At 67.8% G+C, this 54,664-nt stretch carries 57 protein-coding genes (1 of these 57 running past the window's edge); 38 read left to right on the forward strand and 19 right to left on the reverse strand.

Annotated elements, in window-relative coordinates:
- Nucleotides 1–41: 41 nt before the first annotated feature.
- The 10 genes from PcP3B5_RS03275 to PcP3B5_RS03320 form a co-directional block, all read right to left on the reverse strand.
- Nucleotides 42–1,595 carry a SpoVR family protein gene (locus PcP3B5_RS03275; protein ID WP_009615572.1) on the reverse strand — a complete coding sequence of 518 codons (1,554 nt, stop codon included), beginning with the start codon at nucleotides 1,593–1,595 and terminating at the stop codon, nucleotides 42–44.
- Nucleotides 1,592–2,863, reverse strand: coding sequence for a YeaH/YhbH family protein (locus tag PcP3B5_RS03280; protein ID WP_043269296.1), 1,272 nt, complete (start codon nucleotides 2,861–2,863; stop codon nucleotides 1,592–1,594). The genes PcP3B5_RS03275 and PcP3B5_RS03280 overlap by 4 nt, the downstream gene beginning before the upstream one ends.
- Nucleotides 2,864–2,979: 116 nt before the next feature.
- Complete coding sequence (locus PcP3B5_RS03285; protein WP_009615576.1) at nucleotides 2,980–4,902, reverse strand: PrkA family serine protein kinase; 1,923 nt, start codon at nucleotides 4,900–4,902, stop codon at nucleotides 2,980–2,982.
- A 275-nt stretch (nucleotides 4,903–5,177) separates the two neighbouring features.
- A complete protein-coding gene (gene glpE / locus PcP3B5_RS03290) occupies nucleotides 5,178–5,507 on the reverse strand; it encodes a thiosulfate sulfurtransferase GlpE (protein ID WP_043269294.1) in 330 nt (109 codons plus the stop codon).
- Between the two features lie 22 nt (nucleotides 5,508–5,529).
- Entirely contained in the window at nucleotides 5,530–6,354 is an 825-nt protein-coding gene (locus PcP3B5_RS03295; RefSeq protein ID WP_043269293.1) for a symmetrical bis(5'-nucleosyl)-tetraphosphatase, read from the reverse strand.
- Nucleotides 6,354–6,734, reverse strand: coding sequence for a Co2+/Mg2+ efflux protein ApaG (gene apaG, locus PcP3B5_RS03300; RefSeq protein WP_009615581.1), 381 nt, complete (start codon nucleotides 6,732–6,734; stop codon nucleotides 6,354–6,356). The genes PcP3B5_RS03295 and apaG overlap by 1 nt, the downstream gene beginning before the upstream one ends.
- A gap of 28 nt (nucleotides 6,735–6,762) precedes the next feature.
- Nucleotides 6,763–7,572, reverse strand: a complete 810-nt coding sequence (gene rsmA, locus PcP3B5_RS03305) for a 16S rRNA (adenine(1518)-N(6)/adenine(1519)-N(6))-dimethyltransferase RsmA (RefSeq protein ID WP_058073272.1) — start codon at nucleotides 7,570–7,572, stop codon at nucleotides 6,763–6,765.
- 170 nt (nucleotides 7,573–7,742) lie between these two features.
- Entirely contained in the window at nucleotides 7,743–8,741 is a 999-nt protein-coding gene (pdxA, locus tag PcP3B5_RS03310) for a 4-hydroxythreonine-4-phosphate dehydrogenase PdxA (RefSeq protein ID WP_061560568.1), read from the reverse strand.
- A gap of 132 nt (nucleotides 8,742–8,873) precedes the next feature.
- Nucleotides 8,874–10,166, reverse strand: a complete 1,293-nt coding sequence (surA, locus tag PcP3B5_RS03315; RefSeq protein WP_145923845.1) for a peptidylprolyl isomerase SurA — start codon at nucleotides 10,164–10,166, stop codon at nucleotides 8,874–8,876.
- Nucleotides 10,147–12,951 (reverse strand): LPS-assembly protein LptD, encoded by a 2,805-nt coding sequence (locus tag PcP3B5_RS03320; RefSeq protein WP_061560570.1) that lies wholly within the window; start codon nucleotides 12,949–12,951, stop codon nucleotides 10,147–10,149. Before PcP3B5_RS03320 ends, surA begins: the two co-directional genes overlap by 20 nt.
- Before the next feature lie 127 nt (nucleotides 12,952–13,078).
- Here PcP3B5_RS03320 and PcP3B5_RS03325 point away from each other — a divergent pair, with 127 nt between their 5' ends.
- The 3 genes from PcP3B5_RS03325 to PcP3B5_RS03335 are packed head-to-tail and all read left to right on the forward strand — an operon-like array spanning nucleotide 13,079 to nucleotide 15,525.
- Nucleotides 13,079–14,095, forward strand: a complete 1,017-nt coding sequence (locus tag PcP3B5_RS03325; RefSeq protein ID WP_061560571.1) for an aminoglycoside phosphotransferase family protein — start codon at nucleotides 13,079–13,081, stop codon at nucleotides 14,093–14,095.
- Complete coding sequence (gene murU, locus PcP3B5_RS03330; protein WP_061560572.1) at nucleotides 14,092–14,766, forward strand: N-acetylmuramate alpha-1-phosphate uridylyltransferase MurU; 675 nt, start codon at nucleotides 14,092–14,094, stop codon at nucleotides 14,764–14,766. Before PcP3B5_RS03325 ends, murU begins: the two co-directional genes overlap by 4 nt.
- Nucleotides 14,767–15,525 carry a DnaJ domain-containing protein gene (locus tag PcP3B5_RS03335; RefSeq protein ID WP_009615593.1) on the forward strand — a complete coding sequence of 253 codons (759 nt, stop codon included), beginning with the start codon at nucleotides 14,767–14,769 and terminating at the stop codon, nucleotides 15,523–15,525.
- A gap of 14 nt (nucleotides 15,526–15,539) precedes the next feature.
- Here PcP3B5_RS03335 and PcP3B5_RS03340 read toward each other — a convergent pair whose 3' ends face one another.
- Entirely contained in the window at nucleotides 15,540–16,580 is a 1,041-nt protein-coding gene (locus tag PcP3B5_RS03340) for an alpha/beta hydrolase family protein (protein ID WP_061560573.1), read from the reverse strand.
- A 143-nt stretch (nucleotides 16,581–16,723) separates the two neighbouring features.
- On the opposite strand from PcP3B5_RS03340, the gene PcP3B5_RS03345 reads away from it, so the two are divergent.
- From PcP3B5_RS03345 to trpE, 10 genes are all read left to right on the forward strand, one after another.
- The gene (locus PcP3B5_RS03345) at nucleotides 16,724–19,147 is read left to right on the forward strand and encodes a PAS domain-containing sensor histidine kinase (RefSeq protein WP_145923846.1); all 2,424 of its coding nucleotides are present in this window, start codon (nucleotides 16,724–16,726) and stop codon (nucleotides 19,145–19,147) included.
- 39 nt (nucleotides 19,148–19,186) lie between these two features.
- Nucleotides 19,187–19,816, forward strand: a complete 630-nt coding sequence (locus PcP3B5_RS03350; RefSeq protein WP_009615596.1) for a response regulator — start codon at nucleotides 19,187–19,189, stop codon at nucleotides 19,814–19,816.
- A 142-nt stretch (nucleotides 19,817–19,958) separates the two neighbouring features.
- Nucleotides 19,959–20,996 carry an ABC transporter substrate-binding protein gene (locus tag PcP3B5_RS03355; RefSeq protein WP_145923968.1) on the forward strand — a complete coding sequence of 346 codons (1,038 nt, stop codon included), beginning with the start codon at nucleotides 19,959–19,961 and terminating at the stop codon, nucleotides 20,994–20,996.
- Nucleotides 20,997–21,341: 345 nt separating this feature from the next.
- Complete coding sequence (locus PcP3B5_RS03360) at nucleotides 21,342–22,451, forward strand: ABC transporter ATP-binding protein (protein WP_009615598.1); 1,110 nt, start codon at nucleotides 21,342–21,344, stop codon at nucleotides 22,449–22,451.
- A gap of 41 nt (nucleotides 22,452–22,492) precedes the next feature.
- Nucleotides 22,493–23,551, forward strand: coding sequence for an ABC transporter substrate-binding protein (locus PcP3B5_RS03365; RefSeq protein ID WP_009615599.1), 1,059 nt, complete (start codon nucleotides 22,493–22,495; stop codon nucleotides 23,549–23,551).
- 174 nt (nucleotides 23,552–23,725) lie between these two features.
- On the forward strand, nucleotides 23,726–24,973 hold the full coding sequence (locus tag PcP3B5_RS03370) for an ABC transporter permease (RefSeq protein WP_009615600.1): 1,248 nt from the start codon (nucleotides 23,726–23,728) through the stop codon (nucleotides 24,971–24,973).
- 13 nt (nucleotides 24,974–24,986) lie between these two features.
- The gene (locus tag PcP3B5_RS03375; protein WP_058073262.1) at nucleotides 24,987–25,814 is read left to right on the forward strand and encodes an ABC transporter permease; all 828 of its coding nucleotides are present in this window, start codon (nucleotides 24,987–24,989) and stop codon (nucleotides 25,812–25,814) included.
- Between the two features lie 230 nt (nucleotides 25,815–26,044).
- Entirely contained in the window at nucleotides 26,045–26,719 is a 675-nt protein-coding gene (rpe, locus tag PcP3B5_RS03380) for a ribulose-phosphate 3-epimerase (protein ID WP_043269271.1), read from the forward strand.
- Complete coding sequence (locus PcP3B5_RS03385; protein ID WP_009615605.1) at nucleotides 26,719–27,543, forward strand: phosphoglycolate phosphatase; 825 nt, start codon at nucleotides 26,719–26,721, stop codon at nucleotides 27,541–27,543. Before rpe ends, PcP3B5_RS03385 begins: the two co-directional genes overlap by 1 nt.
- Before the next feature lie 70 nt (nucleotides 27,544–27,613).
- Nucleotides 27,614–29,101, forward strand: a complete 1,488-nt coding sequence (gene trpE, locus PcP3B5_RS03390) for an anthranilate synthase component I (RefSeq protein ID WP_043269267.1) — start codon at nucleotides 27,614–27,616, stop codon at nucleotides 29,099–29,101.
- 171 nt (nucleotides 29,102–29,272) lie between these two features.
- On the opposite strand, the gene PcP3B5_RS03395 is transcribed toward trpE, so the two are convergent.
- On the reverse strand, nucleotides 29,273–29,581 hold the full coding sequence (locus tag PcP3B5_RS03395; protein WP_043319249.1) for a pyocin activator PrtN family protein: 309 nt from the start codon (nucleotides 29,579–29,581) through the stop codon (nucleotides 29,273–29,275).
- A 129-nt stretch (nucleotides 29,582–29,710) separates the two neighbouring features.
- On the reverse strand, nucleotides 29,711–30,469 hold the full coding sequence (locus tag PcP3B5_RS03400; protein WP_043269263.1) for an XRE family transcriptional regulator: 759 nt from the start codon (nucleotides 30,467–30,469) through the stop codon (nucleotides 29,711–29,713).
- Between the two features lie 395 nt (nucleotides 30,470–30,864).
- On the opposite strand from PcP3B5_RS03400, the gene PcP3B5_RS03405 reads away from it, so the two are divergent.
- The 23 genes from PcP3B5_RS03405 to trpC all read left to right on the forward strand — a co-directional run bounded on the left by PcP3B5_RS03405 (nucleotide 30,865) and on the right by trpC (nucleotide 47,670).
- Nucleotides 30,865–31,074, forward strand: coding sequence for a TraR/DksA C4-type zinc finger protein (locus PcP3B5_RS03405; protein WP_061560576.1), 210 nt, complete (start codon nucleotides 30,865–30,867; stop codon nucleotides 31,072–31,074).
- 17 nt (nucleotides 31,075–31,091) lie between these two features.
- Nucleotides 31,092–31,451, forward strand: coding sequence for a PA0613 family protein (locus PcP3B5_RS03410; RefSeq protein ID WP_009615611.1), 360 nt, complete (start codon nucleotides 31,092–31,094; stop codon nucleotides 31,449–31,451).
- Nucleotides 31,452–31,493: 42 nt separating this feature from the next.
- A complete protein-coding gene (locus tag PcP3B5_RS03415) occupies nucleotides 31,494–32,000 on the forward strand; it encodes a GNAT family N-acetyltransferase (RefSeq protein ID WP_237143071.1) in 507 nt (168 codons plus the stop codon).
- A 280-nt stretch (nucleotides 32,001–32,280) separates the two neighbouring features.
- On the forward strand, nucleotides 32,281–32,613 hold the full coding sequence (locus tag PcP3B5_RS03420; protein ID WP_058073259.1) for a phage holin family protein: 333 nt from the start codon (nucleotides 32,281–32,283) through the stop codon (nucleotides 32,611–32,613).
- Nucleotides 32,614–32,641: 28 nt separating this feature from the next.
- Nucleotides 32,642–33,160, forward strand: a complete 519-nt coding sequence (locus tag PcP3B5_RS03425; RefSeq protein ID WP_058073258.1) for a hypothetical protein — start codon at nucleotides 32,642–32,644, stop codon at nucleotides 33,158–33,160.
- Nucleotides 33,157–33,720 (forward strand): phage baseplate assembly protein V, encoded by a 564-nt coding sequence (locus PcP3B5_RS03430; RefSeq protein WP_061560577.1) that lies wholly within the window; start codon nucleotides 33,157–33,159, stop codon nucleotides 33,718–33,720. The genes PcP3B5_RS03425 and PcP3B5_RS03430 overlap by 4 nt, the downstream gene beginning before the upstream one ends.
- A gap of 100 nt (nucleotides 33,721–33,820) precedes the next feature.
- Nucleotides 33,821–34,147: a GPW/gp25 family protein gene (locus PcP3B5_RS03435; protein WP_043269256.1), complete on the forward strand. Its 327-nt coding sequence runs from the start codon at nucleotides 33,821–33,823 to the stop codon at nucleotides 34,145–34,147.
- Nucleotides 34,144–35,034 carry a baseplate assembly protein gene (locus tag PcP3B5_RS03440; protein WP_061560578.1) on the forward strand — a complete coding sequence of 297 codons (891 nt, stop codon included), beginning with the start codon at nucleotides 34,144–34,146 and terminating at the stop codon, nucleotides 35,032–35,034. Before PcP3B5_RS03435 ends, PcP3B5_RS03440 begins: the two co-directional genes overlap by 4 nt.
- Nucleotides 35,027–35,641: a phage tail protein I gene (locus PcP3B5_RS03445; protein WP_061560579.1), complete on the forward strand. Its 615-nt coding sequence runs from the start codon at nucleotides 35,027–35,029 to the stop codon at nucleotides 35,639–35,641. The genes PcP3B5_RS03440 and PcP3B5_RS03445 overlap by 8 nt, the downstream gene beginning before the upstream one ends.
- Complete coding sequence (locus tag PcP3B5_RS30485; RefSeq protein ID WP_082816248.1) at nucleotides 35,632–37,182, forward strand: phage tail protein; 1,551 nt, start codon at nucleotides 35,632–35,634, stop codon at nucleotides 37,180–37,182. Before PcP3B5_RS03445 ends, PcP3B5_RS30485 begins: the two co-directional genes overlap by 10 nt.
- 263 nt (nucleotides 37,183–37,445) lie before the next feature.
- Nucleotides 37,446–38,603 (forward strand): phage tail sheath subtilisin-like domain-containing protein, encoded by a 1,158-nt coding sequence (locus PcP3B5_RS03455; RefSeq protein WP_061560580.1) that lies wholly within the window; start codon nucleotides 37,446–37,448, stop codon nucleotides 38,601–38,603.
- Nucleotides 38,604–38,615: 12 nt separating this feature from the next.
- The gene (locus PcP3B5_RS03460; RefSeq protein WP_043269248.1) at nucleotides 38,616–39,119 is read left to right on the forward strand and encodes a phage major tail tube protein; all 504 of its coding nucleotides are present in this window, start codon (nucleotides 38,616–38,618) and stop codon (nucleotides 39,117–39,119) included.
- Nucleotides 39,120–39,129: 10 nt separating this feature from the next.
- The gene (locus PcP3B5_RS03465) at nucleotides 39,130–39,441 is read left to right on the forward strand and encodes a phage tail assembly protein (protein ID WP_061560581.1); all 312 of its coding nucleotides are present in this window, start codon (nucleotides 39,130–39,132) and stop codon (nucleotides 39,439–39,441) included.
- A gap of 158 nt (nucleotides 39,442–39,599) precedes the next feature.
- Complete coding sequence (locus PcP3B5_RS03470; RefSeq protein WP_061560582.1) at nucleotides 39,600–41,522, forward strand: phage tail tape measure protein; 1,923 nt, start codon at nucleotides 39,600–39,602, stop codon at nucleotides 41,520–41,522.
- Nucleotides 41,523–41,550: 28 nt separating this feature from the next.
- A complete protein-coding gene (locus PcP3B5_RS03475) occupies nucleotides 41,551–42,387 on the forward strand; it encodes a phage tail protein (protein ID WP_061560583.1) in 837 nt (278 codons plus the stop codon).
- Nucleotides 42,371–42,577, forward strand: a complete 207-nt coding sequence (locus PcP3B5_RS03480) for a tail protein X (RefSeq protein ID WP_009615647.1) — start codon at nucleotides 42,371–42,373, stop codon at nucleotides 42,575–42,577. The genes PcP3B5_RS03475 and PcP3B5_RS03480 overlap by 17 nt, the downstream gene beginning before the upstream one ends.
- Nucleotides 42,578–42,623: 46 nt before the next feature.
- Nucleotides 42,624–43,640: a phage late control D family protein gene (locus PcP3B5_RS03485; protein ID WP_061560584.1), complete on the forward strand. Its 1,017-nt coding sequence runs from the start codon at nucleotides 42,624–42,626 to the stop codon at nucleotides 43,638–43,640.
- Between the two features lie 11 nt (nucleotides 43,641–43,651).
- A complete protein-coding gene (locus tag PcP3B5_RS03490; RefSeq protein WP_061560585.1) occupies nucleotides 43,652–44,269 on the forward strand; it encodes a glycoside hydrolase family 19 protein in 618 nt (205 codons plus the stop codon).
- Entirely contained in the window at nucleotides 44,266–44,625 is a 360-nt protein-coding gene (locus PcP3B5_RS03495) for a hypothetical protein (RefSeq protein WP_061560586.1), read from the forward strand. Before PcP3B5_RS03490 ends, PcP3B5_RS03495 begins: the two co-directional genes overlap by 4 nt.
- Entirely contained in the window at nucleotides 44,622–44,882 is a 261-nt protein-coding gene (locus tag PcP3B5_RS03500; protein WP_061560587.1) for a hypothetical protein, read from the forward strand. The genes PcP3B5_RS03495 and PcP3B5_RS03500 overlap by 4 nt, the downstream gene beginning before the upstream one ends.
- 312 nt (nucleotides 44,883–45,194) lie before the next feature.
- Complete coding sequence (locus PcP3B5_RS03505; protein ID WP_061560588.1) at nucleotides 45,195–45,791, forward strand: aminodeoxychorismate/anthranilate synthase component II; 597 nt, start codon at nucleotides 45,195–45,197, stop codon at nucleotides 45,789–45,791.
- Nucleotides 45,788–46,837: an anthranilate phosphoribosyltransferase gene (gene trpD / locus PcP3B5_RS03510; protein ID WP_043269234.1), complete on the forward strand. Its 1,050-nt coding sequence runs from the start codon at nucleotides 45,788–45,790 to the stop codon at nucleotides 46,835–46,837. The genes PcP3B5_RS03505 and trpD overlap by 4 nt, the downstream gene beginning before the upstream one ends.
- The gene (gene trpC, locus PcP3B5_RS03515) at nucleotides 46,834–47,670 is read left to right on the forward strand and encodes an indole-3-glycerol phosphate synthase TrpC (protein ID WP_061560589.1); all 837 of its coding nucleotides are present in this window, start codon (nucleotides 46,834–46,836) and stop codon (nucleotides 47,668–47,670) included. Before trpD ends, trpC begins: the two co-directional genes overlap by 4 nt.
- 409 nt (nucleotides 47,671–48,079) lie before the next feature.
- Here trpC and crp read toward each other — a convergent pair whose 3' ends face one another.
- Nucleotides 48,080–48,727 carry a cAMP-activated global transcriptional regulator CRP gene (gene crp / locus PcP3B5_RS03520; RefSeq protein WP_043319283.1) on the reverse strand — a complete coding sequence of 216 codons (648 nt, stop codon included), beginning with the start codon at nucleotides 48,725–48,727 and terminating at the stop codon, nucleotides 48,080–48,082.
- Between the two features lie 357 nt (nucleotides 48,728–49,084).
- Here crp and PcP3B5_RS03525 point away from each other — a divergent pair, with 357 nt between their 5' ends.
- The gene (locus PcP3B5_RS03525; RefSeq protein ID WP_009615662.1) at nucleotides 49,085–49,507 is read left to right on the forward strand and encodes an OsmC family protein; all 423 of its coding nucleotides are present in this window, start codon (nucleotides 49,085–49,087) and stop codon (nucleotides 49,505–49,507) included.
- A 222-nt stretch (nucleotides 49,508–49,729) separates the two neighbouring features.
- Complete coding sequence (gene speD, locus PcP3B5_RS03530) at nucleotides 49,730–50,524, forward strand: adenosylmethionine decarboxylase (RefSeq protein ID WP_009615665.1); 795 nt, start codon at nucleotides 49,730–49,732, stop codon at nucleotides 50,522–50,524.
- 196 nt (nucleotides 50,525–50,720) lie between these two features.
- Here the strand turns inward: speD and coq7 are convergent, their stop codons facing one another.
- The 5 genes from coq7 to PcP3B5_RS03555 all read right to left on the reverse strand — a co-directional run.
- Entirely contained in the window at nucleotides 50,721–51,368 is a 648-nt protein-coding gene (gene coq7, locus PcP3B5_RS03535; protein ID WP_043319287.1) for a 2-polyprenyl-3-methyl-6-methoxy-1,4-benzoquinone monooxygenase, read from the reverse strand.
- Between the two features lie 98 nt (nucleotides 51,369–51,466).
- Entirely contained in the window at nucleotides 51,467–51,805 is a 339-nt protein-coding gene (locus PcP3B5_RS03540) for a histidine triad nucleotide-binding protein (RefSeq protein ID WP_009615667.1), read from the reverse strand.
- Between the two features lie 77 nt (nucleotides 51,806–51,882).
- Entirely contained in the window at nucleotides 51,883–52,674 is a 792-nt protein-coding gene (locus PcP3B5_RS03545) for an SDR family NAD(P)-dependent oxidoreductase (protein WP_009615668.1), read from the reverse strand.
- A gap of 52 nt (nucleotides 52,675–52,726) precedes the next feature.
- Nucleotides 52,727–53,827 carry a DUF805 domain-containing protein gene (locus PcP3B5_RS03550; protein WP_061560590.1) on the reverse strand — a complete coding sequence of 367 codons (1,101 nt, stop codon included), beginning with the start codon at nucleotides 53,825–53,827 and terminating at the stop codon, nucleotides 52,727–52,729.
- A gap of 103 nt (nucleotides 53,828–53,930) precedes the next feature.
- Nucleotides 53,931–54,664: the 3' portion of an NAD(P)H-dependent flavin oxidoreductase gene (locus PcP3B5_RS03555; protein WP_061560591.1), read on the reverse strand. It continues 235 nt past the right edge of the window; only the last 734 of its 969 coding nucleotides appear in the window; its start codon lies beyond the right edge, outside the window — the gene reads right to left on this strand; it ends in the stop codon at nucleotides 53,931–53,933.

Consider the following 54,664-nt stretch of genomic DNA (forward strand, 5'->3'; position numbering starts at 1 on the left):
TTGGCGTCATGCTCGATCCTGCCCCGGGTAGGGTCAACCGATCAAATGGGCGGGATGATCAGGTCCAGCCGCGGGTAGCCGTCCTCGTTCTCGCGTTCACCCTTTGGGGGCATGTGGTGGGTCTGCACGACCTGCTCGCCGTTGAGGGTTTCCAGGTGGATGTCGAAGCCCCACAGGCGGTGCAGGTGCTTCATCACGTCTTCGGTGGATTCGCCCAGCGGCTGGCGGTCGTGCTGCTGGTGGCGCAGGGTCAGGGAGCGGTCGCCGCGGCGGTCGACGTTCCAGATCTGCACGTTGGGCTCGCGGTTGCCCAGGTTGTACTGCGCGGCGAGGGTCTCGCGGATCTTGCGGTAGCCGTCGTCGTCGTGGATGGCGTCGACCAGCAGGTCGTCCTTCTGGTCGTCGTCGAGGATGCTGAACAGCTTGAACTCGCGGATCACCTTGGGCGAGAGGAACTGCAGCACGAAGCTCTCGTCCTTGAAGCTCTTCATGGCGAACTTGAGGGTGGCCAGCCAGTCGCTGCCGGCGATGTCCGGGAACCAGCGGCGGTCTTCCTCGGTGGGCTCCTCGCAGATGCGGCGGATGTCGCGGTACATGGCGAAGCCCAGGGCGTAGGGGTTGATGCCGCTGTAGTAGGGGCTGTCGAAGCCGGGCTGGTAGACCACGCTGGTGTGGTACTGGAGGAACTCCATCATGAAGCCGTCGGTGACCAGGCCCTCGTCGTAGAGGTCGTTGATCAGGGTGTAGTGCCAGAAGGTCGCCCAGCCTTCGTTCATCACCTGGGTCTGGCGCTGCGGGTAGAAGTACTGCGCCACCTTGCGCACGATGCGCACCACCTCGCGCTGCCAGGGTTCCAGCAGCGGGGCGTTCTTCTCGATGAAGTAGAGGATGTTCTCCTGCGGCTCGCTGGGGTAGCGCGCCAGTTCCTGTTCCTTGTCCTTGCCGGCGGCGCGCGGAATGGTCCGCCACAGGTCGTTGACCTGGCGCTGGATGAGTTCCTCGCGTTCCTTCTGGCGCTGCCGTTCTTCCTCGGCGGAGATGGGGTAGGGCCGCTTGTAGCGGTCGACGCCGTAGTTCATCAGGGCGTGGCAGGAGTCCAGCAGGTCTTCCACCGCGTCGATGCCGTAGCGCTCCTCGCACTGCATGATGTACTGCTTGGCGAACACCAGGTAGTCGATGATCGAGCTGGCGTCGGTCCAGGTGCGGAACAGGTAGTTGCCCTTGAAGAAGCTGTTGTGCCCGTAGCAGGCGTGGGCGATCACCAGCGCCTGCATGCACTGGGTGTTTTCCTCCATCAGGTAGGCGATGCAGGGATCGGAGTTGATGACGATCTCGTACGCCAGGCCCATCTGCCCGCGCTTGTAGTTCTTTTCCGTGCTGAGGAAATGCTTGCCGTAGGACCAGTGGTTATAACCGATGGGCATGCCGACCGAGGCGTAGGCGTCCATCATCTGCTCGGCGGTGATGACCTCGATCTGGTTCGGGTAGGTGTCCAGCGCGTAGCGCTCGGCGATACGGCTGATCTCCCGGTCGTACTGGCGGATCAGGTCGAAGGTCCATTCCGAGCCGGTGGCGATGGGCTGGCGCTTGCTCATGCGACTAGCCTCCTCTGGAACAGTTCGCGGAACACCGGGTAGATGTCCGCGGCGGAGACGATCTGCTGCTGGGCGAAGCTGTCTTCGAAGGCTTCGCGCACCCGTTCGTACTCGAACCACAGCGCCTGGTGCTCGCGCGGGGTGATCTCGACGTAGGTGTAGTACTGCACGAACGGCATGATCTGTTTCATCAGGATATCGCGGCAGACGGGCGAATCGTCATTCCAGTTGTCGCCGTCGGAGGCCTGGGCCGCGTAGATGTTCCACTCGTGGGTGGGATAACGCTCGGCCATGATCTCCTGCATCATCTTCAGCGCGCTGGAGACGATGGTGCCGCCGGTCTCCCGGGAATAGAAGAATTCTTCCTCGTCCACCTCGCGGGCGCTGGTGTGGTGGCGGATGAACACCACTTCGATCTTCTCGTAGTTCCGCTTGAGGAACAGGTACAGGAGGATGAAGAAGCGCTTGGCGATGTCCTTGGTCGCCTGGGTCATGGAGCCGGAGACGTCCATCAGGCAGAACATCACCGCCTGGGAGGTGGGGTTGGGCTGCTTGATCAGCAGGTTGTACTTGAGGTCGAAGGTATCCAGGAAGGGCACGCGGTCGATGCGCGCGCGCATGCGGTCGATTTCCTGTTCCAGCGCCTGGATGTCGCCGAGGTTGTCCGGCTCCTCGCGCTTGAGCCGTTCCAGTTCGGCCACGGCGGCGCGCAGCTTGCCGCGGGTGGAACCGGTCAGGGCGATGCGCCGGGCGTGGGCCGAGCGCAGGGTGCGGACGATGTTGATGCGCGAGGGGTTGCCGTCGTTGCTGATGCCGGCGCGCACGGTCTTGAAGGTGTCGCTGCCGGTGATGTGGCGCTTGACCAGGTTGGGCAGCTCCAGGTCCTCGAACATGAAGTCGAGGAATTCCTCCTGGGTGATCTGGAAGACGAAGTCGTCCATCCCCTCGCCCTGGTTGCTGGCCTTGCCGGCGCCACGGCCACCGCCGCCGCCCTGGGGCCGGGCGATGTGCTCGCCGGTGGTGAATTCCTTGTTGCCCGGGTGGACGATGGTCTGCCGCCCGCCACGGCCGTGGTGGAGGATGGGTTCGTCGATGTCGCGGCCGGGGATGCTGATCTGCTCGCCGTGCTCCATGTCGGTGATCGAGCGCCGGCTGACGGCCTCCTCGACCGCCTTCTTGATGTGCTCACGGTAACGCCGCAGGAAGCGCTGACGGTTCACCGTGCTTTTGTTCTTGCCGTTCAGACGCCGGTCGATGACGTAGCTCATACAGGCCCTCCGGGCTGAGCTGGAAGCTGGAAGCGGTAAGCTGGAAGCAGGCCGCAACCGGGGGTTACGGTATGCCTCTGGCTTCCGGCTTCCAGCATCCGGCTTTCAACTGCTTTTTACTGCGACTTACGTACGCGCAGATACCATTCCGACAGCAGGCGCACCTGCTTCTCGGTGTAGCCGCGCTCGACCATGCGCCGGACGAAGTCGTTGTGTTTCTGCTGGTCCTCCTTGCTGGCCTTGGCGTTGAAGCTGATGACCGGCAGCAGGTCCTCGGTGTTGGAGAACATTTTCTTCTCGATCACCACGCGCAGCTTCTCGTAGGACAGCCAGCTGGGGTTCTTGCCGTTGTTGCCGGCGCGGGCGCGCAGCACGAAGTTGACGATTTCGTTGCGGAAATCCTTCGGGTTGCTGATGCCGGCCGGTTTCTCGATCTTCTCCAGCTCCTCGTTGAGGGCGGCGCGGTTGAGGATTTCGCCGGTTTCCGGGTCGCGGTATTCCTGGTCCTGGATCCAGAAGTCGGCGTAGAGCACGTAGCGGTCGAAGATGTTCTGGCCGTATTCGCTGTAGGACTCAAGGTACGCGGTCTGGATTTCCTTGCCGATGAATTCCACGTAGCGCGGCGCCAGGTATTCCTTGATGAAGCGCAGGTAGCGCTCGCGGGTTTCCGGCGGGAACTGTTCCTGCTCGATCTGCTGCTCCAGCACGTAGAGCAGGTGCACCGGGTTGGCCGCCACTTCGTGCGGGTCGAAGTTGAACACCTTGGAGAGGATCTTGAAGGCGAAGCGGGTGGAAAGCCCGGCCATACCCTCGTCGACCCCGGCGGCATCGCGGTATTCCTGGATCGACTTGGCCTTGGGATCGGTGTCCTTGAGGTTCTCGCCGTCGTAGACGCGCATCTTCGAGTAGATGTTGGAGTTGTCCGGCTCCTTCAGGCGCGACAGCACGGAGAACTGCGAGAGCATCTTCAGGGTGTCCGGGGCGCAGTGCGCGTGGGCCAGCGAGCTGTTGATCAAAAGCTTGTCGTAGATCTTGATCTCGTCGGTGACGCGCAGGCAGTACGGGACCTTGACGATGTAGATACGGTCGATGAAGGCCTCGTTGTTCTTGTTGTTGCGGAAGCTGTGCCACTCCGATTCGTTGGAGTGGGCGAGGATGATGCCGCTGTAGGGCAGCCCGCCCAGGCCCTCGGTGCTGTTGTAGTTGCCCTCCTGGGTGGCGGTCAGCAGCGGGTGCAGGACCTTGATCGGCGCCTTGAACATCTCGACGAATTCCATCAGGCCCTGGTTGGCCCGGCACAGCGCGCCCGAGTAGCTGTAGGCGTCGGCGTCGTTCTGCGGGTACTCCTCGAGCTTGCGGATGTCCACCTTGCCCACCAGGGCGGAGATGTCCTGGTTGTTCTCGTCCCCCGGCTCGGTCTTGGCGATGGCGATCTGGTTGAGGATCGAGGGGTGCAGCTTGACCACGCGGAACTGGCTGATGTCGCCGCCGAACTCGTTGAGCCGCTTGGTCGCCCACGGCGACATGATCGAGCGCAGGTAGCGCCGCGGGATGCCGTAGTCTTCCTCGAGGATGGCGCCGTCCTCATCGGGGTTGAACAGCCCCAGGGGCGATTCGAACACCGGCGAGCCCTTGATGGCGTAGAAGGGCACCTTCTCCATCAGCTGCTTGAGCTTTTCCGCCAGGGACGACTTGCCGCCGCCCACCGGGCCGAGCAGGTAGATGATCTGTTTCTTTTCTTCCAGGCCCTGGGCCGCGTGGCGGAAGAAGGCGACGATCTGGTCGATGCATTCTTCCATGCCGTGGAAGTCGGCGAACGCCGGGTAGCGGCGGATCACCTTGTTGGAAAAGATTCGCGACAGCCGTGGGTCGGTGGAGGTATCCAGCAGTTCCGGCTCGCCGATGGCCATCAGCATGCGCTCGGCCGCGGTGGCATAGGCGGTCTTGTCCTGCTTGCAGATATCCAGGTACTCCTGCAGGGAGTATTCCTCCTGGCGGGTCGCTTCGAAGCGTTCCTGGAAGTGACTGAAAATACTCATGACGTCTCCTCGCTCGATGCATGGAGCCGGCACGGGATCGGTGTGAGTGGGTGCGGGCGGGCTGCCAGCGTGGCCGGCGAATTTCCCCCAGAACTCCAACGGTACCTGGCTTGCGCCCTGAACCGCCCCAAATGGTCACTGCCGATTCCCGGAAGCCGGTGGGCCGGCTCTCCCCTTTTGGATGGCCTGAGGAAAAGGATAGTTCGTTATCCGGCCTGTAAAGGGGAATCGGGTGAGAAGTTACAGATTTATTTGTGGAACCTCGGCCGGGCCCCTCAGTCCGCCTGGCCGCTGCTGGTATCCGCGGGATAGACGCTGCGCCACAGTTCGAAGCCGCCGTCGACGCTGTACACGTCGGTGAAGCCCTGCTGGACGAAGTAGGCGGCCGCGCTCTGGCTGGAGTTGCCGTGGTAGCAGAACACCAGCAGCGGGGCGTCGAGGTCGGCCTGGCGGATGAAATCGGCCACCGAGTAGTTGTCGATGTGGCGGGAACCGGTGACGTGGCCCATCGCGTAGCTCTGCGGGTCGCGGATGTCCACCACCTGGGCGCCGGCCTGGCGCAGCTGGTGGGCCTGTTCGGGGGCGATGCGCTTGAATTCGCTCATGTTCTCTGCTCTGTGGGTGGGCTCAGCCGGCGTTGCCGGCGCAGCTGCAGGCGATGCGTTCGCCGCTGTCGACGTTCAGCAGGGTCATGCTACCGCCCCATACGCAGCCGGTGTCCAGTGCGTAGAGGCCGGGCACGTCGCACTGGCCTTCCAGCGCCGCCCAGTGGCCGAAGATGATCTTGCGCCCGGCGGCCTTGCGCTCGGGGTAGCTGAACCAGGGGGCGTAGCCGGCCGGCGCGGTATCCAGGCCTTCCTTGCTCTTGAGGTCGAGCTTGCCGTCGGGGGTGCAGAAGCGCATGCGGGTGAAGTAGTTGGTGATCACCCGCAGGCGGTCGATGCCGTGCAGCTTCTTGTCCCACTTGGCCGGCTCGTTGCCGTACATGCCTTCGAGGAACAGCGGCAGGCGCTGGTCGTCGCGCAGGGCTTCCTCCACTTCGGCGGCGCGCTGCAGGGATTTCTCGATGCTCCACTGCGGCGGGATGCCAGCGTGCACCAGGGTGACGTCGCGCTGGGCGTCGTGGTGCACCAGGGGCATGTTGCGCAGCCAGTCGAGCAGGTCGTCGCGCTCCGGCGCCTCGAGGATCTCGCGCAGGGTGTCGGCCTTCTTCAGGCGTTCGGCGTTGTAGGCCACGGCCAGCAGGTGCAGGTCGTGGTTGCCCAGCACGCAGACCACCGAATCGCGCATGGCGTAGAGGAAGCGCAGGGTTTCCAGCGACTGCGGGCCGCGGTTGACCAGGTCGCCCACCAGCCACAGCTTGTCGCGGGCGGGGTCGAAGGCAACCCGCTGCAGCAGTTGTTTCAGTGGCTCCAGGCAACCCTGCAGGTCGCCCACGGCGTAGGTGGCCATCAGTGCAGCGCCCCAGGCACGGCGAGGCGGAACACCGGGATCTCGGCGTCGAAATGGTGGCCATCGGCGGCGACCATCTGGTAACTGCCGGACATGCTGCCGACCTTGGTAGCCAGCACGGTGCCGCTGGTGTAGGTATGGCTGGTGCCCGGCTCGATCAGCGGCTTCTCGCCCACCACGCCGGCGCCGCGCACTTCCTGCACGTGGCCGTCGCCGTCGGTGATGATCCAGTGGCGGCTGAGCAGCTTGGCCGCCTGCTCGCCCTGGTTGTGGATGGTCACCGTATAGGCGAAGACGTAGCGCTGCTGCTCCGGCTGCGATTGCTCGGGCAGGTGGCGGGTGGTGACGCTGACGGAAATCTGGTATCGGGGATCGCTCATGCTCGGCTCGGGCGTCTCGTCGAGGGTTTCACTGCTCGGGGGCCAGTTCCGCCAGGCGGTTGGCCAGGCGCACGAAGTCGGCCACGTCCAGCTGTTCCGGGCGCAGGCTGGGGTCGACGCCGGCGGCCTCGATGTCTTCGATGGACATCAGGCTGCGCAGGGTGTTGCGCAGGGTCTTGCGGCGCTGGTTGAAGGCTTCGCGGACGATGCGTTCGAGCAGGCGGTGGTCCTTGGCCGGGTGCGGCGGCTCGGCGTAGGGCGCCAGGCGGACGATGGCCGACTCCACTTTGGGCGGCGGGTTGAAGGCGCCGGGGCCGACGGTGAACAGGTAGTCCACCTTGCAGAAGTACTGGACCATGATCGACAGCCGGCCCCAGTCGCCGCCGCCGGGCTCGGCGGCCAGGCGCTCGACCACTTCCTTCTGCAGCATGAAGTGCATGTCCTGGATGATCCCGGCGTGCTCCAGCAGGTGGAAGATCAGCGGCGTGGAGATGTTGTAGGGCAGGTTGCCGACCACCCGCAGCTTCTCGCCGGCCTGGGGCAGGGTGGCGAAGTCGAACTTCAGGGCGTCGCCCTGGTGCAGGCGGAAGTTCGGCTTGAGGCCGAAGCGCCACTTCAGCTGCGGGATCAGGTCGAGGTCGAGCTCGATCACGTCCAGCTGCGCGCCGCTGTCCACCAGGCCTTCGGTCAGGGCGCCCTGGCCCGGGCCGATCTCCAGCAGGTGCTGGCCTTCCTTGGGCGCGATGGCGCGCAGGATGCGGTGGATCACCCCGGCGTCGTGCAGGAAGTTCTGGCCGAAGCGCTTGCGCGCGCGATGTTGGAAAAGCTCGGAAGACATAGGGAGTTCCAGGGAGCAGCTAGAAGCCTGAAGCTAGAAGCTGGAAGAGAAAGACGCGTACGCCGATGTTACCAGCCTGGCGCTGGTACGAAAAATGCGCTTTCGTCCTGGCTTCCAGCTTCCAGCTTCCAGCTTCCAGCTTCCAGCTTCCAGCTTCCAGCTTCCAGCCTTCAACTATCAATCCGACTAGCCGCCATCTGGTAAGCCGTCTCCAGCGCCACCTGCAGGCTGCCGCCGTCGATGCGGCCGGTGCCGGCCAGGTCCAGGGCGGTGCCGTGGTCCACCGAGGTGCGGATGATCGGCAGGCCCAGGGTGACGTTCACCGCCGCGCCGAAGCCCTTGTACTTGAGCACCGGCAGGCCCTGGTCGTGGTACATGGCCAGCACCGCGTCGCAGTGCTCCAGGTGCTTGGGGGTGAACAGGGTGTCGGCCGGCAGCGGGCCGATCAGCTGCATGCCTTCGCCGCGAAGGCGCTCCAGGGTGGGCTCGATGACGTCGATTTCCTCGTGGCCCAGGTGGCCGCCCTCGCCGGCGTGGGGGTTGAGGCCGCAGACCAGGATGCGCGGCTCGACCAGGCCGAACTTGTCGCGCAGGTCGGCATGCAGGATGCGGGTGACGCGCGCCAGGCGCTCGGGCGTGATGGCGTCGGCCACCTCGCGCAGCGGCAGGTGGGTGGTCACCAGCGCCACGCGCAGGCCGCGGGTGGCGAGCATCATCACCACCTGCGGGGTGTGGGTCAGCTCGGCGAGGAACTCGGTGTGCCCGGAGAAGGCCACGCCGCCTTCGTTGATCACGCCCTTGTGCACCGGCGCGGTGATCATCCCGGCGAAGCTGCCGTCCAGGCAGCCCTGGCCGGCGCGGGTCAGTGTCTGCAGCACGTAGCCGGCATTGGCCGGGTCGAGCTGGCCGGCTTCTACCGGCGCGCCCAGCGGGGTGTCCCAGACATAGAGCGAGCCTGCCGGGGCGGGCGCCTGCGGCCACTGGCCTGGGCCGGTTTCCAGCAACTGGATGTCCAGGCCCAGCAGGGCGGCGCGCTCGGCCAGCATCTGCCGGCTGGCGATGGCCACCAGCGGCTGGGGCTGGGCCTGGCGGGACAGCAGCAGGCACAGGTCCGGGCCGATGCCGGCCGGCTCTCCGGGGGTGAGGGCGAATGGCTTGGAGGCTTGCATGGCGGGTGTCTCTGAGGCATCGGCCGCTCCGGCGGCCGGGGTTGTTCGGGATGGGCCCACTCTACGCCCAAGTGGGGCGCGGATAAAAAGAAACCCGGCCTTGGGGCCGGGTTCCTGTGTTGCGCGGGGCGCTTACAGCTTGATCTCGACGTAGGCTTCGTCGCGGATCTGCCGCAGCCAGGCCTGCAGTTCCTCGTCGTACTTGCGGTTGCGCAGAACCTGGGCGGCCTGCTGCTCGCGGAACTTGTCGCTGCTGTCGGTGGCGCGGCGGCCGAGGACTTCCAGGATGTGCCAGCCGAACGGCGAGCGGAACGGCTTGGACAGCTGGTTCTGCGGGATGCTGTTCATCACGTCGCGGAATTCCGGCACCAGGGATTCCGGATCGACCCAGTTGAGGTCGCCGCCGTGCAGCGCCGAGCCCGGGTCTTCGGAGAACTGCTTGGCCAGCTTGCCGAAGTCTTCGCCGCTCTGGATGCGCTCGTAGAGCTTCTGCGCCAGCTTCTGGGTTTCCTCGTCGCTGCGGATTTCGCTGGGCTTGAGCAGGATGTGGCGGACATGCACCTCGTCACGCACCATCTTGCTGCCGCCGCGCTTCTCTTCCAGCTTGAGGATGATGAAGCCGCCGGGGGTGCGCACCGGCTCGGTGACGTCGCCCACGGCCAGGCTGCCGATCATGCCGTCGAACGGCGAGGGCAGCTGGGCGGCCTTGCGCCAGCCGATCTCGCCGCCTTCCAGGGCGTTGTCGCCGGCCGAGCGGGAAATCGCCAACTGGTTGAAGTCGGCGCCCCGCTTGAGCTGCTGGTAGATCTCCTGGGCCTGCCTGCCGGCGGCCTGGAGGGTTTCCGGCGAAGCGCCGTCCGGCACCGGGATGAGGATGTTGGCCAGGCGGTACTCTTCGGAGAGCTGGATCTTGCCCAGGTCGGAGGCCAGGAAGTTCTGCACTTCCTGGTCGCTGACCTGGATGCGCTCGGCCACGCGGCGCTGGCGCACGCGGCTGATGATCATCTCGCGGCGTACCTGCTCGCGGGCGTCGTCGTAGGACAGGCCGTCGCGGGCGAGGGCGGCGCGGAACTGGTCCAGGCTCAGGTTGTTGCGCTGGGCGATGGTGCCCATGGCCTGGTTCAGCTCTTCGTCGGTGATGCGGATGCCGGAGCGCTCGCCGATCTGCAGCTGGATGTCCTCGATGATCAGGCGCTCGAGCACCTGCTGCGTCAGCACGTGCTCGGGCGGCAGCGGCGCACCGCGCTTCTCGATGGTCTGGCGGACTTCGCGCAGGCGTTGGTCGAGCTGGCTCTGCATGACCACGTCGTTGTCGACGATGGCCACGACACGGTCCAGCGGGGTGACTTCGGCGTGGGCTGCGGAACAGACCAGCAGGGCGCCCAGCATCAGCGGGCGCAGGGCATTACATAGAGCTGTCTTCACGTTGACGATAACCTTGGATGCCTTGGTCGAGGAAGCCTTCGACTTGGTTGCCTACAACGCCGCCAAGGCCCTTGAGGATGATTTGCAGGAAGATGCCGCGGTCGGCCTTGGAGTCGGACGTGTAGAAGTTGTCGTCGTCGTACTTCAGCCAGTAGCGGTTGACCAGTCGCAGTTTCCAGCAGCAGCTGTCGTATTCGAAGCCGCCGAGGGCCTCGAGGGTGCGGTTCTGGTTGTAGTCGTACTGCCAGCGGGCGATCGCGCTCCACTGCGGGACGATCGGCCAGATGACCGAGAAGTCGTGCTGCTCGATCTTGTACTCGTCGCTGTTGTAGCTGAAGCGGCCGAGGTTCGGGTCGAACGACTTGCTGTCCGCGCGGTAGCGGTAGCCGGCGTTGAACACCTTCTGCGGCTCGGCTTCGGGCTGGTAGTGGAACATCACGCTGCCGCTGTCGGTGTGGTGCGTGTTGGGGTTCCAGTTGTAGTCCGAGCTCAGGCGCCAGTCGTGGTTGAAGCGATAGACGCCCTGCAGGGCGTAGGGCGAGCGCCAGGTGTCCGCGTCGGGGTTGTCGATCGGGTTGTTCGGGTTCGCCAGGTTGTAGTTGCGGATGTACTTCTCGGTCAGGCCCGGCAGTTGCACGCGGCGGTCGGAGAAGTAGTAGATCTGGCCGGCGCTGACCGAGGCGCGCTCGAAGCCGTTGTCCTCGATGAAGCGCGAGGTGGCGCCCAGGGACAGCTGGTTGGCGTCGCCGATGCGGTCCTTGCCGGTGAAGCGGTTCTCGCGCCACAGCGAGTCGTAGCTGAAGTTGAACTCGCCGGTGTCGAAGCTCGGCAGGTTGTCCTGGTTGCGGTACGGCACGTACAGGTACATGGCGCGCGGCTCCAGGGTCTGGCGGAACTTGGTGCCGCCGAACGTGGTGTCGCGGTCGAAGTACAGGCCGCCGTCGAGCTTGGCCAGCGGCAGCGAGCGGTCGGGGCTGCTGTCGTAGCTGACTTCGCCGTAGTTGGTCGAGCTGTTCAGCTGCGCCTTGCCGGTGCCGTCCAGGTCCAGGTCGTACTTGGTGTACATCGCCTTCAGCGTCGGCGTCAGGAAGCCCCAGCTGCTGGCCAGCGGCAGGCTGACGCCCGGCTCGAAGTGCGCACGGTCGCCGGTGGCGCGGGCCAGGCCGGAGATGTTCACGTCCGGGCGCTGACCGAGCACGTTGCCGTCGGTATCGAAGTAGACGTCCTCGTCCAGGTCGCGGTCGAAGCGCACCAGTTCGCTGCCGTAGGTGAACTCCAGGCCGCCCGGGTGGTAGGGCAGGCGACCGTCGAGGGTCAGCTGCGGCAGGCGGTCATATGGCGTCACGTCGGTCACGGTGGCCAACTGGTAGGCCTGGGCGTTGAGGCGCGCGGTGAAGTCGTCGCCGCGGTAGGTCAGGGCGCCCTGCTGGTTCACGTAGGTCGGCGAGCCCAGGCCCAGGGAGGTGTCCAGGTCCTGGAAGTAGTACGGGTCGCTGATCTTGGTGTAGTCCACCTGCGCCAGCCAGCGCGAATCCAGGCCGCTGGTGTTCTTCCAGCCGTACATCCAGCGCTGGTCGGTGAAGTGCGGCTGGCCTTCGCGGTCGTCGTCCTTGTCGTTCAGGTAGGCGGCGGTGACCTGGCCCTCGCTGCTGTGGGTCAGGTAGCGGAACTCGCCTTCCATCATCAGGCCGCGCTTGGCCATGTAGCGCGGGAACAGCGTGGCGTCGTAGTTCGGCGCCAGGTTGAAGTAGTACGGGGTGACCACGAACATGCCGGTGTCGCTGGTGCTGCCCAGGGTGGGCGGCAGGAAGCCGGACTGGCGGCGATCGTCGATCGGGAAATAGATGTAGGGGGTATAGAACACCGGAATGTCCTTCACCCGCAGGGTCGCGTTGGTCGCGGTGCCGAAGCCGGTGGCCGGGTTCAGCTTGATGTTGTTGCCCTTGACGTACCAGGAGTTGCTGCCCGGCTCGCAACGGGTATAGGTGCCGTCCTTGAGCTGGATGATCGCATCTTCCTGGCGCTTGGCGTAGAGCGCGCTGCCGCGGACCTGGGCCTGGTGCATGACGTACTCGGCGTTGTCGATCTTCGCCTCGCCGTTGTCCAGCTGCAGGTCGGCGTGGTCGCCGACGATCAGCGCGCCGTTGTCGCGCAGGCGCACGTTGCCGGCCAGCTCGCCGCGGTTCTCCGCCTGGTGCAGGTTGGCCTCGTCGGCCTCCACCTGCATGCTGCCCTGGCGCAGGACCACGTTGCCGGCCAGGGTCGCGACCTGCGACTCCTGCTCGTAGCGCGAGACCTTCGCCGAGACGTAGGTCGGGGCCTCGTCGCGCGGGGTCTTGTCGTTCATGCCCGGGCGGGTCGGCTCGATGTAGGCGCCGCTGCAGTACGGGCCGACTTCCGCCAGCTGGGCGGCGGTGAGCTTCTCCCGCGGGACCCAGTCGAGGTGGCTGTAGTCGGCGCTGCGCGACTTGAGGCCCTTGCCGCCGCTCTCGGTGACCAGCTTCTGCCTGGGCTCTTCGGCACCGCCAGCCGCACCGGCGGCGACGGCCGCGCCTTCAGCGCCACCGCCTGCGGGGGTGCTGACCGAGCTTTCGGTATGCTCCGGACGCGGCGGCAGGGCGCTGGCCGGCTGCTGCGCGGAGCAGTCCCAGCTGCCGCCGGAGGGGGTGCAGTTGAACTGTTCGGCCGCCGTGGCGGTCGAGGAAGCGAGCGGCTGCATAGCCAGCAGGCCACCGGTCACCAGTAAGGGGAACTTTCTACGGAACACGGGGAGAATCACTGCCATCTTGTTAATCCGGGCTTCCTGCGAGCCATCGGCCAGATTCGGCCATAGCCACTCGATGGGCTCAAAAAGATGCTGGATAATAAAGCATGACCCGCGCAACGGCTAGGGCCGTGGAGAACCCCCAAAGATGTCTGAGGATGCCCGTTACCAGCTCCTGAATCGCTGGTTGGACTCTTGTTTACCCGTAGTGTTCAGTGCCGAGGGATGGGGGCCGGTGCCGCCCGCCGAGCTCACCCCGGCCAGCAGCGACGCCAGCTTCCGCCGCTATTTCCGCTGGCAGGGCGAGGGCCGCACGCTGATCGTCATGGACGCGCCGCCGCCCCAGGAGGACTGCCGCCCCTTCGTCAAGGTGGCCGGCATGCTCGCCGAGGCCGGCGTGCACGTGCCGCGGATTCTCGCCCAGGACCTGGAGCAGGGCTTGCTGCTGCTCGACGACCTGGGCCGCCAGACCTACCTGGACGTGCTCAACCCGCAGAACGCCGAGGAACTCTTCGAGGATGCCCTGGACGCCTTGGTGGCCTTCCAGCAGGTGCCGGCCGAAGGCCGCCTGCCGGCCTACGACGAGGCGCTGCTGCGCCGCGAGCTGGGCCTGTTCCCCGAGTGGTACCTGGGCCGTCACCTGAACATCGAGCTGCAAGGCGAGCAACTGGCGCGCTGGCAACGCACCTGCGACCGCCTGGTGAGCAGCGCGCTGGAGCAGCCGCGGGTGCTGGTGCATCGCGACTACATGCCGCGCAACCTGATGCTCAGCGAGCCGAACCCCGGCATCCTCGATTTTCAGGATGCGGTGTACGGCCCGGTGACCTACGACGTCACCTGCCTTTATAAGGACGCCTTCCTCAGCTGGCCCGAGCCGCGCGTGCATGACGGCCTCAGCCGCTACTGGCGCAAGGCCCAGGCCGCCGGCATCGCGTTGCCGCCGACCTTCGAGGAGTTCTTCCGCGCCAGCGACCTGATGGGCGTGCAGCGCCACCTGAAGGTGATCGGCATCTTCGCGCGCATCTGCCACCGCGACGGCAAGCCGCGCTACCTGGGCGACGTGCCGCGCTTCTTCCGCTACCTCGACAGCGTCGTCGCCCGCCGCCCCGAGCTGGCCGACCTGGGTGCGCTGCTCGCCGAGCTGCCGCAACCGGTGGCGCCATGAAGGCCATGCTCCTCGCCGCCGGCAAGGGCGAGCGCATGCGCCCGCTGACCCTGCACACGCCCAAGCCGCTGGTGCCGGCCGGCGGCCGGCCGCTGATCGAGCACCAACTGCTGGCCCTGCGCCGCGCCGGTTTCCACGACCTGGTGATCAACCACGCCTGGCTGGGCCAGCAGATCGAGGACTACCTCGGTGATGGCTCGAGCTTCGGCGTCGCCATCCGCTACTCCGCCGAAGGCGAGCCGCTGGAGACCGGCGGCGGCATCTTCCGCGCCCTGCCGCTGCTCGGTGAGGCTCCCTTCGCCCTGGTCAACGGCGACATCTGGACCGACTTCGACTACGCGCGCCTGCCAGGCGCGCTGGCCGAGGGCGACCTGGCGCACCTGGTGCTGGTGGACAACCCCGGGCACAACGCCCGTGGCGACTTCCATCTGCAGGGCGGGCGCGCCAGCGACTATCGCGAGGGCGAGCCCAGCTACACCTACAGCGGCATCGCCGTACTGCACCCGGCACTGTTCGCCGCCTGCACGGGCGGCGCCTTCAGGCTGGCGCCGCTGCTGCGCGAGGCCATGGCCGCCGGCCGTGTCAGCGGCGAGCTGCACCGCGGGCGCTGGGTGGATGTCGGCACCCACGAGCGCCTGGCCGAAGTCGAACGTCTGCTGGCGGCCGGCTGAATGTTCTGGCCGGGCACCCTGATAGGCATAGTCGCCGGCTGGGCGCTGGCGAGCATCCCCGGGGCCATGCTTGGCGGCCTGCTCGGCCAGGTGCTGGACCGTCGCCTGCGCCGGCGCAGCTGGCGCGAACTCCTCGATGAGCTGCGCGGCGGCGCGCGGGTGCCGGAGGAGGAGCTGCTGTTCCTCCTGCTCGGCCGCGTGGCCAAGAGCCGCGGCCGCGTGCAGGACGCGCATATCCAGCAGGCGCGGGCGGAAATGTTGCGCCTGGGCCTGGACGAAGCCGGCCGTCTGCGCGCCATCGATGCCTTCAACCGCGGCAAGCACGGCGGGCCGCGCCTGGAGGAGGGCGTGCAGCAGTGCCGGGGCCTGCGACCCAGCGTCGACGGCCTGCTGCAGGCCTGCTGGCGCATGGCCTGGGCGGCCGGCGCGCCGAGCGCGGCGGAGAAGGCGCTGATCCTGCGCTGGGGCGAGAGCTTCGGCCTGCCGCGCGCCACCGTGCTGTCCCTGGCCGCCGGCGCCGAAGCCCTGCGCGCGCCGCCGAGCCGGGCGGAAAGCTATCGCCAGGCGCTGCGTTTATTGGGCGTGGAGGACGACAGCCCGGTGGAGGAGATCAAGCGCGCCTACCGCCGGCTGATCAGCCAGCACCACCCGGACAAGCTGGCCGGCGCCGGCGAGGCGCGCATCGCCGCCGCTACCGAGAAGACCCGCGAGATCCAGCAGGCCTATGCCCTGGTCCGCGAGCGCCGCGGCTTCCGCTAGGGCTCGGGGCCGGTTTACTCGGCGGGCGCCTGCTTGATGTGCAGCGACAGCCAGCCGCGGATGCGCCGGTAGAGCTGGTCCTGCTCGGTGGCGCGGTCGGCCGGCAGGGCGTTCATGCCGATCTGCACGTAGGTCTTGCCGGTTTCGCGCCGGCTCGCCTGCAGGCGGGCCTTGGCGGCTTCGCGGTCGACGCGCCTGTCCTTGTAATAGAAGTCGCCGGTGGCCAGCTGCAGGCGCGGCACCATGTCTTCCAGCGCTGGGCGGAAGTCCCGCGGCACTTCGGCATCGACGATCAGCAGGTTGTGGATTTCGCCGGGTTCGCGCTCGGCCAGGTAGCGTGCCGCCCAGTAGGCGCCGGTGCCGTGGCCGAGGAGGACGATGCTCCTTGGCTTGCCTTGCAGGGCGAAGTCGAGGCCGGCCTGGATGCGCGCCATGACCCGCTCGGCATAGGCCTTGCGCCGCTCGATGGCCGCATCCGGCGCCGGCGGCGCCTCGCTGCTGGCCTGGGCCGGTTCGCCGCTGCCGGCCTCGGCGGTGCTTTCCGGGGTGGGCGTGGCGGCGCCGGATTCGCCCTGGACGTCCTTGCTGCTGGCGCCGGCGTCGCTGTCGGCGGCGGCCTTGTCCGCGCTTTCCTTGCGCGGCACCGGCTGGCTGTCCTGCGGGTCGGGCAGGCCGAGGGCGAGGGTCTGCCAGCCGGCGTCGGGCAGCTTGCGCCGCAGCGGGCCCACCGCCACCGGCCAGTCGGGGTTCTCGCCGTCGCCGGGGACGATGATCACCACGCCCTCGGCCTGCGGCGCGTTGGCCGGCAGCCACAGGGCGAGGAAGCTTTCCTCGCCGGCCTGCAGCGTCTGTTGCTGCTTCTGCGGCAGGCGCTGCTGCAGGGCGCTGGCTTCGTCCTGGCTGCGTTCCTCCAGGGCCGGGCGCGCGGGCGCTGCCGGCGCCACCGCCGGGCCGGGCGGGCTGGCCGGTGTGTCTTCGGCCCAGCCCGGCACCAGGGGCGCCAGGCTCAGGGCCAGGCAGAGGGCGAGGCGGGTAGGCTGTGCGGGACGGGACATGGGGCGGGTTCCTTGCGTGGCTCGGGCTGGCCTGGCAAAACGGCCAGACTAATCCCTTGTTTCTGCTTTGTCAGGCGCCGGCCTTTCCGGGTTCCCCCCGCCATGGGGTAATGTAGGCGCGCTTTTTTTCTCGGGGAGCGGGCATGGGACGACTGTGCTGGAACGCCGTGGCGGCGTTCCTGTTGTGCATTCCATTGTGGGGCGCCGCGCAGGACGCGCCGCCCGGCGTGCCCCTGGACGCCGCCCAGCGCGCCTGGCTGCAGGCGCACCCGCAGCTGCGCGTCGGGGTGGTCCTGGATGCGCCCTACGCCCAGCAGGACCGGCGCCTGCAGCAGCTCTCCGGCGCCCATGTCGAGCTGCTCGACTGGATCGCCGGCGCGTTGCAGGTGAGCCTGCAGTGGCGCGTCTATGCCGACCAGGACGAACTGGAGCGTGCCGCCCGCGCCGGCGAAATCGACCTGGCGCCGGGGCTCGGCCAGACCCCTTCCAGCCTGCGCGACTGGCTGTTCTCCGACCCCTACCTGCGGGTGCCGCGCCTGCTCATCGGCTTCCGCGACGGCCCTGGCTCCGTGGAGCTGGAGCGCCTGGGTGTGCTCGAACCCGTGGCGCTGCGCGGCCCGGGCGCGGTATCCGATTACCTGCGCGGCACCTATCCGGGCCTGGAGTTGCAGCTCACCGACAGCGACCGCGAAGCCCTGCGCCGGGTGCTCGGCCAGGAGGCCAGCTATGCGGTGGTCGACGAGGCGCACCTGGCCCGCCTCAGCCGCGAGGTCGAGTTCTCCGGCTTCCGTGTGCTGGCCGACATCGGTTATCCACAACTGCTGCGCCTGGCCACCCGCCGCGACCTGCCGGAGCTGGCCGGCATCCTCGACGCCAGCCTGCGCGCCCTGCCGGCCAAGCAGCTGGACCAGTTGCACGAGCGCTGGCTGCAGCCGCAGTACCCGCGCCTGGGGCAGTCCCTCGGCTTTTGGCAGAACCTCTGCATCCTCCTCGGCCTGTTGCTGGTACTGGCCCTGACCACCGCGCTGTGGCTGCGCCACCAGCGCAACGTGCTGGAGCAGCGCCTGCTCGCCGCGCGCCGCGACATGGAGCTGCGCCAGGCGGCCGAGGAAGCCCTGCGCCTGACCCAGTTCGCCATCGACAGCAGCACCGTGGGCATTCTCTGGGTCAACTGGGACAGCCACGTGCGCTACGCCAACCGCGCCGCCGAGGACATGCTCGGCTACGCCCCCGGCGAGGTGATCGAGCGGCCCCTGGCGGACTTCGAGCCCGGCCTGGACATGGACGCCTGGCTCGACCTCTGGCGCCGCGCGCGCAACAGCGAAGAAGGCCCGCTGAGCTTCGAAAGCCACCTGCGCCGCGCCGACGGCCAGTGGCTGCCGGCGGAAGTGTCGCTGAGCTTCCTGCGCTTCGGCGGCTCGGAATACCTGCTGGTGTTCCTCAACGACGCCACCGAGCGCCGCCGCGCCCGCGCCGCCCTGGAAGAGAGCGAGGCGCGCCTGCAGGGCATCGCCGCCAACGTCCCCGGCCTGGTGTTCCGCCTGGAGCCCAGCGCCCCGGGCGGCTCCGACTTCGCCCACCTCAGCTTCATCAGCGGCGGCAGCGAGGCCTCGCTGGGCTATTCCCCCGGCTACCTGCGCGAAAGCGGCCTGGGCATCCTCGGCCTGGTGCACCCGGGCGACCGCGACGGCTACCTCGCAAGACAACTGGAAGCGGTGGCCGGCGGCAAGAACTGGCACTGGCAGGGGCGCATCCTGACCCGTTCCGGCGAGCCGCGCTGGGTGGACATCAAGGCCACCGCGCGGCGCCTGGACGACGGCCGCCTGGCCTGGGACGGCGTGGTCTGGGACATCAGCGAGAACAAGCAGATCGAGCTGGAGCTGGCGCAGTCGCGGGCGCAGCTGCGCGAGCTGTCGGCGCACCTGGAGAGCGTGCGCGAGGAAGAGAAGGCGCGCATCGCCCGGGAAGTGCATGACGAGCTGGGCCAGGTGCTGACCGTGCTCAAGCTGGAGACTTCCATGTGCGAGCTGGGTTACGGCGAGCTGGACCCCGGCCTGAGCGAGCGCCTGGGCAACATGAAGAAGCTCATCGCCCAGCTGTTCCAGCTGGTGCGTGACGTGGCCTCGGCCCTGCGCCCGCCGATCCTCGACGCCGGCATCGGCTCGGCGCTGGAGTGGCAGGCGCGGCGCTTCGAGACGCGCACCGGCATCCCCTGCCTGGTCGAGGTGCCGGAGAACCCGCCGCGCCTGGGCGACGCCAAGGCCATCGGGCTGTTCCGCATCCTCCAGGAGGCGCTGACCAATGTCATGCGCCACGCGCAGGCGCATACTGTGGAACTGGCCCTGCGGGTGGAGGGCGACGAACTCTGCCTGAGCATCAGCGACGATGGCCGCGGCTTCGACACCGCGGCGGCCTGGGGCGGCAGCTCCTTCGGCCTGGTCGGCATGCGCGAGCGCGTGCTGATGCTCGGCGGCGAGCTGGAGATCGACAGCCAGCCGGGGGAGGGCAGCAGCCTGCGGGTGCGCGTGCCGCTGGATGCGGGGGAATTGCCGGAGCCGGGGCCGTAACGGGGCCGGCGCGGTTTTGTCTGTTCGGGGGAGGGCAGCGTGATTCGAGTACTGGTGGCCGAAGACCACACCATCGTCCGCGAGGGCATCAAGCAACTGATCGGCATGGCCAAGGACCTGCAGGTGGTGGGCGAGGCCACCAACGGCGAGCAGTTGCTCGAAACCCTGCGCCATGTGCCCTGCGAGGTGGTCCTGCTGGACATCTCCATGCCCGGCGTCAACGGCCTGGAGGCCATCCCGCGGATCCGCGCGCTGAACGATCCGCCGGCGATCCTCATGCTGTCCATGCACGACGAGGTGCAGATGGCCGCCCGCGCGCTGAAGATCGGCGCCGCCGGCTATGCCACCAAGGACAGCGACCCGGCGCTGCTGCTCACCGCCATCCGCAAGGTCGCCAGCGGCGGCCGCTACATCGACCCGGAACTGGCCGACCGCATGGTCTTCGAGGTCGGCCTGACCGACTCGCGGCCGCCCCACGCGCTGCTCTCCGAGCGCGAGTTCTCGGTGTTCGAACGCCTGGTCAAGGGCGAGGGCGTCAACGAGATCGCCCAGCACCTGGCGGTCAGCAGCAAGACCATCAGCACCCACAAGGCGCGGCTGATGCAGAAGCTCGGCGCGCATTCGGTGGCCGACCTGGTCAAGTATGCCGTGGAGCACAAGCTGGTCTGAAACGGCGCGCGGCGGGGCGATTCGCCGATGCTTATGTGAGTCCCTTCCGGTTTTTGCAACGCCCGGCTACCTCGCCGGCTGGCGAAAGGGAATCATTGCCCGCTCAGTGGGGTACTTCATCAGAACAAGGAGAAGAAGGATGTTGTTGCGAGCGGTACGGGGCGGGCTGCTGGCCGGCCTGCTGGGGACTGTCGCCACGCCGGCGCTGGCGGACTACGTGACAGTGATTTCCTTCGGCGGGGCCAACAAGGCGGCCCAGGAGAAGGCCTTCTACGAACCCTTCAAGACGGCCACCGGCACGGCGGTGGTGCACGGTTCCTACAACGGCGACCTGGACAAGCTCAGGCAGATGGTGGAGATCAGCCATGTGTCCTGGGACGTGGTCGAGGTGGAGGCGCCGGAGCTGGCGCGCGGCTGCCAGGAGGGCCTGTTCCAGAAGCTCGACCAGCGCCTGATCGGCGACCCCGCCGACTTCGTGCCCGGCGCGGTGCAGCCCTGCGGCGTCGGCATCTTCGTCTGGACCACCCTGCTGGCCTACAACCAGGACAAGCTGCAGGGCAAGCCCCAGGGCTGGGCCGATTTCTGGGACCTGAAGAAATTCCCCGGCAAGCGCGGCCTGCGCTGGGGCGCCAAGTACAGCCTGGAGTTCGCCCTGATGGCCGACGGCGTGGCGCCCAAGGACGTCTACCAGGTGCTGGGCACCCCGGGCGGCGTCGACCGCGCCTTCCGCAAGCTCGACGAGATCAAGCCGAGCATCCACTGGTGGAAGTCCGGCCAGGACCCGGTGCGCGACCTGTCCGACGGCACCGTGGTCATGAGCTCGGCCTACAACGGCCGCATCGCCGCGGCCCAGCCCGAGCAGAAGGGCCTGCGCATGGCCTGGGCCGGCGGCATCTACGACTTCGACTTCTGGGCGTTGCCGTCCGGGGCGTGGAAGAAGGAGCTGGCGGAGAAATTCATCGCCTTCGCCAGCCAGCCCGAGCAGCAGAAGGTCTATGCGCAGAACATCGCCTACGGCCCGACCAACCGCAAGGCGGTGGAGCAGCTCGACCCGCAGGTGGCCGCCAACCTGCCCACCGCGCCGCGCAACATGGCCGACGCGCTGGGCATGAACGTGGCCTTCTGGGCCGAGCATGGCGATGCTCTGGAGAAGCGCTTCCAGGACTGGGCCAAACGCTGAGAACCTGCCTACGATCTGCTACGCGTCGGCATGACTGCGTTGAGAACAGGCGAGCGATGCTCATTTAGCGGCCTGAACACCGCTCACTCGCCTGTTCCCGCCTTGTCCTGCTCTAGCTCGCGAGATCGTAGACAGGCTCCAGGTCGCTTTCGGATATGCCGGTGTCGCAGTCAATGCGACGCCGGCTTTCTGCGACTGATAGCCACACTTTTCGTGTAGGGATCGCCCTACAGACGATCCTCTTCTACCCTTATAGCAAGTTCTCTTCCCGCCCGATTTGCGCGCGCTGCAGGCTTCTCTAGTCTTGCTTCACGGCAACTTCTTACAAATACAAAAGGTGCGGTTATGGCCGAGACTCAGGCGAACGATGTGCTGGTGAGCTTCCGTGGCGTCCAGAAGAGCTACGACGGCGAGACGCTCATCGTCAAAGACCTCAACCTGGATATTCGCAAAGGCGAATTCCTCACCCTACTGGGGCCGTCCGGTTCCGGCAAGACCACCAGCCTGATGATGCTGGCCGGTTTCGAAACCCCCACCTCCGGCGAGATCCAGCTGGCCGGCCGCTCCATCAACAACGTCCCCCCGCACAAGCGCGACATCGGCATGGTGTTCCAGAACTATGCCCTGTTCCCGCACATGACCGTGGCGGAGAACCTGGCCTTCCCGCTTTCCGTGCGCGGCATGAGCAAGACCGACGTGGCCGAGCGCGTCAAGCGCGCGCTGTCCATGGTCCAGCTCGACGCCTTCGGCGGGCGCTACCCGGCGCAGCTCTCCGGCGGCCAGCAGCAGCGCGTGGCCCTGGCCCGGGCGCTGGTCTTCGAGCCGCAGCTGGTGCTGATGGACGAACCCCTGGGTGCGCTCGACAAGCAGCTGCGCGAGCACATGCAGATGGAGATCAAGCACATCCACCAGCGCCTGGGCGTGACCGTGGTCTACGTGACCCACGACCAGGGCGAGGCGCTGACCATGTCCGACCGCGTGGCGGTGTTCCACCAGGGCGAGATCCAGCAGATCGCCCCGCCCCACGAACTCTACGAACACCCGCGCAACTCCTTCGTGGCCAACTTCATCGGCGAGAACAACCGCATCGCCGGGCAACTGGCGAGCCACGAGGGCGAGCGCTGCGTGGTGACCCTGGCGCGTGGCGAGAAGGTCGAGGCGCTGGCGGTGAACGTCGGCCAGCCCGGCGACCCCGTCAGCCTGTCGATCCGTCCCGAGCGGGTGCGCCTGAACGGGCACAGCGAAAGCTGCGTGAACCGCTTCTCCGGCCGTGTGGCCGAGTTCATCTATCTTGGCGACCACGTGCGCATCCGCCTGGAGGTTTGCGGCCGCACCGATTTCTTCGTCAAGCAGCCGATCGCCGAGCTCGACCCTGCGCTGAGCGTGGGTGATGTGGTACCGCTGGGCTGGGCCGTGGAGCACGTGCGTGCCCTCGACCCGCTGTCGGCGGCCTGATTCGAAGAAAAACAAACCAGCACACTGTGGAGAGAAGAATAATGTCGAAGTCCCCGTTCCACCCGTCGAAGGCCGGCCTCAAGCTCGCCGCGCTGACCCTCGGCCTGGCTTGCGCCGCGCAGTCCATGGCGGCCACCGATCTGACCGTGATCTCTTTCGGCGGCGCCAACAAGGACGCCCAGACCAAGGCTTTCTACCAGCCCTTCGAGAAGGCCACCGGCAACAAGATCGTCGCCGGCGAGTACAACGGCGAGATGGCGAAGGTGAAGGCCATGGTCGACACCAACAGCGTGACCTGGGACCTGGTCGAGGTGGAATCGCCGGAACTGGCCCGCGGCTGTGACGAAGGCATGTTCGAGGAAATCGACCCGGCCATCCTTGGCAAGGCCGAGGACTACGTCCCCGGCGCCGTGAGCAGCTGCGGCGTCGGCTTCTTCGTGTGGTCCACCGTGCTGGCCTACAACGCCGACAAGCTCAAGACCGCCCCCACCGGCTGGGCCGACTTCTGGGACCTGAAGAAGTACCCGGGCAAGCGCGGCCTGCGCAAGGGCGCCAAGTACACCCTGGAATTCGCCCTGATGGCCGACGGCGTCGCGCCCAAGGATGTCTACAAGGTGCTGGCCACCAAGGAAGGCCAGGACCGCGCCTTCAAGAAGCTCGACGAGATCAAGCCGAGCATCCAGTGGTGGGAAGCCGGCGCCCAGCCGCCGCAGTACCTCGCCTCCGGTGACGTGGTGATGAGCTCGGCCTACAACGGCCGCATCGCCTCGGTGCAGAAGGAAAGCAACCTGAAGGTCGTGTGGAACGGCGGCATCTACGACTTCGACGCCTGGGCCATCCCGAAAGGCGACAAGAAGAAGGAAGAGGCCCTGAAGTTCATCGCCTTCTCGGTCAAGCCCGAGCAGCAGAAGATCTACGCCGAGAACATCGCCTACGGCCCGGTGAACAAGAACACCGTGAACCTGCTGGACAAGGGCGTGCAGGCCAACATGCCGACCACCCCGGAAAACATCGCCAACCAGGTGGGCATGGACGTGACCTTCTGGGCCGACTACGGCGAGCAGCTGGAACAGCGCTTCAACGCCTGGGCCGCCAAGTAAGGCAGGCCCCGCCGCCCGCCCGGGCGGCAACCGCGGCAGCGATGCCACGGCCCGCAGGCCCTGCGGGCCGTTCCCGCCGGGAAAAGCTCCCGGTGCGGCGGCGCTCGCCGTGACACACCCGATACACCACACCTTGGCCGCCCTCGCGGGCGGCCCGTTTTACCGGAGTTCGCTATGGCCACCGCTGTGTCCTTGAACGAGGTCGCCGGCCCCACCCTGAAGCAGCGCCTGGCGCGTGCGGAGCGGATGAACCGCCTGAAATCCCAGGCGCTGGTCCTGCCGCTGCTGCTGTTCCTTCTGCTGACCTTCCTGGTGCCGATCGCCGCGCTGCTCTACAAGAGCGTGTACAACCCCGAAGTGGTCGGCTCGCTGCCCAAGACGGTCAACGCCATCACCACCTGGGACGGCAAGTCGCTGCCGCCGGACGCGGTCTACCAGGCCCTGAGCGAAGACCTCTACGCTGCGCGCAAGAACCAGACCATCGGTGACCTCTCCAAGCGCCTGAACATGGAACTGGCCGGCTACCGCAGCCTGATGGCCAAGACCGCCCGCGCCCTGCCGTTCAAGGAGCAACCGGCTTCCTACAAGGACGCCATGGAGACTATCGACGAGCGCTGGGGCGACCCGGCCTACTGGCAGGTGATCCGCCGCAACGCCAGCAGCATCACCCCCTATTACCTGCTCGCGGCCCTCGACCACCGCATCGACGACCTCGGCGAACTGGCCCCGGCCACCCCGGACCAGTCCATCTACCTGGACATCTTCGCCCGCACCTTCTGGATGGGCGCGGTGATCACCGTCATCTGCCTGCTGCTGGCCTACCCGCTGGCCTACCTGCTGGCCAACCTGCCGACGCGCAAGAGCAACCTGCTGATGATCCTGGTGCTGCTGCCGTTCTGGACCTCCATCCTGGTGCGCGTCGCGGCCTGGATCGTGCTGCTGCAGTCCGGCGGGCTGATCAACGGCGCGCTGCTCAAGCTGGGCCTGATCGACCAGCCGCTGCAACTGGTGTTCAACCGCACCGGCGTGTACATCGCCATGGTGCACATCATGCTGCCGTTCATGATCCTGCCGATCTTCAGCGTGATGAAGAGCATCTCGCCCAGCTACATGCGCGCGGCCATCTCCCTGGGCAGCCACCCGTTCGGCGCCTTCTGGAAGGTCTACTTCCCGCAGACCGTGGCCGGCGTCGGCGCCGGTTGCCTGCTGGTGTTCATCCTGTCGATCGGCTACTACATCACCCCGGCCCTGTTGGGCAGCCCGAACGACCAGATGGTCAGCTACTTCGTCGCCTTCTACACCAACACCACCATCAACTGGGGCATGGCCACGGCCCTGGGCGGCCTGCTGCTGTTCGCCACCCTGGTGCTGTACGTGATCTACGGCTGGCTGGTGGGCGCGAGCCGCCTGCGCCTGAGCTGAGGAGAGAAAGACGATGCTGAGTCCCTACATGTCCCCGGTCGAGCGCCTGTGGTTCTACACCCTGCGCATCCTCTGCGGCCTGGTGCTGCTGTTCCTGGTGCTGCCGGTGCTGGTGATAGTGCCGCTGTCGTTCAACTCCGGCACCTTCCTGGTCTACCCGCTGCAGGGCTTCTCGCTGCGCTGGTACGCCGACTTCTTCCACAGCGCCGAATGGATGCGCTCGCTGACCAACAGCATGATCGTGGCCCCGGCAGCCACCTTCCTGGCGATGGTCTTCGGCACCCTGGCGTCGATCGGCCTGACCCGCGGCGAGTTCCGCGGCAAGGCCCTGGTGATGAGCCTGGTGATCTCGCCGATGGTGGTCCCGGTGGTGATCATCGGTGTGGCCGCCTACCTGTTCTTCGCCCCGCTGGGCCTGGGCAACAGCTACATCTCGCTGATCATCGTGCACGCGGTGCTGGGCGTGCCCTTCGTCATCATCACGGTGTCGGCGACCCTGCAGGGCTTCAACCAGAACCTGGTGCGCGCCGCCGCCAGCCTGGGTGCGCCGCCGCTGCTGACGTTCTTCAAGGTGACCCTGCCGCTGATCGCCCCCGGGGTGATCTCCGGCGCGCTGTTCGCCTTCGCCACCTCGTTCGACGAAGTGGTGGTAACGCTGTTCCTCGCCGGCCCCGAGCAGGCCACCCTGCCACGCCAGATGTTTAGCGGCATCCGCGAGAACCTCAGCCCGACCATCGCCGCCGCGGCGACCCTGCTGATCGGCTTCTCGGTCCTGCTGCTGCTGACCTTGGAATGGCTGCGCGGCCGCAGCGAGAAACTGCGCACCGCCCCCAGCGCCTGATCCGCCGCTCCTACGCCGCAGGCGGGGACGGCTTTTCGTAGGATGGCGTTGAGCGAAGCGATACCCATCACTGCAACCGCATGGGTTTCGCAAGCTCAACCCATCCTACGAAAAGCGCCTCGGCGCAGCTTGCAAGACAGTTGCTCCTACAACCATCGCCTCGATCCCCCTCGCTCGCTCCGAGCGGCTACAATGCGCGCCATCCGTGATTCCGCCCACAGAGGTGCGCCATGCAACCCTACGCCATCGCCCCGTCGATTCTCTCCGCCGACTTCGCCCGCCTGGGCGAGGACGTGGACAAGGTGCTCGCCGCCGGTGCCGACATCGTTCACTTCGACGTGATGGACAACCACTACGTGCCGAACCTGACCATCGGCCCGATGGTCTGCTCGGCGCTGCGCAAGTACGGCGTCACCGCGCCCATCGACGTGCACCTGATGGTCTCCCCGGTGGACCGCATCATCGGCGACTTCATCGAGGCCGGCGCCACCTACATCACCTTCCACCCCGAAGCCAGCCAGCACATCGACCGCTCCCTGCAACTGATCAAGGACGGCGGCTGCAAGGCTGGCCTGGTGTTCAACCCGGCCACCTCGCTGGACGCGCTCAAGTACGTGATGGACAAGATCGACATGGTCCTCCTGATGAGCGTGAACCCCGGCTTCGGCGGGCAGAAGTTCATCCCCGGCACCCTCGACAAGCTGCGCGAGGCGCGTGCGCTGATCGACGCCTCCGGCCGCGACATCCGCCTGGAGATCGATGGCGGGGTGAACGTGAAGAACATCCGCGAGATCGCCGCGGCGGGCGCCGACACCTTCGTCGCCGGCTCGGCCATCTTCAACGCCCCCGACTACGCCGAGGTCATCCGCGCCATGCGCGCCGAACTGGCGCAGGCCGGCAAGTGATGAGCGCTGCCCAAGCGCTGTTCGCCGGGCGCCTGCCGCGCCTGGTGATGTTCGACCTGGACGGCACCCTGGTGGACTCGGTGCCGGACCTGGCCGCCGCGGTGGACAAGGCCCTGCTCGGCATGGGCCGCGCTCCCGCCGGGCTTGAGCAGGTGCGCCACTGGGTCGGCAACGGCGCCCGGGTGCTGGTGCGCCGCGCCCTGGCCGGCGGCATCGAGCATGAAGGCGTCAGCGAGGAGGATACCGAGCGCGCCCTGGCGCTGTTCATGGACGCCTACGCCGACAGCCACGCGCTCACCGAGGTCTACCCCGGCGTGGTGGACACCCTGAAATGGCTGAAGAAACAGGGCGTGGAGCTGGCGCTGATCACCAACAAGCCCGAGCGCTTCGTCGCCCCGCTGCTGGACGAGATGGGCCTGGGCAAGTTCTTCCGCTGGATCGTCGGCGGCGACACCCTGCCGCAGCAGAAGCCCGACCCGGCCGCGCTGCTGTTCGTGATGAAGGCTGCCGGCGTTGCGCCCGGCGAGGCGCTGTTCGTCGGCGACTCGCGCAACGACGTGCTGGCCGCCAAGGCCGCCGGGGTGCGCAGCGTCGGCCTGACCTACGGCTACAACCACGGCCGGCCGATCGCCGAGGAGCAGCCGAGCCTGGTGCTGGACGACCTGCGCCAACTGCTGCCTTGCTTCGACCCGGGCAAAGCGATAGTGTTGCCGGACGACGGTTCCAACCCCGCCCATCGAGACTCCAACGTGCTGGACACGGCTCCCCGCAAACTCTGGATGAAAGTCATCAAGGCCCTGGCCCGCTGGCGCTGGCGCGCCTGACATTCCTCCGGCCGGACCTCCCGGCGCCCGTTTGCCACTGCCCGTTCCACCTCCTCGCACGAGACCGCTCATGAACCGCGACGCATTCCAGCGGCTGGCCGCCGAAGGCTACAACCGCATCCCCCTGACCTGCGAAACCCTCGCCGACTTCGACACCCCGCTGTCGATCTACCTGAAGCTCGCCGACGGCGCCAACAGCTACCTGCTGGAATCGGTGCAGGGCGGCGAGAAGTGGGGCCGCTACTCCATCATCGGCCTGCCGTGCCGCACCGTGCTGCGCGTCTACGGCCACAGCGTGAGCATCAGTGTCGACGGCGTGGAAAGCGAGCGCTTCGACTGCGAGGACCCGCTGGCCTTCGTCGAGCAGTTCAAGGAGCGCTACCGCGTACCGACCCTGCCGGGCCTGCCGCGCTTCAACGGCGGCCTGGTCGGCTACTTCGGCTACGACTGCGTGCGCTACGTCGAGCCGCGCCTGGCGCAGTGCCCGAACCCGGACCCGCTGGGCAACCCGGACATCCTGCTGATGGTCTCCGACGCCGTGGTCGTCTTCGACAACCTGGCCGGCAAGCTGCACGCCATCGTTCTCGCCGACCCGGCCGAGGCGGACGCCTACGACAAGGGCCAGGCGCGCCTGGAGGAACTGCTGCAGCGCCTGCGCCAGCCGATCACCCCGCGCCGGGGCCTGGATTTCGCCGCGGTCAACGCGCCCGAGCCGCAGTTCCGCGCCAGCTTCACCCGCGAGGACTACGAGCGCGCGGTGGACACCGTCAAGGAATACATCCTGGCCGGCGACTGCATGCAGGTGGTGCCCTCGCAGCGCATGTCCATCGACTTCAAGGCCGCGCCCATCGACCTGTACCGCGCGCTGCGCTGCTTCAACCCGACGCCCTACATGTACTTCTTCAACTTCGGCGACTTCCACGTGGTGGGCAGCTCGCCGGAGGTGCTGGTGCGCGTGGAGGACGGCGAGGTCACGGTGCGCCCGATCGCCGGCACCCGCCCGCGCGGCGCCACCGAGGAAGCCGACCGCGCCCTGGAGCAGGACCTGCTGTCCGACGCCAAGGAAATCGCCGAGCACCTGATGCTCATCGACCTGGGCCGCAACGACGTCGGCCGCGTGTCGCAGACCGGTTCGGTGAAGGTCACCGAGCAGATGGTCATCGAGCGCTACTCCAACGTCATGCACATCGTTTCCAACGTCAACGGCCAGCTCAAGCCTGAGCTCAGCGCCATGGACGCCCTGCGCGCGATCCTGCCGGCCGGCACCCTGTCCGGCGCGCCGAAGATCCGCGCCATGGAAATCATCGACGAGCTGGAGCCGGTCAAGCGCGGCGTCTACGGCGGCGCGGTGGGCTACCTGGCGTGGAACGGCAACATGGACACCGCCATCGCCATCCGCACCGCGGTGATCAAGAACGGCGAACTGCACGTGCAGGCCGGCGGCGGCATCGTCGCCGACTCGGTGCCGGCGCTGGAATGGGAAGAAACCATCAACAAGCGCCGCGCCATGTTCCGCGCGGTGGCCCTGGCCGAACACACCGCGCGCCTCGAAGACTGAGCGCTGCTGCCGTAACGCAGAACGCCGTTTCCCCGGGAGGGGAAACGGCGTTTTCGTTGGTGCCCGCAGTTTTCCCGTAGGAGCGGACCTTGTCCGCGATAGCCGTAACCACCGGCGCGATTCGCGGGCAGGGCGCGCTCCTACATGGGGACGGCATGCTCGCTCACCCCATCACGCCTGCTGCCCCGCCCGGCGCCGGGCCAGGGCGGCATCCGCCAGGCTGGCGCGCTGCTCGACGTAGGCCGCCAGGTGATCCACCGCCACGTACTGCATGGCCTTGTGGCTGTCGTCCAGGGTGGTCACCGGCAGGGCGATGCGTCCGCAGGCCAGGGCCTTGCCGAAGTTCTCCCGGTTGAGGTTGCGGAACCAGCGCTCGCGCACCTGCTCCAGGGGCACCAGCACGTCGCCGAAGATCTGGTAGACCAGCGCCACGGTTTCCTGGCGTGGCGCCGGTTGGGTGTCGGAGTTCGACGGCAGCATGGCTTCCTCCTGCTTGCGGTTGTCGTTCGATGGAGGAAATATAGCTTTTGTTGTTTTTCCTGGCAATCGCCGTTCGCCCGGCTTTCCTTCGCGTAGAAGAAACCCCGCCGCGGCGGGGTTGGGGAAGGCTCAGCGAACCAGCGTGGGCGCGCGGCGATGGCGCACCGTCGACCACCAGAACACCCAGCCGATGATGCTCAGCTGGCTGGCCTGGATGGCCTGGGCGTCGTATTCCTCGTCGCCGTACTCGTCGCGGTTGAAGCTGCGCAGGCGGATGCCGCCGCCCGGCAGGCGGTAGAGGAACTTCACCCGCAGCATGCCCTCGTGCTCCAGGGCGTAGATCTCGCCGTCGGTGATATGCGTCGTCGCCGTATCGATGCCGATGGTGGAGCCATCCATGATCAGCGGCTCCATGCTGTTGCCGGTGAGCTGGGCGCAGATGGCCGCGTCCGGGTCGACCCCGGCGGCGCGCAGGGTGGCGTAGGAGAAACGCAGCTTGCGCCCCTCGATCTGGCGCACCGCGGTGCGCCCGGCGCCGGCGGACATTTCCACTTCCTTGTACAAGGGCAGTTCCACCTCGTCTTCGTCCAGCGGCGTGCTGCTGTCCCAGGGGTGCAGCGGTTCCAGGCGCAGCGGGCTGCCGTCGGCCGGTGGCGTGGCGGCCTGCGGCGAGCCTTCGCCGGTGCCCAGCCAGACCGGCGAGACGCCCAGGGCCGCGGCGATCTCGATCAGCTTGCGGGTGCTCTGCGCCTTGCCGGCGGTCAGCTTGTGGATGGTGTTCTGCGAGACCCCGGCCGCTTCGGCGAGGCTCTCCTGCTTGAGGTTGCGCGCGGCCATGGCCTGCTTGAGGCGCTCGGCGAGCGTAGAGGGGCGGGCTGTGCTGTTCATGTCGGCACTCTACCGCCCGCTCCGGGGAAGTGTAAATAGCTTTGGTGTTGACGATAAATAGCTTTGGTTGTAGCTTTTCCTTCGCCGGCCTTCTGAAGGTTGTTTCCGAGCCGGCGGCGGACGCGATCCGACACGAGGGTGCCGGCGCTTCCGTCTTCCGCGGCAGGGAGGCCGTGGGTTGCCTGTGGCCCGTGCGTCACGGGGCAGGCTGACGGCGGAAGCGGGCGAGGAGCGCACCGCTTCCGCACGGCGAGTGGCGTCCAGCTGAGCGCCACGCATCGACAAACAGCACGCGAATGACCTGGCAACGCGGCCGCAGGACGGCACGCGCAGGGCAGGTCGTCGCCCGGAGAAAAGCATGAACGCACCAGCGCAACACCACGGGGAGGCCGCCCATGGCTGATCTCGCCGACTACGCCAACGACTTGGCCCTGGAACGCCTCGACGCCCTGCTGGCGGCACGGCGCGCCAGCGAGCCGGAGCCCGCCGCCGCCGACTGCCAGGTCTGCGGCGAGCCCATCCCCGAGGCCCGCCGCCTGGCGGTGCCCGGCTGCAACCGCTGCCTGGACTGCCAGGCCCTGGACGAACTGGAGCGGCGCCGCTGAAGGCGCGGGAGGCAAACGTGATCAAGCCGATCGATGAAATGCTCAGGCTCTGGGCCGAGGAAATGCACAGCCCGGGCGTGGCCGGTGGCGGCTATGCCGGCGGCAACCTGCTGGCGCTGATGATCGCCAACAAGGGCGAGATGATCCGCGGCACCCGCGGCAGCCGGGTACTGCTCGACCGCGTCGCCGAGCTGGACCTGATCGTCAACGGCCTGCCCGAGCAGCAGAAGCAGGTGGTCAGCGAACACTACCTGAACCGCGACAGCGAACCCGAGCAGAAGTACCGCCACTGCCGCTGCAGCCGCAACACCTTCTACCTGCGCCTGCACGTGGCGCACCAGAGCATCCAGGCCCGCCTGCTGCGCCGCGTGGCCTGACCCCCGCCAAGCCCGGTCTCCCGCGCCGGGCTTGCTCCACCCATGCGCCGCTGCGCTATGCTCGCGGCCATGGACAGCACCTCCCTCACCCTGCGCCCCGCGAACCCGGCCGATGCCGAGGCGATCCTGCGGATACTCGGCGAAACCTACGAAACCACCTGGAAACCCCAACTGACCGCCGAAGCGCGAGCGCGCTTCGAAGCGGCAGGGCGCACCCGCGCCTACGTCCAGGCGCGCCTCGGGCATTTCCACCTGGCCTGCCTGGGCGGCGAGGTCGTCGGCCTGGTCGACTGGCGCGACGACTTCATCGATGCCCTGCACGTCTCGCCCCGCGCCCAACGCGCCGGCGCCGGCAGCGCCCTGCTGCGCTTCGCCGAACGGCGGATGGCCGCGGCCGGCCATGCGCAGGCGCGCCTGGAGACCGACACCTTCAACAGCCAGAGCCGCGCCTTCTACGCCAGGCACGGCTACGCGGAAATCGACTTCTACCCCGACGAGGAATGGCACAGCGGCTTCACCACGGTGCTGCTGAGCAAGCCCCTGGGCTGAATCGCAGTGCCTCGCCGGTGCGTTGCCGGTGCATTGCCCACCTATTGCGGTGCCAGGGCGGAAATGCCTTGTCCGGCCGGGAATCGGGGGGTACAAAGTCATCAATCTTGCAAAGGTGCGTCCCCAGGGAGCACCGCTGAAAACCTCGTCGAGCCCGGCCCCAGCGCCGGGCTTTTTCGTTTCCGCCGCCCGCTTTCGCGGCCTGCGGCCGTAATCCCCGGCTGGCTGATAGCCGCCGGTTCCGCCCGCCGGCGCGGGCGTTTGTCTTCAAGGTGAACCCATGGGCAATGAACCCGAGATGCCGCTGTGGGTATCGATCCTGCTGGCCGCCGTGGGCGGCGTCAGCGGCGAGATGTGGCGGGCCGACAAGGCCGGCCTGGGCGGCTGGGGGCTGCTGCGGCGCCTGGCGTTGCGCTCCGGCGCCTCGATCGTCTGCGGCGTGGCGGTGATGTTCCTGGCCCTGGCCTGCGGCGCCTCGCTGCTGCTCAGCGCCGCCGTCGGCAGCCTGACCGCGGCGGCCGGCGCCGAGATCGCCGTCGGCCTCTACGAACGCTGGGCGGCCCGCCGCCTGGGTGTCTGCCAATTGAGCGAGAGCGACCACGAGCGTCGCTGAACGAATCCATCGGAAACAGGGAGGCGCCATGCCTGACCAGGAGTTGACCCTCGAAAGCCTGCTGGCCGCCGTCGAACAGCGGCTGCGCGCGGTACTGCCGGAGGCCGTGCAGATACTGCGCGGCCCACTGGGCACAGCCACCCCGCAGCTACCCGCGCTGCTGCTGGAATACGCCGCGCTGGCGCCGGGCCGCGACCCCGGCACCGGCGAGACGGCGCTGCTGTGCCGCTTGCAGGCACGCCTGCTGCTGCAGCGCGACGACGCCGAGGCGGAAGTGCTGGCGCTGCAGCTGGCTTCGCTGATCGCCGTCCTGCTGCGTGCGCAGACCTGGGACCTGCCGCTGGAGCCGGCCGGCTTCGTCCAGGCCCGGCCCGAGGCCAGCGAGGCCTACCGCGTCTGGCTGCTGGAGTGGGACCAGCCGCTGCTGCTGGGCACGCCGGAATGGCCCTGGGAGGACCAGCCGCCGGGCTCGCTGCTGCTGGGCATCGAGCCGCAGACCGGCCCCGGCCACGAGGCCGACTACTTCGCCCCGGAGGACCTGGCATGAATCCGACCTACGTGAGCGCCGAGCACGACCGCATGCTCGCCTCGCTGATCGTGCCCTGCGTGGTGGTGGCCGTGGACCTGGCCGCCGCCAAGGTGCGGGTGCGCAATGGCGACTGGACCAGCGCCTGGGTCCGCTGGCACGCCCAGGGCGCAGGCCCGGCGCGGCACTGGCGGGCGCCGGGCATCGGCGAGCAGGGCGTATTGCTCAGCCCGTCCGGGGTGCTGGCCATGGGCACCTTCGTGTCCGGCCTGTACGGCGACGCCGGCGCCCCGGCGGACAGCCGCGACCACGTCGAGACCTGGCGCTTCGCCGACGGCGGCAGCCTGAGCTACGACTGGGCGGCGCACAGCTACAGCATCGAGCTGCCCAGCGGCAGCGTCACGGTGAAGGTGGGTGGGGCGCAGGTACTGGTCAGCGACGCCGCGGTCAGCGTCAAGGCCGGGCAGATCAGCCTGCAGGGCGAGGTGGCCATCCAGGGCAACCTGGTGGTGCAGGGCAACGTCACCAGCAGCGGCTCGATCATGGACACCACCGGCAACAGCAACCACCACACCCACTGAACCGCCACTTTCATCCACAGGCCCGCCACGCGCGGGCCTCTTCGTTTCTGGAGAACAGCATGGGCAAGCACAACCGCCCGCCACAGGGGAGGGCGCGGCCATGATCGGCATGGACAGGCGCAACGGCCAGCCCCTGGGCGGCCTGGCGCACCTGAAACAATCCATCGAGGACATCCTCGGCACGCCCCTGGGCAGCCGGCGCATGCGCCCGGAGTACGGCAGCCAGCTGCGGCGCATGGTCGACCTGCCGCTCAGCGAAGGCTGGAAAAGCGCGGTGCAGGCCGAGGTCGCCCGTTCCCTCGGGCGCTGGGAGCCGCGCATCCGCCTGCAGTCGGTGAAGGTCAGCGCGGTGCTCGATGGCCGCGTCAGCCTGCTGTTGAGCGGGCTCTACCAGGGTGACGGTTTCCAGCTGGAGGTACAGGCATGAGCATCATCGACCTGTCGCAGCTGCCGCCGCCGGACGTGGTGGAGAGCCCGGACTTCGAGAGCCTCTACCAGGAGCTGCTGGAAGCCTTCCGCGCGGCCATGGGGGAAGGCTGGGACGCCGCGCTGGAGTCCGATCCGGTGGTCAAGCTGCTGGAGCTGGCGGCCTATCGCGAGCTGCTGCTGCGCGCCCGCATTAACGATGCCGCGCGGGCAGTGATGCTTGCCTACGCCACGGGCAGCGACCTCGAGCAACTGGCCGCCGGCTACAACGTGGCGCGCCTGGTGATCCAGCCCGCCGATCCGTCGGCGGTGCCGCCGCTGGAGGCTGTGCTGGAGAGCGACGACTCGCTGCGCAACCGCACCCAGCTGGCCTTCGACCAACTCTCGGTGGCCGGGCCGCGCAATGCCTACGTCGCCTTCGCGCTGGGCGCCGACGGGCGCATCGCCGATGTCTCGGCGATCAGCCCCGCGCCCTGCGAGGCGCTGATCAGCGTGCTGTCCCGCGAAGGCGATGGCAGTGCTGCCGAGGACATCCTCGAAGCGGTGCGCCTGGCGCTGTCCGACGAGGACGTACGGCCGGTGGGCGACCGCGTCACCGTGCAGTCGGCGAGCATCGTCGACTACCGGGTGGAGGCGGTGCTCTACATCTACCCGGGGCCCGAGGCCGAGCTGATCCGCCAGGCGGCGGAAGCCTCGCTGCAAGGCTACATCGCCACCCAGCGCCGGCTCGGCCGCGACATCCGCCGCTCGGCGCTGTTCGCCGCGCTGCACGTGGAGGGCGTACAGCGCGTGGAGCTGGCGCAACCGGCCGCCGACGTGGTGCTGGACGCCACCCGGGCCGCCTATTGCACCGGCTACGCCATCAGCGTGGGAGGCTCCGATGAGTAGTCGGCTGCTGCCCAGCAACGCCACGCCGCTGGAGCGGGCGCTGGCCGACGTGCAGGTGAGCGACCTGCCGATCCCGCTGCGCGAGCTGATGGACCCGCAGCGCTGCCCGCTGGCGCTGCTGCCCTACCTGGCCTGGGCCTGGTCGGTGGACCGCTGGGACCCTGACTGGGCCGAGCCGGTGAAGCGCAAGGCGATAGCCGCGGCGTTCCGCATCCACCAGCACAAGGGCACCATCGCCGCGCTGCGCCGGGTGATCGAGCCGCTGGGCTACCTGATCGAAGTGATCGAGTGGTGGCAGAGCGCGCCCATGGGCGAGCCGGGCACCTTCCGCCTGCGCATCGGCGTGCTCGACAGCGGCATCAGCGAAGCCATGTACCAGGAGGTGGAGCGCCTGATCGACGACGCGAAGCCGCTGACCCGCCACCTCATCGGGCTGGACATCAGCCTGGAAACCCAGGGGCCGATCTACGTCGGCTCCGGCCAATACGACGGCGACATCACCACCGTCTACCCCTACCTCCCGGACGTCATCGAGACCCGCGGCGGCTACGGCCTGCCCGGCCGGGAACACACCATCGACCAACTGAGCGTCTACCCATGGCCGTGACCTACTACGCACTCCTGACCACCGTCGGTGCCGGCAAGCTGGCGAATGCCACCGCGCTGGGCACCACCCTGAAAATCACCCAGCTGGCCGTCGGCGACGGCGGCGGCAGCGTCCCGACCCCGGACGCTAGCCGCACCGCGCTGGTCAACGAAGTCCGCCGCGCGCCGCTGAACCAACTGAGCGTCGACCCGGCCAACGCCGCGCAGATCATCGCCGAACAGGTCATCCCCGAGGACGTCGGCGGCTGGTGGATCCGCGAGATAGGCCTGTACGACGAGGCCGGCGCACTGATCGCCTACGCCAACTGCGCGCCGTCCTACAAGCCGCAACTGGCCGAAGGCAGCGGCCGCACCCAGACCGTGCGCATGGTGCTGATCGTCAGCAACACTGCTTCGGTGGAGCTGAAGATCGATCCGAGCGTGGTGCTGGCTACTCGCGAGTACGTGGATAGCGCCATCGTCAGCGCGATGAACAAGCTGGACCAGAAGCAGTCGGTGCGTGCGGCGACCACCGCGAATATCACCCTGAGCGGCTTGCAGACGCTGGATGGCGTGGCGCTGGCTGCTGGCGACCGGGTGCTGGTGAAGAACCAGACCAACGCGCCGGACAACGGCATCTACCTGGCGGCCAGCGGCGCCTGGAAGCGTGCGGGCGATGCGGATGCAAGCGCCGAGGTAACGCCGAACCTGACTGTTGCGGTGGAGGAGGGCAGTACCCAGGCGGACAGTATCTGGCAGCTCACCACCAATGCCCCGATCGTGCTGGGGACCACTGCGCTGGTGTTCCAGAACATCACTACCGGGCTGGCGCCGCTGGCATCGCCTGCATTTACCGGTACACCAACTGCTCCTACTGCGATTCCGGGGGCCAATACGACGCAACTAGCCAGTACTGCTTTCGTTCAAACCGCGGTCAAGGGACGTATTCAACGCTTCACTGCATCTGGCTCGTTCACTGTCCCAGCCGGTGTGACGGCTGTTTATCTCTCTGGCTGTGGCGGTGGTGGCGGCGGGGGCGGTGGAGGAGGTTTTGTGTCCACCGGCAGCGGTGGCGGGGGCGGTGGAGGGGCTGCTCAGAGTGCCATCAAAGTATCGGTTACTGTGATGCCTGGGCAGACCTATGCAGTGACGATTGGTGCCGGTGGCGCCGCGGGGACCGGCGGTGCTGCCGGAGCTAATGGGGGATCGGGTAATGCCGGAGGTGCCACCTCATTTGGTTCCCTGCTGACATTGACAGGCGGGGCGGGCGCTAGCGGGGGAGGCGGCATAGTTGGTTCCGGAGGCGCTGGCGGGGCCAGTAGCGTCTACGGTGGTACCCATGGGGAGGACGGGAAAAATGCTGGTGGCGATGGTGGTGCCGGCGGCTCCTCCCCCTATGGCACCGCAGGTGGTGGTGGCCGCGCTGGTAGCAATGCTGGGCTCGCTGCAACTATCGGATACGGCTACGGGGCAGGTGGTGGCGGTGGCGGTGCGGCGTATGTCGGTGGCAGTGGTGCTGCTGGTAGCCCAGGTATGCCTGGCCTACTGATAGTGGAGTGGTAGAAATGCATATGTGTCAGATCGAAGCATAGTGGCGAGTAGATGTAGGTTCGCAGACGACTTCTGGTGAATGAGACATCTCCTCCACTTCCAAAGCTTGCTTCGATCGCGAAGACGGACTGATCACCTAGATTGAGGAGGAGTCCGAGCTCGATTAGGCGGCCCTCTCGCCTGAGCCAGCATCTGTAATCCAGCCCACCGCACCCGCGGCCCGGGCCAACCCACAACCGCCTACCGGCGGTTTTTTTATGTCTGGAGAAAACCCTATGAGCTTCTTTCACGGCGTTACCGTGACCAACGTCGACGTCGGCGCGCGCACCATCGCGCTGCCGTCGTCCTCGATCATCGGCCTGGTGGATACCTTCACCCCGGGCGCTCCGGCCAGCGCCGAGCCGGACGTGCCGGTGCTGCTGACCAGCCTGCGCGAGGCGGCCGCCGCCTTCGGTACCGGCTCGGCGATCTACAAGGCCTGCACCGCCATCTTCACCCAGGCCTCCGCCGTGGTCGTCGCGGTGGGTGTGGCCGAGGTCGAGGACCCGGCGCAGCAGACCTCGGCGATCATCGGCAGCGTCACCGAGTCCGGCCAGCGCACCGGCCTGCAAGCGCTGCTCGACGGCAAGTCGCGCTTCAACGCCCAGCCGCGCCTGCTGGTGGCGCCGAAGCATTCCGCCACCGAGGCCGTGGCCACCGCCATGGACGCCCTGGCCGGCAAGCTGCGCGCCATCGCCATCGTCGACGGGCCGAACAGCACCGACGAGGCGGCCATCGCCTATGCCGGCGAGTTCGGCAGCAAGCGCGTGTACCTGGTCGACCCCGGCGTGCAGTACTGGGACACCGAGGCCAGCGCCACCGCCGACGCTCCGGCCTCGGCCTACGCCGCCGGGCTGTTCGCCTGGACCGACGCCGAGTACGGCTTCTGGTCCTCGCCGTCGAACAAGGTGTTCACCGGCATCACCGGCACCACCCGCCCGGTGGAGTTCCTCGACGGCGACGCGACCTGCCGCGCCAACCTGCTGAACAACGCCAACGTCACCACCATCATCCGCGACGACGGCTACCGCCTGTGGGGCAACCGCACCCTGTCCAGCGACCCGAAGTGGGCCTTCGTGACCCGCGTGCGCACCCTCGACATGGTGATGGACGCCATCCTCGCCGGGCACAAGTGGGCGGTCGACCGCGGCATCACCAAGACCTACGTCAAGGACGTCACCGAGGGCCTGCGCGCCTTCATGCGCGACCTGAAGAACCAGGGCGCGGTGATCGACTTCGAGGTCTACGCCGACGCGGAACTCAACACCGCCAGCCAGCTGGCCCAGGGCAAGGTGTACTGGAACATCCGCTTCACCGACGTGCCGCCCGCCGAAAACCCCAACTTCCGCGTGGAAGTCACCGACCAGTGGCTCACCGAAGTCCTCGACGCCTAAGGAGCAACACCCATGATTCCGCAAACCCTGAGCAACACCAACCTGTTCGTCGACGGCGTCAGCTTCGCCGGTGACGTGCCGTCGCTGACCCTGCCCAAGCTGAGCATCAAGACCCAGGACTACCAGGCCGGCGGCATGGATGCGCCCATCGCCCTGGACATGGGCCTGGAGAAGATGGAGGCGAAGTTCTCCACCAACGGCGCCCGGCGCGAGGCGCTGAACTTCTTCGGCCTGGCCGACCAGAGCGGCTTCAACGGCGTGTTCCGCGGCTCCTTCAAGGGCCAGAAGGGCGACGCCGTGCCGGTGATCGCGACCCTGCGCGGCATGCTCCAGGAAGTCGACCCGGGCGACTGGAAGGTCGGCGAGCTGGCCGAGTTCAAGTTCAACGTGGTGGTCAGCTACTACAAGCTGGAGGTCGACGGCCGCGAGGTCTTCGAGATCGACCCGCTGAACTCGGTGCGCCGCGTCAACGGCGTCGACCAGTTGGCGGCCCTGCGCGGCCACCTCGGCCTGTGAGGTGCGCGCCATGACCCAAGCACAACCGGCCTGGCTCAGCCTGGGCGCCGACGCCGCCACCGTGCGCCTGTCGCGCCCGGCGCAATGCAACGGCGTCAGCGTCGACAGCCTGACCCTGCGCGCGCCCACGGTGCGCGACATCCGCCTGGCCACCCGTGTCGGCGGCGATGCGGAGGAGCGCGAGCTGCAACTGTTCGCCTCCCTCGCCCAGGTCAGCGCCCAGGACCTGGAGGGGCTCAAGCTCAGCGACTACCAGCGGCTGCAGAACGCCTACTTTCGCCTGGTGCGCGAAGACGGCGACGAACCCGACGCGGATGCGTGAGCTGGCGCGGCGCCTGGCCCGCGAACTGGGCTTCGGCGCCGCCGACCTCGACGGCATGAGCCAGGGCGAACTGCTCTGGTGGCTGGGCGAGGACGCTGCCTGAGGGCGCGGGAGCGGCGTGCGTGCGCCGCTCCCGCCTTTGATGGATGGAATGAGCGATGAGCGAAAAACAGAAGATCAGCATCGTGCTCGGCGGGGTGCTCGACGCCAGTTTCGGGGCGGTCGTGGCGGACGCCAAGGCGCGTGTGGAAGCGCTCCGGCGCGGCAGCGAGCGTGCCTTCGACCTCCAGGGCCTGGTCGGCGAAACCCGCGACCTGCAGGCGGAATACCTGCGCCTGCAGCGCGTCGGCGACGCCCAGGCGGGCACGACCCTGCGGGCACTGGAAGGCAACCTGGCGCTGCTCAAGCGGCAAGGCCTGGAGGTGGGCAACCTGTCGAAGCTGTATGAGCGCCTGGGCCGTAGTGTGCGTGGCAGCGAACTCAGGGCCCGGGGCTGGGAGCAGCTGGAGAGCGCCGGCCGCCGCTTCGGCGAGCTGGGCAGGTTCGGCAGCGCCATGGGCGTGCCCATCGGTATCGCCGCGGACTATCAGGAACGCATCCGCGCCCTGGCGATCCGTGGCGGTATCGCCGGCACCGCGCAGGAGCGGCAGCTGTCGCAACGGATACAGGAAAGCGCGCAAGGCAGCGGGATGAGCCGGGACGACAGCGCGAGCCTGCTCGCTGCGCTGATGGACAGTGGCATGCGGCAGCAGGATGCCCAGGCGCTCCTGCCGCTGGCGGCGAAATTCGCCCGCAGCCAGGGCGCCGGGCTCGCCGACACTGCGGCGCTGCTGCGCAGCCTGCAGGTGAAGGCCGGGCTCGATACTCCCGCCGAGCTGGCGAAGACGCTGGACTCCCTGGCCTTCCTCGGCCAGCGGGGCGAGTTCGAGACGGCGGACCTGGCGCGCCATCTGCCGGAACTGTTGTCCAGGGCGCGCCCGCGAAAGGGGCAGGGCAGCGAGGCCGTCGTCCGCCTGGGGGCCATGCTGGAACTGCAGATGCGCAAGAGCGGTTCGCCCGAAGAGGCGGCCGAAAGGGTGGGCAAAGGGCTCAAGGGTCTGCTGCCGGCCTCGGGCGGCGGAGAGGCGTTGCGGCACCTGCAAGCGCAGGCCCTGAAGGCCAGTGGAGTGGTCGACAGCCTTCTCCTCCAGCGCAATGACACGACCTCGGCCCGCATCGGTGCGGCGCGGGCATCCAGCGAGACGCTGCTGGGAGCCGTCGGCGATGCGCTCGTGCCTTACGTGGACCCTGCGCTGGAGGTGGGCTCCGAGGCTTTCCGCCGTGGGACGCAGCTGGTCAACGAGAACCCCGGCGTGGTGGCTTCGGCTGTGGGGCTGTTCGGTGCCTACAAGGGGGGCCGGGCGCTGTTCGATGCGGGGCGCGGCGCCGTGAACCTGGCGCGGGGCGGCCTGCTCGGTGCGAGAGCCGGGAAGCTGCCGGAGATCGCGCTGCGCACAGGCAACACGGTGAGTGGAGTGCCCGCCGTGCTCGACGCGGCCGGCAAGGGCGGCGCGCAACTGGCCCGCGGCGGTCGCCTGCTGCTGCGCGGTGCCGTACCGCTGAGTGCTGGGCTGGCTGTGCTGGGTGCCGTGCAGACCTATGCCAGCGACGGCTCAGCGCAGCAGAAGGGCGAAGGCTATGGCGGTGCCGCCGGCGCCCTGGTGGGAACCGCGCTGGGCGCTGCCGTGGGCTCGATAGTCCCGGTGGTGGGCACGGCCATCGGCGGTGCGCTCGGCGGCTTGCTGGGCGAGAAGCTGGGCGGCTGGGGCGGTGGCAAGCTCGGTGCCTGGTTGGGCAAGGAGAGTGCAGCGGCGAAGGCCGAGGCCGCCAGTGCGCCCGAAGCGAAGTTGCCTCCCGCCGCGCCAGCGATACCGCCGGTGCAGAACTGGCACTTCTCCCCGCAGATCACCCTGAACGTCGGCGGCGGCCTGTTCGAGCCGCGCCTGCTGGCCGAGCAGCTGCTGCCGCAACTGCGCCGGCTGCTCGACGAATTCAACAGCCGCCAGCGCAACGACAGCCTGTTCGACCTGCCGAGGCTCTGAACGGCGACATGACCAATGAGGAGCCAGCATGGCTTACATGGAGCAACTACAGGCCGGCCTGCGGTCCATCGGCCAGGCCATCGAGGCCGGCCGCCGCGAGCTGAAGGGCACGATCGACCCACTGGACCAGGCCATCGGCGAGCTACAGGACGCCAGCGGCCAGCTGGAGAAACTGCTGGGCCTGCCGCCCGGCGTGTCGGTGCAACTGCAGCGCGTTATGCGCGGCATCGACCAAGCCAATGCGCGGCTGGACAAGGTGGTGGCCGTCTATTCGAAGGCCGAGCGCGCCGTGCAGCGGGTGGACGAGCGGCTGGACGCGCTGGGCCGGCAGGCGGCGCGGGCCGGTCAGGCGATCAACCGCATCGCCGGGGCGATCAGCCCGAAGCTGGCCAACATCATCCCCAGCGAACTGCTGGCGCCGCTGACCACGCCGGCGGCGGAAGCGGTCAAGCCGCAGCCCCACCTGCTGGTGATGCGGCCGCTGGCGCCGAATGCCACTCCCTTCTACTTCAACCTGTCCACCGCGGCCTTCGACAAGCTGGTGCGCGACACCCAGTACAGTTGGGTGCCCCAGGCGCGCCTGGACCGGCGCCCGGCCCTGCAGTCGCCGGGGCAGGGCGCGGAGACGCTGAGCCTCAGCGGCACCATCGCCACCCTGCTGGGCGCCGGCGTCGGCCAGTTGCAGAAGCTGCGCGACATCGCTGCGCGCCGCGAGCCGCTGAGCCTGAGCAGCTGGTCCGGCCAGCTGCTGGGCAACTGGTGCATCACCCGCATCGGCGAGAACCAATCCAGCCTGCTTAGCGACGGCGTGCCGCGCAGCCAGGCCTTCACCCTGGAGTTCACCCGCTATGGCGACGATCTGTAGAACCGCGGACGGCGACTGCCTGGACAGCCTCTGCCAGTACCACTACGGGCACCTGCTGGGCAGCGTGGAAGCCGTCCTCGAAGCCAACCCCGGCCTGGCCGACGAGCCCCAGCCGCTGCGCGCCGGGCTGCTGATCCGCCTGCCCGAGCTGCCGCCCCCCAGCGATCCCCGGGTACGCCTGTGGGACTGACCCCCGACCCCGCTCCGGCGGGGTCTTTCCTTTCCGGAGGCCCGAAGTGCGCCCGACCTTCCGTCTGCTCGCCAACGGCAGCGACATCACCCACCTGCTCAGCGACCGTCTGCTCAGCCTGGTCCTGACCGACAAGCCGGGCCTGGAGTCCGACACCTTCGAGCTGGTCCTCGACGACCGCGACGGCGCCATTGCCTTGCCCGCGCGCGGCGCCTGGCTGGACCTGTTCCTCGGCTACGCCGGGGAGGAACTGGCGCCCATGGGCCGCTACCGGGTGGATGCGCTCCGCTTCGACGGGCCGCCCCGCCGGCTGACCCTGAGCGGCCGTGCCGGCGACATGCACGGCGAGGGCAAGAGCACCCGCTGCGCCGCCTGGGAGAACGCCAGCCTGGCGCGGATTGTCTTCGACCTGGCCGCGCGCAACCACTGGAGCGCGCGCTGCCCGGTGCAGGTTAACGTCGCCCGCGCGGAGCAGTTGAACGAATCGGACTTCAATTTCATCACCCGCCTGGCCCGCCAGCACGACTGCACCGCCAAGCTGGCCGACGGCCTGTTGCTGGTGCTGCCGCGCCAGGCCGGGGAGAGCGCTTCCGGGCGTGCCATCGCGCCGCTGGAGTTGATGCCGGGCGATGTCGGTTCCTTCGACCTGCGCCTCGACGACCGTACCGTCTACCGCCGGGTGAAGACCTGCTACCAGGACCCGGCCAGCGGCGCCATGCGCCAGGTGGCGCTGGAAAACCCGAAGGCGCCGGAGGACGTCGGCGCCGAGTTCATCGACCGCCATCCCTACCCGGACCGCGGCGCCGCCGAGCAGGCGGCCAGGGCGCGGCTGGCCGACTTCAACCGCGGCAGCGCCTTCGTGCGCCTGCAGATGCCCGGGCGCAGCGACCTGTTCGCCGAGCGCAGCGTGCGGCTGAGCGGCTTCAAGGACGGCCTGGACGGCGAGTTCCTCACCGACTCGGTGGAACAGCGCCTGGATGCCGGCGGCTGGAGTACCACCATCACCTGCAACGGCGGCGCCCAGGGCAAGGCCGATGCCGCGGGTGGCAAGGGGCGCAGCTGAAGGAGGGCCGCATGGAGATCACCGACCAACAACTGCTGCAGCTGTTTCCCCGGGCCGGCCAGGTCCTGCCCTGGCTGGCGCCGGCGATGCGTGCCCACGGGGTTGACCGAGCGCCGCGCGCCGCCGCTTTCCTCGCCCAGGTTGGCCACGAGAGCGCCGGGCTGACGCACCTGGTGGAAAACCTCGCCTACAGCGCCCAGGGCCTGGCGGACACCTGGCCGCGGCGCTTCCGCAACGCCGCCGGCAAGCCCACCGCGCTGGCTTGCCGACTGGCCTACCAGCCCCAGGCCATCGCCAACTGTGCCTACGCCGGGCGCAACGGCAATGGCGACGAGGCTTCCGGCGATGGCTGGCGCTACCGCGGCCGTGGCTTGCTGCAGATCACCGGCCGGGCCAACTATCGGCGCGTCGGCATGGCGCTCGGCCAGGCCTTCGAGGCCCACCCGGAGTCGCTCGCCGAACCGCGCTGGGCCTGCGAGTCGGCGGCCTGGTGGTGGGCGGACGCGGGCCTGAACGAACTGGCCGACGCCGGGCGCTTCGAGGACATCACCCGGCGCATCAACGGCGGCCTCAATGGCCTGGCCGAGCGCCAGAAACTGTGGCGACGGGCGCAGGAGGTGCTGGGATGAGCCTGTACCGGAAGCTCGCCGTCGTCCTGCTTCTGATCGGCCTCGGCGTTGCCGCAGGCGCCTGGCTCGCGGCCCGATACCTGCGTCCGCAACTGGACGCCGCCCGCGTCGAGAGCGCGCTCTGTGCCCAGGGCCGCAGCACGTTGCACGCCCAATTGACCGAGCAGAACCACCGCCTGGATGAACTGGCGCTCGCCGCGCGGAAGCGCGAGATCGACGCCGCCCAGGCGCTGCGGGCGGCCCAGGTGCAGGCGGATGCCCACGAGGCTGCCGCCCAGCGCCTGCTGGCGGGGCACAGCGACGGCGAGGACTGCGCCGCTGCGCGCCAGCTCATCGACCAGGAGCTGGCGCCATGAAAGTTCTTCTCCTCGTGGGCCTGCCGCTGCTGGCGGCCTGCACCGCCGCGGCGCCAACCCAACCGGCCGCGCTCGAAGTGCGGGTGCCGGTCGCCATTCCCTGCCGGGCGCCGGCTGTCCCCATTCCGGTGTTCGCCACTTCCCTCCTGCATCCCTCCGACTCGCTGCAGACCAAGGTCCGCGCACTGCTCGCCGAGCGCCAGCAGCACCTGGGCTACGAGGCCCGCCTGCGCGCCGCGCTGGACGCCTGCCGCTAGTCGCCCGCCGGCTCCCGGCGCCGCGCGGGCCCGTGCGGCTTGCGTTGCCGGGCGGCCATCGGCTACTGTTCGGCAATCATCTGGCGAGATCGCTACCGTGATTCACCGCAACAGCATCCTCATCTCCCTCCTCAAGGCATTCGCCCGCTGGCGCTGGCGCGCCTGATTCCTTCTTTCCCGGCCCTCGCGCCGGTCCCTTCCCCGCGTTCGTCCCCCCATCCGCTGGCATAATGGCCAGGTCCTGCCCAGGCCGCCCCGGGTGCGCCGGCGACGCGAACCGAAAGCAGTGCAATCATTGAGGTCCGAGCAGACATGCTGCTGATGATCGATAACTACGACTCCTTCACCTACAACCTGGTGCAGTACTTCGCCGAGTTGAAGGCCGACATCCACGTCATTCGCAACGACGAGCTGAGCGTCGACGAGATCGCCGCGCTGAACCCCGAGCGCATCGTGCTCTCCCCCGGGCCCTGCACCCCCAATGAGGCGGGTGTGTCGCTGGAGGTGATCCGGCGTTTCTCCGGCAAGCTGCCGCTGCTGGGCGTTTGCCTGGGGCACCAGTCCATCGGCCAGGCCTTCGGCGGCGACGTAGTGCGCGCGCGCCAGGTCATGCACGGCAAGACCAGCCCGGTGTTCCACATCGACCAGGGCGTGTTCGCCGGCCTGAACAACCCGCTGACGCAGACGCGCTACCACTCCCTGGTGGTCAAGCGCGAAACCCTGCCCGAGTGCCTGGAGATCACCGCCTGGACAGCCCATGACGACGGCTCCGTGGACGAGATCATGGGCCTGCGCCACAAGACGCTGAACGTCGAGGGCGTGCAGTTCCACCCCGAGTCCATACTTTCCGAGCAGGGCCACGAAATGCTGGCCAACTTCCTCAAGCAGCAGGGCGGAGTGCGCGCATGAACATCAGGGAAGCCCTCGACCGCGTGGTCAACCAGCTCGACCTTTCCACCGAGGAAATGCAGGCGGTCATGCGCGAGATCATGACCGGCCAGTGTACCGACGCGCAGATCGGCGCCTTCCTCATGGGCATGCGCATGAAGAGCGAGACCATCGACGAGATCGTCGGCGCGGTCTCGGTGATGCGCGAGCTGGCCGACGGCGTGAAGCTGCAGAGCCTGGACCGCGTGGTCGACGTGGTCGGCACCGGCGGCGACGGCGCCAACATCTTCAACGTGTCCTCGGCCTCGGCCTTCGTGGTCGCCGCCGCCGGGGGCAAGGTGGCCAAGCACGGCAACCGCGCCGTGTCCGGCAAGAGCGGCAGCGCCGACCTGCTGGAAGCCGCCGGCATCTACCTGGACCTGAAGTCCGAGCAGGTGGCCCGCTGCATCGAGAGCGTCGGCGTGGGTTTCATGTTCGCCCAGGTCCACCACAAGGCCATGCGCTACGCCGCGGGCCCGCGGCGTGAGCTGGGCCTGCGCACCCTGTTCAACATGCTCGGCCCGCTGACCAACCCGGCGGGCGTGCGCCACCAGGTGGTCGGCGTGTTCAACCAGGCCCTGTGCCGGCCGCTGGCCGAGGTGCTCAAGCGCCTGGGCAGCGAGCACGTGCTGGTGGTGCATTCGCGCGATGGCCTGGACGAGTTCAGCCTGGCCGCGGCCACCCACGTCGCCGAACTCAAGGACGGCGAGGTGCGCGAGTACGAGGTGAAGCCGGAAGACTTCGGCATCCGCAGCCAGACGCTGATCGGCCTCACCGTCGACAGCCCGCAGCAGTCCCTGGAACTGATCCGCGACGCCCTCGGCCGGCGCAGGACCGAGGCCGGGCAGAAGGCCGCCGAGCTGATCGTGCTCAACGCCGGCGCCGCGCTCTACGCCGCCGACCTCGCCAGCACGCTGCACGAGGGCATGCACCTGGCCCACGATGCCCTGCACACCGGCCTGGCCCGGGAAAAAATGGACGAATTGGCCGCCTTTACCGCCGTTTACCGAGAGGAGAATGCACAGTGACTGTGCCCACGGTTCTGCAGAAGATTCTGGCCCGCAAGGCCGAGGAAGTCGCCGAGCGCCGCGCGCACGTCTCCTTCGCCGAGCTGGAGCAGCGCGCCCGCGCCGCCGACGCCCCGCGCGGCTTCGCCGCGGCGCTGCTGGCGCAGGCCCAGCGCAAGCAGCCGGCGGTGATCGCCGAGGTGAAGAAGGCCTCGCCGAGCAAGGGCATCCTGCGCGAGAACTTCTCGCCTGCGGACATTGCCCGCAGCTACCAGGAAGGCGGGGCTACCTGCCTGTCGGTGCTGACCGACATCGACTACTTCATGGGCAGCGACGCCTACCTGCAGGAAGCCCGCGCCGCCTGCGCGTTGCCGGTGATCCGCAAGGATTTCATGATCGACCCCTACCAGGTGGTCGAGGCCCGCGCCATCGGCGCCGACTGCATCCTGCTGATCGTCTCCGCGCTGGACGACGCGCGCATGGCTGAACTGGCTGCGGTGGCCAAGGAACAGCAACTCGACGTACTGGTCGAGGTGCACGACGGCGATGAGCTGGAGCGTGCGCTGAAGACCCTGGACACCCCGCTGATCGGCATCAACAACCGCAACCTGCACACCTTCGAGGTGAGCCTGGACACCACCCTCGACCTGCTGCCGGAGATTCCGCGCGATCGCCTGGTGGTGACCGAGAGCGGCATCCTCAACCGTGCCGACATCGAGCTGATGGAGGTCAACGAGGTGTATGCGTTCCTGGTCGGCGAGGCGTTCATGCGTGCCGATGATCCGGGTGTCGAGCTCAAGCGGCTGTTCTTCCCCGAGCGCCGTAGTGCTGTGCTGGGCGCCGATCCGGATTGAGTTTGTAGGGACGCGCAATCAGGAAGGCTGGCATTGTTGTAGAGGGGTCAGCAAAGGTGTTCGCCTTTGCCTCCGATCCCTCTCCATGTGCGCCCCGTCCTGACGGGAGAGGCGGCGTTCCGTCCGGCGTGGCCGAGGAGTCCAATCGCGGACAAAGTCCGCTCCTACCGCATGAGCGAGCATGGCTTTTCGTAGGATGGCGTTGAGCGAAGCGATACCCATCAGCGCAACCGCATGGGTTTCGCAAGCTCAACCCATCCTACGAAAAACGCCTCGGCGCAGACAGTTGCTCCTATGCCCGAGCCTCCCTACGTTCTGCGCCCCACTCCGCAGGCGAAGCCGCACCACGGGCACAGCTGGAAGAACGCCGTTCCCCCATGGAGGCAAGCGGCGCTCTTGCTGCCGAAGTTCAGCGGGTGCCGAACACCACCATGGTCTTGCCCTTCACATGCACCAGACCCTGCTCCTCCAGGCTCTTCAGCACGCGGCCGACCATCTCCCGGGAGCAGCCGACGATACGGCCGATTTCCTGGCGGGTGATCTTGATCTGCATGCCGTCGGGGTGGGTCATGGCGTCCGGCTGCTGGCACAGGTCCAACAGGGTGCGGGCGACGCGTCCGGTGACGTCGAGGAAGGCCAGGTCGCCGACCTTGCGCGTGGTCTTGCGCAGGCGCTCGGCCATCTGGCTGCCGAGGGTGATGAGGATCTCCGGATCCTGCAGGCAGAGTTCGCGGAATTTGGTGTAGCTGATCTCGGCGACCTCGCATTCACCCTTGGCGCGAACCCAGGCGCTGCGTTCCTGGGCGGCGCTGCCGTCCTTCTCGAACAGCCCCATCTCGCCGAAGAAATCACCGCTGTTGAGGTAGCCGATGATCATTTCCCGGCCATCGTCGTCCTCGATCAGGACGGTGACCGAGCCCTTGATGATGAAGAACAGGCTTTCGCAACGATCCCCGGCGTAGATGATGGTGCTCTTTGGGGTGTAGCGGCGGCGGTGACAGTGTGCGAGCAACTTGTCGAGGTTTTTGTGTTTGGGTGTAAGGGTAATAGCTACCATGCCCGAGTCCCGAAATTATAAGAATGGCCCTGTGCACGACAGGCGCTTTTGTCGAGTTGTTATGTGTCGTCCCTGGCTGGCTTACCGTGACGTTACGACGCTCTCCCCCGAGCATCGGTGCCGCAGCTCGATGGCTGGCGGTCTTTTTTGATGGCAAGAGCTTAAACAGACGTTCTGGCGCCGACAATCAAAAGCTGGTCGGGCTGTCAATTTAACCTCGTGAGTGTGCCAGTAAAATGACGCCAGCATAATAGAACATTAAGGTGTCAGGGCTCGAATTGAGACCTGGTCAACATCGCCGGGCATTCCAGGCCTTGTGATAAGCTGTCGCCCCCTTTTTCCGGCGGAAGCCTGTGCATGAAAGCGAGAATCCAGTGGGCCGGCGAGGCCATGTTCCTCGGTGAATCCGGCAGCGGTCATGTGGTGGTGATGGACGGTCCGCCCGATGCCGGTGGCCGCAACCTGGGCGTGCGCCCGATGGAGATGCTGCTGCTCGGCCTGGGCGGCTGCACCAACTTCGACGTGGTCAGCATCCTGAAGAAGGGCCGCCAGCCGGTGGAGAGCTGCGAGGCCTTCCTCGAGGCCGATCGCGCCGGCGAGGACCCGAAGGTGTTCACCAGGATCCACGTGCACTTCGTGGTCAAGGGCCGCGGCCTGAAGGAAGCCCAGGTCAAGCGCGCCGTCGAGCTGTCGGCGGAGAAGTACTGCTCGGCCTCGATCATGCTCGGCCGCGCGGGCGTGGAGATCACCCACGACTACGAGATCGTCGAGCTCGGCTGACATCCTCTCGTCACGGGATCGTCATGGCGGTGGCGTAAAGGCTGGCAGAGGTCGCCCGACCTCTGCATAATGCGCCACCTTTTTTCGGGGCCAGGCCCCAAACCAAGCAACCACAATCGCCAACGCGAAGAGGTGTAAACCGTCCTACGCAGGTGCGCCGTAAGCATCTGACGGGCATGCTCAACCACGCGGCAGAGCCGCATTGAAGAGAGTTCCCCCACGGTGAAAAGCAAACTCAAGCTCCACGGGTTCAACAACCTGACGAAGACCTTGAGCTTCAACATCTATGACATCTGCTACGCCGAGACGCCGGAAGACCAGCAGGCGTACGTGCAGTACATCGACGAAGAGTACGATGCCGAGCGCCTGACGCAGATCCTAACCGATGTTGTCGACATCATCGGCGCCAACATCCTGAACATCGCCCGTCAGGACTACGACCCCCAAGGCGCCAGCGTTACCATCCTGATCTCCGAGCAGCCGGTCACCCCGACCGACAGCCAGATCGAGGAGTCCCCCGGGCCGCTACCGGAAACCATCCTGGCGCACCTGGACAAGAGCCACATCACCGTGCACACCTACCCGGAGATCCATCCGGTGGAAGGCATCGCGACCTTCCGGGTGGACATCGACGTTTCCACCTGCGGGGTGATCTCGCCGCTGAAGGCGCTCAACTACCTGATCCACCAGTTCGACTCGGACATCGTCACCGTGGACTACCGCGTGCGCGGCTTCACCCGCGACGTGGAGGGCAAGAAGCACTTCATCGACCACGAGATCAACTCGATCCAGAACTACCTCTCCGACGACACGTACGAGGCCTACCAGATGACCGACGTGAACGTGTACCAGGAGAACCTGTTCCACACCAAGATGCTGCTCAAGCAGTTCGACCTGGACAACTACCTGTTCGGCGACGCCACGAGCAACCTCTCGCCGGAGCAGCGTAAGCAGGTGGAAGAACGCGTCCGCCACGAGATGCTGGAGATCTTCTACGGCCGCAACATGCCGCACTGAGATGGCTACAGGTTTTAGGCGGTAGGCTGTAGGCAAGAGCGAAGAGCGCGTCATGCTGTTCGCCTGAAGCCTGAAGCCTGAAGCCTGAAGCCTGAAGCCTGAAGCCTGAAGCCTGAAGCCTGAAGCCTGAAGCCTGAAGCCTGAAGCCTGAAGCCTGAAGCCTGAAGCCTGAAGCCTGAAGCCTGAAGCCTGAAGCCTAGATGCGGTAGGTGGTCTTGGTCATCACCCTGGACAGCAGCGTCATGCCGAACTTGACCGGCGCCGGGAAGCGCAGGCCGCCGGCCTCGATGGCGTTGCTGGCGTGCTGTTCCTCGTCGATGCGCATCTGCTCGAGGATGGCGCGGCTCTTCTGGTCTTCGGCCGGCAGTTGTTCCAGGTGTTCGTCGAGGTGCTTGCACACCTGGTCCTCGGTGGCGGCGACGAAGCCCAGGCTCATGCGGTCGCTGATCAGCCCCGCCGCCGCGCCGACGCCGAAGGACAGGCCATAGAACAGCGGGTTGAGCAGGCTCGGGCGGCTGCCCAGTTCACGGATGCGCTGTTCGCACCAGGCCAGGTGGTCGACCTCCTCGTCGGCGGCTTCCTCCATGGCCTTGCGCACGTGCGGCAGCTTGGCCGTCAGCGCCTGGCCCTGGTACAGCGCCTGGGCGCAGACCTCGCCGGTGTGGTTGATGCGCATCAGCCCGGCGATGTGGCGGCTGTCGGCCTCGTCGAGCTCGGCGTCGGGCTGCACGATGGCCGGCGACGGGCGTGCCGGGTGACCGCTGAAGGGCAGCAGGGTGCGCAGCGCGGCATCGGCCTGCAGCAGGAAACGGTCGGCGGGGGAATAGTGACGGTCGGCGGACATGGCGCACCTCCGAAAGGGAAAACAGCGGCCAGTTTAACGGATTGCCGATGACAGGTCTTGCGGCGGGGCGGCTGCGTGGCCGCCCTGCGCCTGGCGGCTCAGCCCGGCGGCCAGTGCATCTGGCGCTGGCCGAGGACGTGCATGTGGATGTGGTGCACGGTCTGGCCGCCCAGGTCGTTGCAGTTCATCACCACGCGGAAGCCTTCCGCGCAGCCCTGCTCGGCGGCCAGGCGCTGGGCGGTGAGGAGGATGTGCCCGGCCAGCGGCTTGTCGGCCTCCTCCAGGTCGTTGAGGGTGGCGATGTGCCGTTTCGGCACCACCAGGAAATGCACCGGCGCCTGCGGGCCGATATCGTGGAAGGCGATGACCTGGTCGTCTTCGTAGAGCTTGCGCGCCGGGATTTCCCCCGCGGCGATCTTGCAGAACAGGCAGTCCATGGGATGTCCTCCGATAGGGGGCGATGGTCCGCAGTTTAGCCGGCCGCGGCCGGGGAACACAGCCTGGCGCGCCGAGGCTATGGGTTGGGCAGCACCGAGCGGTTGGCCCGCCCGGCGATCCAGCGCACCAGCCAGCGCGGCGCCAGGCGCGGGCTCCAGGCCATCAGGCGGTTGCGCCAGCCGGGGATGATGATGGCCTTGTTGCGCCGCAGGGCCTTCACCGTGATCAGCGCCACTTCCTCGGGGCTCATCATCAGCTTGCTGCCGTCCAGGCGGGCGGCCTCCACGCTGGCATTGCGGAAGAAGGCCGTGCGCGTCGGCCCCGGGCACAGCACCGAGACCTTCACGCCATGGCGCTTGAGTTCGCTGCGCAGGGCCTCGGACAGGTGCAGGACGTAGGCCTTGCTGGCGTAGTAGTTGCTCATCCAGGGGCCGGGCATGAAGCCGACCACCGACGCCACGTTGAGGATCTGCCCGCCGCCGCTGCGCGCCATCTGCCCGCCGATGGCGTGGCACAGGCGGGCCAGGGCGAGGACGTTGAGCTCGATCATCTCCTGCTCGCGGGACCAGTCCTGCTCGACGAAGGCGCCGCCGCTGCCGAAACCGGCGTTGTTCACCAGCAGCTCGATCTGCCGGCCGGACTGCTCCAGCTCATGCAGTAGTCCGGACAGCTGCAGCGGCTCGGACAGGTCGCAGATACGGAACAGAACATCCACGCCGAAACGCTGGGCCAGCTCATAGGCGATGCTTTCCAGGGCATCGCGCTGGCGCGCCACCAGGATCAGGGCCTGGCCGCGGCGCGCCAGGGCCTCGGCCAGGGCGAGGCCGATACCGCTGGAGGCGCCGGTGATCAGGGCATAGCGAGGCATCGATGGGTCTCCGGAATGGGGCGCGGATTCTAGCGCGCCCCATTGCCGTGGGCTATTGCTCCGAGGGCTCGTCGGTTTCGACGGCGGCCGCGTCCTCGTCGTCGTAGGCCTGGGGCTCGGCGGTCGCGGCCGGTTCGTAGCTCTGGTCCTGGCTGTAGGCCGCCTCCTGGGCGCGGGTGAGGTAACCCTGGTAGGCCGGGATGGCGATCGCGGCGAGGATGCCGACGACGGGCACCAGGATCGACGCCCAGGCCAGGCCTGTCACGCCGCGGCTGTTCGGCGGCGGCGGCGGGCCGTAGCGGTTGGCGCCGACGCTGCCCGGCACCAGCAGCATCAGTAGGGCCATGACGCTGCCCACCACGGGCACGAAGTTGAGCAGCCACAGCCAGCCGGACCAGCCGATGTCGTGCAGGCGCTGGACGCCGAAGAAGATGCTGACCACGGCCATGCCGACGCAGGCGGCGATCAGCACCAGGGCGCCCAGCGTCTGGGAGGCCGCAGTGAGGGCGGCGAAGAGGATGAACAGCGGGATCATGGCGAGGATCATGCCCATGCTCCAGCCCAGGTAGCGGACGCGGCCGATGCGCCCCTGGACGGTGAAGTACTGCAGCTCGCCGTATTCCGGCAGCGCCTCGCCGACCGGTGCCTGCGGGGTGGCGTAGGGCGATTGGACAGCGTTGCCGGAACTGGAACCGGCAGTGGCGGCCGGCGCCGCGGCGATGGGCTGGCTCGCGGACAGCTCGGCCTGGCGCGCCAGGTACTTGTCGATGATGATACCGCAGGCGCTGCACTCGCTGGCCTTGGCCTGCTCGTGCCCGCACTTCGGGCAGGTCATCCGCTCGGCGCTGGCCGCCTGTTCCGCGGCTTGGGTCTCGGCGCCGGGGTGATCCTCGGTCTCCACCAGCGACAGGCTGGATACCAGGTCGGATTCCTTGCGCGCCTGGGCGCCGGCGTTGTGCAGGGCTTGCAGGTACTTGTCGGCCTCGCTCTCGGAAAGGTCGCGCTTGAGCACGACCAGTTGCCCGCTGAACAGTGCCTCGATGCGCGCCAGGTCGCTCTTGAACAGGCGGGCGAGGTTCTCCTTGGCGGTTTCCAGCGGCGTTTGCGGCATCAGCGTGCCGTCGAACACGATCTTGTAGCGTGGTTCATCCATCGAGGGGCATCCTTGTCGGTTGATTGGGCTGCAGCTTCTGGCTACAGCCTAATCGCAGGCCCAGAGGGCAACAAGCCAGCATGCGCGGATTTGCGAGCCCCGTTCAGGGACGCAGCAGGCCGGGCAGGGCGCCGCCGCGCTGGAGCGCGTCGCGGTACTCCTGGTCCAGGCGCGCCACCAGCTCGTCCACCGACGGCAGGTCGCTGATGTTGCCCACGCCCTGGCCTGCGGACCAGACGGTCTTCCAGGCCTTGGCCTCGTCATTCACCGGCTTGAGTTTCTCGCCGTAGTTCAGCTCGCCCTTCTCGTTCAGGCGCGCCATGTCGAAGCCGGCGGCCTCCAGGCTCTGGCGCATGAAGCTGGCCGGCACGCCGGAGACCGCGGGGGTATGGATGATGTCGGCGGCGCGGGCTTCCAGCAGCATCTTCTTGTAGGCGGTGGAGGCGTTGCTCTCGCGGGTGGCGATGAAGCGCGTGCCGAGGTAGGCGAGGTCGGCGCCGAGGATCTGCGCCGCCAGGATCTCGTGCCCGCGGTTGAGGCAGCCCGCCAGCAGCAGCGTCTTGTCGAAGAACTGGCGGATCTCCGCGACCAGCGCGAAGGGGCTCCAGGTGCCGGCATGGCCGCCGGCGCCTGCGGCCACTGCGATGAGCCCGTCGACCCCGGCTTCGGCGGCCTTCTCCGCATGGCGGCGGGTGGTCACGTCGTGGAACACCAGGCCGCCATAGCTGTGCACCGCATCGACCACTTCGCGCACCGCCCCCAGGCTGGTGATGACGATGGGCACGCGGTGCTCCACGCACAGCGCAAGGTCCGCCTGCAGGCGCGGGTTGCTGTGGT

Origin of the sequence: Pseudomonas citronellolis (genome assembly GCF_001586155.1) — a bacterium.
GTDB lineage: Bacteria > Pseudomonadota > Gammaproteobacteria > Pseudomonadales > Pseudomonadaceae > Pseudomonas > Pseudomonas citronellolis.

Bases quoted from the DNA above. Each gene is read 5' to 3' on its own strand.
- PcP3B5_RS03455 (WP_061560580.1), top strand. From the start codon at position 37,446: ATGAGCTTCTTTCACGGCGTTACCGTGACCAACGTCGACGTCGGCGCG.
- murU (WP_061560572.1), top strand. From the start codon at position 14,092: ATGAAGGCCATGCTCCTCGCCGCCGGCAAGGGCGAGCGCATGCGCCCG.
- PcP3B5_RS03500 (WP_061560587.1), top strand. From the start codon at position 44,622: ATGAAAGTTCTTCTCCTCGTGGGCCTGCCGCTGCTGGCGGCCTGCACC.
- PcP3B5_RS03280 (WP_043269296.1), bottom strand. From the start codon at position 2,863: ATGAGCTACGTCATCGACCGGCGTCTGAACGGCAAGAACAAAAGCACG.
- PcP3B5_RS03375 (WP_058073262.1), top strand. From the start codon at position 24,987: ATGCTGAGTCCCTACATGTCCCCGGTCGAGCGCCTGTGGTTCTACACC.
- PcP3B5_RS03440 (WP_061560578.1), top strand. From the start codon at position 34,144: ATGAGCATCATCGACCTGTCGCAGCTGCCGCCGCCGGACGTGGTGGAG.
- PcP3B5_RS03550 (WP_061560590.1), bottom strand. From the start codon at position 53,827: ATGGATGAACCACGCTACAAGATCGTGTTCGACGGCACGCTGATGCCG.
- PcP3B5_RS03385 (WP_009615605.1), top strand. From the start codon at position 26,719: ATGAGCGCTGCCCAAGCGCTGTTCGCCGGGCGCCTGCCGCGCCTGGTG.
- coq7 (WP_043319287.1), bottom strand. From the start codon at position 51,368: ATGTCCGCCGACCGTCACTATTCCCCCGCCGACCGTTTCCTGCTGCAG.
- trpE (WP_043269267.1), top strand. From the start codon at position 27,614: ATGAACCGCGACGCATTCCAGCGGCTGGCCGCCGAAGGCTACAACCGC.
- PcP3B5_RS03415 (WP_237143071.1), top strand. From the start codon at position 31,494: ATGCGCCGCTGCGCTATGCTCGCGGCCATGGACAGCACCTCCCTCACC.
- PcP3B5_RS03320 (WP_061560570.1), bottom strand. From the start codon at position 12,951: ATGGCAGTGATTCTCCCCGTGTTCCGTAGAAAGTTCCCCTTACTGGTG.
- PcP3B5_RS03480 (WP_009615647.1), top strand. From the start codon at position 42,371: ATGGCGACGATCTGTAGAACCGCGGACGGCGACTGCCTGGACAGCCTC.
- PcP3B5_RS03420 (WP_058073259.1), top strand. From the start codon at position 32,281: ATGGGCAATGAACCCGAGATGCCGCTGTGGGTATCGATCCTGCTGGCC.
- PcP3B5_RS03405 (WP_061560576.1), top strand. From the start codon at position 30,865: ATGGCTGATCTCGCCGACTACGCCAACGACTTGGCCCTGGAACGCCTC.
- PcP3B5_RS03360 (WP_009615598.1), top strand. From the start codon at position 21,342: ATGGCCGAGACTCAGGCGAACGATGTGCTGGTGAGCTTCCGTGGCGTC.
- PcP3B5_RS03395 (WP_043319249.1), bottom strand. From the start codon at position 29,581: ATGCTGCCGTCGAACTCCGACACCCAACCGGCGCCACGCCAGGAAACC.
- PcP3B5_RS03545 (WP_009615668.1), bottom strand. From the start codon at position 52,674: ATGCCTCGCTATGCCCTGATCACCGGCGCCTCCAGCGGTATCGGCCTC.
- PcP3B5_RS03335 (WP_009615593.1), top strand. From the start codon at position 14,767: ATGTTCTGGCCGGGCACCCTGATAGGCATAGTCGCCGGCTGGGCGCTG.
- PcP3B5_RS30485 (WP_082816248.1), top strand. From the start codon at position 35,632: ATGGCCGTGACCTACTACGCACTCCTGACCACCGTCGGTGCCGGCAAG.
- PcP3B5_RS03460 (WP_043269248.1), top strand. From the start codon at position 38,616: ATGATTCCGCAAACCCTGAGCAACACCAACCTGTTCGTCGACGGCGTC.
- apaG (WP_009615581.1), bottom strand. From the start codon at position 6,734: ATGAGCGATCCCCGATACCAGATTTCCGTCAGCGTCACCACCCGCCAC.
- PcP3B5_RS03435 (WP_043269256.1), top strand. From the start codon at position 33,821: ATGATCGGCATGGACAGGCGCAACGGCCAGCCCCTGGGCGGCCTGGCG.
- PcP3B5_RS03275 (WP_009615572.1), bottom strand. From the start codon at position 1,595: ATGAGCAAGCGCCAGCCCATCGCCACCGGCTCGGAATGGACCTTCGAC.
- crp (WP_043319283.1), bottom strand. From the start codon at position 48,727: ATGGTAGCTATTACCCTTACACCCAAACACAAAAACCTCGACAAGTTG.
- PcP3B5_RS03470 (WP_061560582.1), top strand. From the start codon at position 39,600: ATGAGCGAAAAACAGAAGATCAGCATCGTGCTCGGCGGGGTGCTCGAC.
- PcP3B5_RS03540 (WP_009615667.1), bottom strand. From the start codon at position 51,805: ATGGACTGCCTGTTCTGCAAGATCGCCGCGGGGGAAATCCCGGCGCGC.
- PcP3B5_RS03505 (WP_061560588.1), top strand. From the start codon at position 45,195: ATGCTGCTGATGATCGATAACTACGACTCCTTCACCTACAACCTGGTG.
- PcP3B5_RS03495 (WP_061560586.1), top strand. From the start codon at position 44,266: ATGAGCCTGTACCGGAAGCTCGCCGTCGTCCTGCTTCTGATCGGCCTC.
- PcP3B5_RS03525 (WP_009615662.1), top strand. From the start codon at position 49,085: ATGAAAGCGAGAATCCAGTGGGCCGGCGAGGCCATGTTCCTCGGTGAA.
- PcP3B5_RS03425 (WP_058073258.1), top strand. From the start codon at position 32,642: ATGCCTGACCAGGAGTTGACCCTCGAAAGCCTGCTGGCCGCCGTCGAA.
- trpD (WP_043269234.1), top strand. From the start codon at position 45,788: ATGAACATCAGGGAAGCCCTCGACCGCGTGGTCAACCAGCTCGACCTT.
- glpE (WP_043269294.1), bottom strand. From the start codon at position 5,507: ATGAGCGAATTCAAGCGCATCGCCCCCGAACAGGCCCACCAGCTGCGC.
- PcP3B5_RS03340 (WP_061560573.1), bottom strand. From the start codon at position 16,580: ATGTCCCGTCCCGCACAGCCTACCCGCCTCGCCCTCTGCCTGGCCCTG.
- PcP3B5_RS03285 (WP_009615576.1), bottom strand. From the start codon at position 4,902: ATGAGTATTTTCAGTCACTTCCAGGAACGCTTCGAAGCGACCCGCCAG.
- PcP3B5_RS03475 (WP_061560583.1), top strand. From the start codon at position 41,551: ATGGCTTACATGGAGCAACTACAGGCCGGCCTGCGGTCCATCGGCCAG.
- rpe (WP_043269271.1), top strand. From the start codon at position 26,045: ATGCAACCCTACGCCATCGCCCCGTCGATTCTCTCCGCCGACTTCGCC.
- PcP3B5_RS03345 (WP_145923846.1), top strand. From the start codon at position 16,724: ATGGGACGACTGTGCTGGAACGCCGTGGCGGCGTTCCTGTTGTGCATT.
- PcP3B5_RS03370 (WP_009615600.1), top strand. From the start codon at position 23,726: ATGGCCACCGCTGTGTCCTTGAACGAGGTCGCCGGCCCCACCCTGAAG.
- PcP3B5_RS03465 (WP_061560581.1), top strand. From the start codon at position 39,130: ATGACCCAAGCACAACCGGCCTGGCTCAGCCTGGGCGCCGACGCCGCC.
- PcP3B5_RS03400 (WP_043269263.1), bottom strand. From the start codon at position 30,469: ATGAACAGCACAGCCCGCCCCTCTACGCTCGCCGAGCGCCTCAAGCAG.
- PcP3B5_RS03445 (WP_061560579.1), top strand. From the start codon at position 35,027: ATGAGTAGTCGGCTGCTGCCCAGCAACGCCACGCCGCTGGAGCGGGCG.
- pdxA (WP_061560568.1), bottom strand. From the start codon at position 8,741: ATGCAAGCCTCCAAGCCATTCGCCCTCACCCCCGGAGAGCCGGCCGGC.
- PcP3B5_RS03325 (WP_061560571.1), top strand. From the start codon at position 13,079: ATGTCTGAGGATGCCCGTTACCAGCTCCTGAATCGCTGGTTGGACTCT.
- PcP3B5_RS03365 (WP_009615599.1), top strand. From the start codon at position 22,493: ATGTCGAAGTCCCCGTTCCACCCGTCGAAGGCCGGCCTCAAGCTCGCC.
- PcP3B5_RS03430 (WP_061560577.1), top strand. From the start codon at position 33,157: ATGAATCCGACCTACGTGAGCGCCGAGCACGACCGCATGCTCGCCTCG.
- PcP3B5_RS03490 (WP_061560585.1), top strand. From the start codon at position 43,652: ATGGAGATCACCGACCAACAACTGCTGCAGCTGTTTCCCCGGGCCGGC.
- PcP3B5_RS03295 (WP_043269293.1), bottom strand. From the start codon at position 6,354: ATGGCCACCTACGCCGTGGGCGACCTGCAGGGTTGCCTGGAGCCACTG.
- rsmA (WP_058073272.1), bottom strand. From the start codon at position 7,572: ATGTCTTCCGAGCTTTTCCAACATCGCGCGCGCAAGCGCTTCGGCCAG.